This window comes from Desulfoplanes sp., assembly GCF_054921335.1.
The window spans coordinates 1-57,671 of the sequence record NZ_JBUDSQ010000008.1 but is presented as its reverse complement, the minus strand read 5'-3'; the positions used below and the strand labels follow the sequence as shown (position 1 = coordinate 57,671).

The window sequence follows — 57,671 nt, the reverse complement described above, 5'->3', positions numbered from 1 at the left end:
CCAGTGCAGGGTGTACAGCCCAAAAACCCCCGAACTGTAGTAGACAACGAGCAGAAGAAACAATCCGTAGATAACGGAAACGGCCCGGGTTCCGCGGATGAGCAGGATAAGCCTGTAAAAAATAAAGGCGACCAGGAAAATATCCAGCAGATCCTGCCAGGAGAATTGTATATTGAGTGCCTCAAAAAATTCAAACATATCCTCACCTGCGAAGAAAAACGACAAACCGGTCGGTCAGCTCATCGCCCGAACGATTTCCAGGGTCCGGCATGTTGCCGCAACATCGTGGACACGGTGGACGGCAACACCCCGAGCGGCCAAGAGCGCCGTGGCAATCTGGGTGGCCTCTCCGCGTTCATCCTTGCCGAGCCCCAACAGCTTGCCCCACAAGGATTTGTTGGACAGCCCCATATAGACCGGGCGGCCCAGGGCAGTGAACGCTTCGATATGGCGCAGGATCGTCAGATTGTGTTCCAGAGACTTTCCAAACCCGATACCGGGATCAAGAACGATACGGTTCTCCGGCAACCCCGCAGAAACAAGCTCGCCCATTTTGTCCCCGAAAAAGGCCATAATCTCCGCGACGACATCCTTGTAGCGGGGGTTTTTCTGCATGTTCTGGGGACGTTCGGGCGTGTGCATCAAAACATAGCCGGGTTTGGATTGAACCACAACATCCATGAGAGAAGAATCAAAAGAAAAGCCTGAAATATCGTTGATGATCCCCGCCCCGGCCTCCAACCCTTGGCGGGCCACCTCGGCCTTATATGTATCAAGGGAGACGAGCAGGTCCGGCTGTTTACGGAGAAGCCCTTCTATCACCGGAAGGACCCTGGCACATTCTCGGTCGCCAGGTACCTCAGCGGCTCCGGGGCGCGTGCTTTCTCCACCGATATCGACGATATCCGCACCGTGAGAGTACATGGCGAGTCCCGCCCCAACGGCCGAGCAAACCGAACCATGGCGACCACCATCGAAAAAGGAATCCGGCGTCACATTGAGAATACCGGCCACGATAAAGGGGGCAGGGCCTACGACCCTGCCCCCCTTTACAACCCATTCAGGTCCACTACTCGAACCCGCCATAGTCAACTATCATCCTCCTCGAGAGAAAAATCGTCATCCCTGGGTCCGTTCCCGGCCCCGTTCCCAGTAGCATTGGCAAGTATTTCCGGAGAGGCCAGTTCCTTCCCCTCCATGAGAAGATCGACCTCCTTGCCGGACAGGGTTTCTCGTTCCAGCAGGGCCTGGGCAAGACGGTGCAGGGTATCGAGATTTTCCTCGAGAAGCTCCTTGGCCCGGATATGGCCCTGGGTGACGATACGCTTGACCTCTGCATCGATGAGCTGGGCGGTTTCCTCACTGTAGTTCTTATGGGACATCATATCCCGGCCAAGAAAGACCTCGCCCTCCCCTTCACTCATGGAAATGGGCCCGAGTTTTTCGCTCATCCCCCACTCACAAACCATCTTCCTGGCTGTCTTGGTGGCACGTTCGATATCATTGCCCGCACCCGTGGTCATCTGGTCAAGCACGATTTCTTCGGCAACCCTTCCCGCCAGCAGAACAGCCATATTGTTCTGGAGATAGGTTTTGGAATATCCGTGCCTATCGTCCTCGGGCAATTGCATGGTGACCCCGAGAGCACGGCCCCGAGGGATGATGGAGACCTTGTGCACAGGGTCGGTTCCGGGAAGAAGTCTGGCTACCAGGGTGTGTCCCCCCTCATGGTAGGCAGTGGTCTTCTTTTCTTCATCGCTCAAAATAAGGCTCCGTCGCTCCTTGCCCATGAGGACCTTGTCCTTGGCCTCTTCAAAATCTCTCATGTACACCTGGTTCTGGTCCCGCTTAGCCGCTCCGAGGGCGGCCTCGTTGACCAGGTTTTCGAGGTCCGCCCCGGAGAATCCAGGGGTTCCCCGTGCGAGGACTTCAAGATCGACCTCATCGGAGAGGGGAACATTACGGCTATGGACATCGAGGATGCGCTTTCGTCCCTTGAGGTCCGGGCTGGGGACCACGACCTGGCGGTCGAAACGGCCGGGCCTGAGCAACGCGGGATCAAGAACGTCGGGACGGTTGGTAGCGGCGATGAGAATGACCCCCTCGTTCGACTCGAATCCGTCCATTTCCACGAGCAAGGCGTTCAGGGTCTGCTCACGCTCATCATGCCCGCCCCCCAGGCCGGCACCACGCTGCCGTCCGACAGCATCGATTTCGTCAATAAAGATGAGGCAGGGAGCATTCTTCTTGCCCTGGATGAACAGGTCACGCACCCGTGCCGCCCCCACACCGACAAACATTTCCACAAAGTCAGAACCGGAAATGGAAAAGAAGGGAACCCCGGCCTCCCCGGCAACGGCACGGGCCAACAGTGTTTTACCCGTCCCCGGAGGGCCAACCAGCAGGACCCCCTTGGGAATACGCCCCCCAAGACGGGTGAATTTTTTGGGATTGCTCAAGAAATCGACGACCTCGCTGAGCTCATCCTTGGCCTCGTCCACGCCGGCCACATCCTCAAAGGTGACCTTGGTCTCCTCCTGGGTGACCATTTTGGCCCTGGAACGACCAAAAGACATGGCCTTGCCCCCACCCCCCTGCATCTGCCTCATGAAAAAGATCCAGACTCCTATAAGCAAGAGCATGGGGAACCACGATACAAAGACGGTCATGTACCAAGGCGCTTCTTCCTGCGGCTGGGCCTCGACCTGCACATTGTTCTTGACCAAGGTATCAACGAGCTGGGGGTCGTCCGGGGCATAGGTGGAGAACATCTGGTCACTGATCAGCCGACCCGCGATCTTTGGGCCCTGTATCTTGACGCTCATCACCTCGCCACTTTTGACCTTGGAGAGAAATTCCGTATAGGTCAGTTTGAACTTGGGTGCCTGGGGCTGGTTGAAAAGGTTGAAAAGAACAACCATGACCAAAGAAATCGCTGCCCACAGCAAAAGATTTTTCGAAAAACTATTCAAGCCTCACTCCTTCATAGCTCACATGTGGATTCACAATACTGCACTGGCACATTCCATCACCGGCATAGCCGAAAATCCGGACAGATCGCATAACAGTCCGCCATCGCTGCCATCAGGATGGACCAGGAACCAAACATTTTTTTCATCGGGCATGCCGGCAAATGGCATGATCCTATTCTATATATGCAAAAACGTCGCTTCCAATTAGCACAAAAACATCCCATGGACCACCCCTTTGGGGAAGCCCGGATTTCACGACGTAAACACGGAAGACATTTATTAAGTCTCAAAATCGAAAAAGCAAGAAAAATTTCCTGTCCAACAAATCCATGGCCGTGGCGATTATTTGCTTGATAATCCCCAACCATCCTGATAGACACCCCCTCACTTCAGGATGAAGGAAGCGTTTCGTCACCGGTGTGGCGCCTGGACTTCAAATCCAGTGGACGGTCGAGAGGTCGTCGGTAGGTTCGACTCCTATACGCTTCCGCCAAAAACGAGCTCAAAGCCCGGATATCCGGGCTTTTTTTATTCCAACACGGTGCACCGGGAACAAAAAGGAGCCAACGACGGGCCCGTTGTCATTTTTTCTGAACATCCAAACACATCCAAAGCACACCACATTCATTCGAGCACATCCGCGTGGGCTGCATTCACTTGGATTCCTGGGCAAACAATCACCGTTGTGTCAGGGACGCTCCAGCCGGAACAGATTGTGATCGCCGGACCATTGCCTTCCGGCCAGTCCCCATAAAGCAACAACAAATGGGCCCCATAACGGCACGAGAAATGCTTGGATCTACCCCGGAGAGTGCCTATTTTCTTGCATCAAGGGAGCGATGCAGCATGATGATGAAAGAGACCGTCTCATTCCTGCTTGAGGCCATGAGCCCATGCACGGAAACCTTTTTTTCAAGAAGTTACACCTATGATCAATCCGGCGTCTGTCTCGACGACCCGATAGGTCTGGTAGGCCAATTGGAAAAATGCCGCAAATCAAGACTTGAGGCCGTTGTATGGGAAAACGGGACCTATGTGGGTGGAACATGGTTTGATGTTACCCATCAAAAATGGACCGCAGAATTTTTCGACCAGACCTGGAATAGTCAGGCCTCCTCCCCCACCATCCAGCCCATTTCCTCCGGATACCTACAACGACCGGGGTGAGCGTGCCCTTTCCTCAATGTTCGATACCCCACCCCCCAAAAAACATCAGGCAATAAGATCCTTGCGCATGGTCTGAATAACGGTCCCTCCGGGTTCGTGCAGAGTGCAAACGATATTCCCCTCTGGAGACAGTCCGATCTCCCTGTTTTCCTTGTTCCACAGGCTGAACCAAGCCACGCCCCATTTTCCCAGGGGGTAGGGGAGGTTGCCCATGCAAAAGAGCCTGTCCCAGGTCCATCCTTGATCGACCAGTTCGTCCCAATGGGGCTTGATCCAGGTCAGGGCGGCCTCGAGGTTCTTCTTGATCTCCGGAGTAACGTATTTGTTCTCCTCCATGAGCACTTCGGGAACCCCGGGTCTTTCCTTGGCAAGACCGGTCATGATTGCGTGCCCTCGTCCAGCCATCTTTCAAGGGCCGCGATCTGCGTGGCCACGGACAAGGGTCCGGTTCCTCCGGGCAGATCGCGTCGCTTCACCGCGGCGTCATAGGCCAGGATCTCAAAGGCATCCTTGTCGATCAGTCCACTGAAGGTCTGCAATTCTTCCAAAGAACAATCCTCCAGGCATTTGTCGTTTTTCTCGGCATAGGCCACCGCGTTGCCCGTGATATGGTGGGCCTGCCTGAAGGGAACGCCCTTGCCCACCAGATAATCGGCCAGTTCCGTGGCGTTGAGAAACCCTTTACGCAGTGCCGCGTGCATGGCCCCCGGATTGAAGGCCAGGGCCCCGACCATCTGGTCCATGATGACCACGGACATGCAGACCGTTTTGTCCGCGTCAAAAAAGGGTTCCTTGTCCTCCTGCATGTCCCGGTTGTAGGCCAGGGGCAGCCCCTTCATGGTAGTGAGCAGTGCCATGAGGTCGCCGTAGACCCGGCCGGTCTTGCCACGCATGAGCTCGGCCACATCGGGATTCTTCTTCTGGGGCATGATGGAAGAGCCCGTGGCAAAGGCGTCCGGCAGCTCGATGAACCCGAATCCCGGGTTGGACCAGATAATGATCTCCTCGCACAATCGGCTCAGATGGGCCATGATCTGGGAACCGATGAACAGGGACTCGAGCACGAAATCCCGGTCGGATACCGCATCCATGCTGTTAGCAAAGATCCCGCCCAGACCGAGCTCGTCGGCCACGGCCCCGGGATCCAGTGGATAGGTGGTCCCTGCCAATGCGGCCGCGCCCAGAGGCGACACGGATGCCCGCCTGGAACAGTCCTCGACCCGTCCGACATCGCGAACAAACATCTGGCAGTAGGCGAGCAGATGCTGGCCCAGAGATACGGGCTGGGCAGGCTGCATATGTGTGTAGCCGGGCAGGATAACATCCTGATGCGCCGTTGCCTGACCGAGTAGGGACGCGATGAGTCCCTGCAGAGATTCCTTCCAGACCTGCAACCGCTCGACCACAAACAGCCTAAAATCCAGAGCCACCTGATCGTTACGGCTACGGCCGGTGTGCAGTTTCTGCCCCACAGGCCCCACAAGTTCGGTGAGACGGTTCTCCACATTCATATGCACGTCTTCGAGATCAGCCCGCCAAACAAAGGTTCCGGCCTCGATCTCACCGGCGACCCTTTCCAGCCCGTCCACAAGAGCCGTTGCCTCGTCCTCGGTCAGTACCCCCTGCTTGGCGAGCATCCGGGCATGGGCCTTGGAACCGGCAATATCCTGGGCATATAGCTGCCTGTCATAGGTTGCAGAGACCGTATATTCTTCCACCAGGGGAGCGGTGGCCTGTCCAAACCGCCCACCCCACAATTTTTCCTGCTTATTCTCGCTCGAAGCCATGATCCGTCCTTGACTCAATAAATGAAGAAATTTTTCACTCTCCTGAAATCTCCACAATCTCCACAATTTCTAAAGCATCTGAAATATCTGAACTATCTAAAATATCCGAAATTTCTAAAATTCGATCCTATTTCCCCTGCACCTTGTTATAGGCCATGAGCCTAAGCCCCTGCAGGCGGATGAATCCGGCGGCATCGGCCTGGTCGTAGACATCGTCCTCTTCAAAGGTGGCCAGCTCGGGGTTGTACAGGGAGTTGGGGGAGGTCCGCGAAAGGGGCCATACACCGCCCTTGTACAGTTTCAGGGTCACCTGGCCGGTGACGCATTCCTGGGCCTTGTCCATGAAGGCCTGCAAGGCCTCGCGTTCGGGCGAATACCAGAATCCGTTGTAGACCATTTCCGCGTACCGCGGGATCAGACTGTCACGCAGATGCTGGAGCTCACGGTCCAGACACAGTCCTTCGAGATCCTGATGCGCCGCGTGGATGATGGTCCCGCCCGGTGTCTCGTAGACGCCACGGGACTTCATGCCCACGAAACGGTTTTCCACCATGTCCAGACGACCGATACCGTGCCTGCCGCCCACCACGTTCAGATGTTTGATCAATGCGGCCGGGCTCATGCGCTCCCCGTTCACGGCCACGGGATCGCCCTTTCCAAAATCGATGGTGATGGTCTCGGCCTCGTCAGGGGCCTCCTCGATGGGAACACACAGCAGATGACTCCCTGCAGAAGGCTGTTTGCCCGGATCTTCCAGCTCACCGCCCTCGAAACTCAGATGCAGCAGATTGCGATCGCAGGAATAGGGTTTCTCCTTGGTCACGGGTACGGGGATGCCGTGCTCCTCGGCAAAACCGATCAGCGCGGTCCTGGAACCGAGATCCCAGTCCCGCCACGGCGCAATGGAGATGAGCTCCGGGTCCAGGGCCATGGCCGAAAGCTCGAACCGGACCTGATCGTTGCCCTTGCCCGTGGCGCCGTGGGCCAGGGCCTGGGCCCCTTCCTTGTGGGCGATCTCCACCATTTTTTTGGAAATGAGCGGCCGGGCAATGGAGGTCCCTAAGAGATACCGGCTCTCGTAGATGGCCCCCGACCGGAAGGCCGGAAAGATGAAATCTTTGGCAAATTCTTCCTGCAGATCCTCGATATAGGCCTTGGAGGCGCCGGTGGACAGGGCCTTTTCCTCGAGTCCGTCGAGTTCCTCTTCCTGGCCGAGATCCGCGGTCAGGGTGATCACTTCGCAGTCATAGGTCTTCTGGATCCACTTGAGGATCACGGAGGTGTCCAGACCGCCGGAATAGGCCAGAACCACTTTCTTGATGTCGTTCATTATATATCTCCATATGTTTGATGGATAAAAAGAAGCATGGGTACATAAAAAAAGGGCATGTTGGAGACTTCCGACATGCCGAGGACAAACCGTTTGCAATGCGCGGTACGATATTGCCAAGCGCTCGGGGTGTCAATGCGGACCGTGTTTCTCGAGGACCGGCAACGGTCAAAGGGGATCAGACATAAAAGGAAATATACGAATACCCGGAGATCTCCATATGCTTCACATCACGGGCGTATTTGGAAAATAGGATCAACCCCAGGGTATCCAGCTCTTCGGGACCGGCCCTGAACAGACTATCGGGCATGACAAAATTGTTGATGTCATCCATCTGGTGACCACAGATGGCCTCGGTAAAAATCCCTTCCTCCATCCTGGTGATCCGGATATTGAGCAGCCGGTCACGGTTCTCTCCCTTGCCGACCATGTAGAAAAACATCTCCTCGCAACAGAGCATGAGACGGAACTTTTTCTCTTCCTTTATCCCGAGCTTGGCCTGCCCGCTGTCGATCAGATCCCGTAGAGCCTGAAAGCTGTCGGCATGGGCGGCAAAGACCCCCTGAAGACGCTTTTTAGGGGCGATATAGGCCAGGGTACTCAGGATGAACGCGGTGAATCCGCCGATGGCCACGCTGTTCTGGAGCATGGGGGCAAGGCCTGGCGGAACGAGTTCCGGGAACATGGTGCCGCTTTCGGCAACAAGGCCCACGGTGAGCGAGATCCCGAGGATGAGGCCGTTCTGGGCACCAAAAGAGTTCATGGTCACAAGTCCCAGACCGGCCTGGAAGAGCAGGGCGGCAATGACCAGAAGAAACCCGCCGATGACCGGGGCGGGCATGTCCAGCACAAACCCGCTCACCTTGGGCATGAAGGCAAGGCACAGCAGGATCATTGCACCGAACCTGCCGACCCGGGCCGACGAAACCCCGGTCATTTCGATGAGCGGAATGTTGTCGCAGTAGATGGAGGGAACGGCCGTACCGAACAGGGCGGCCGCGATCTTGCTCAGTCCATCGCAATATAATCCGCCCTGGATCCGGTCGTAGGCAACCCGCCTGAAATCCCTTGTGGAAACCTGCTGGACGAGCATCAGATTGCCGGTGTTTTCGATGACACTGGCGAGCATAGCCATGCAAAACGCCAGAAACAACGGCAGGTGGTAGCCGGAAAACCCCATGTCCATCCCGGACCAGGCAAATTCCGGCAGACCGATCCAGGGCGCGTGCGCGGAGTGTTCGAGTTCCAGAAGGCCGACACCGGCCGCTGCCGCATAGCCGCTTCCCAGACCGATGAGGGGACTCCACATGCGGATGGTGCCCTTGCCAAACAGCATGAGCCCCACAAGCACGGTCACGGTCAGCCCGCCCACCATGAACCGGGAGGACGCCACCGATCGGGCAAGGGATGCCTCGCCCGTCCACAGGTCCAGGGCCAGAGGAATGAGGGAGACGGCCACGAGCAGAATAACCACCCCGCCCACGGCCGGGGTGATGATATGACGAAAAAACCGGATGAAATAGGTGTACAGGAAGACGACCGGAACGCTCAAAAGAGACATCCAGGCCAAAAGCTCCATCCCCCCCATATTCACGGCATCGATGGAACAGGCCAGAAACGCGCTGTACGATCCCGTAAAAAGAATGGCCCCCGCCCCGAATCCCCGCTTGTGCCATGACTGAAAAAAGGTGAATAGGGCTGCGATGAGAATAATCCCGAAGGCCGCGAACCGAAGGGTTGCGGGGGGCACATCCGTGACCTTGCCGAGAATATTGGGCACAAAAATGATGGCGTCGAAAATAAGCAGAACATGGGTGCACGCCAGGACAAAGGCCAAATGGAACGGTGGTTCCTCCTCCACGTCGTACCGCAGGCGGTCTTCAGTCATTACAATTGCATCCTCTCGAATCTCCCATTGTTCATTCCCCCATGTGACGACCATGCCACGTTGGTCCGCCCCTTGTATCCATCACCCCTGGGCAGTGCCCCCTCATACCCGATCCAGGAACTCCAGATCCCTGTTCTGGGAATTCTTGGTCCCCACGCAGAGCACCTCGATCCCTCCGGCGGATTTGTGGCGAAAATAGAGCCGGCCGTTATACCCGAAGGCTACCTCCAACACCTTGGTCTTACGTCCCCTGCCAAAGACCTTCCTCTTGACGGTCACCAGGGCCGGATCGGTGTTCAACTGGAGAATGACTTCCTCGGCCTTGATACGCATGTCTTCAGCCAGATCTTCAATGCCCTGGATGGTTCTATCGTGGATATCCAGATTTTTATACAGGGCGTGCATCCGTTTTTCCAGACTGTCATTCCCTTTGGCCTTTCTGGTCTGCTTGCGGGCCGGTTTATTATTCAGCCCATCGATCTGCTCCCTGAGTTCCTCTATTTCGGCGCACTGGCTTTCCTGACTCAGACGGGTCTTTTCGAGTTGCTCTTCCAGGGTCACGATTTCCTCAAGCATCCCGTCCTCGTTGGCAGAGGCCTGCCTACGCTCCTGCACGAGTTCCTTGCGGACGACCGTCACCTTGGCCTCGAGATTATCCCGCAAGGCATCAAGCTCTTCGATCCGCTCGGCAAATTGTCGCTCTTTGTCCCGCAATTCCCTGATACGTGCATCCTTCCTGGCCTCTTCGCTCAATGCCTTTTTGAGCCCCCGCCGGTATCCACCAAAGAGCAGGACGATATCGACAACGATATAGAAAGCCAAAAGAGCCAGACCTGCCGGCGATCCGGGCGAAACGGAAAGATTGACGGTCAGTTCCAAGCCCTGATTCAACAGGTCATAATTTTTCTGGGCAGTATCGAGGGTGTCCGCAGGGCCGATCGTGGCTCCGTTCTCAAAGGACGAAGGATAGATGATCTCGTTGTCCTTGGTCGTAACCATCACATTGGGTTTAACCCCCCAATAACGGGCGTTGCTCCCGGAAAAATATCCATTGATGTTCCGGGTCACCATATCCCGCAAACCAACTTTTCCCTGGAGCAATGCAGTAGTGTCCCCCAGGTATATGCTCTCCAGGTCATTGGAAAATTTTGTTTCCAGCCCCGTAGCCACCCCCTGCAGGGAGGCTATATAGAGAACGGGGGGGAGAAGGATGCAGACGATCAACAGCCTAAAGGGAAAAAATTTCATACCCCCCCCCTTCCGTGTATGGCCGACCCCCTCCAACCGCACGACGACCGAGCGAAACCGCTACAGAGTATCCGGGGCTGTTTAGCGGACATGGGCATCCTCCGCCCCCTGTCCCTGTTTTTGTTCGCCAAGGGAATCCAGGAGTTCCCGGGCCCTGTCATCTCCCTGGAAAGGCTCACCCATGTCCAGGGCACGCAACAACGATTCGCGTGCCGTTAAACGATCGCCGAGTCTGGAGTGGGCCAGACCAAGATGGTACCACCCAATAGGGTTGGTCGGATCGTTGACCACACTTTGTTGCAGGATAGGCAGCGCGATATCCGGATCCCCCCTGAGCAGGTGGATCCAGCCAAGCGTGTCCAGAACCAGGGGGTCGTCGGGCATCTCCTCTGAAGCCAGGGTCGCCAATTCAAGGGCCTTGTCCAGCGATCCGTTTTCCCGAACAATGATATAGGCCAGGTTGTTGGCCGCAGGTGCGTAACCGGGATCGATGGCCAAAATCTGTCGATAGTGTTTTTTGGCCTCGTTGAAACGCTGCCGGGCATCGGCAATATTCCCCAGAAGCATACGTGCGTCCAGACTGTCCGGGGATTGTTCGAGAACCTTCTCTGCCTGTTCCCGAGCGTGCCTATACTCTTTCAACTCGAACAGCACCTTGGCCAATCCCAATCTGGCCGCGGTAAACCCCGGCCACGTATTGACAGCCCTACCCAAGGCCTCGCGGGCCTTGGTCGTCTCCCCGGTAGCGAGCAGGGCCATCCCCTCGAGATAGTGGATCTTGGGCAGGGTCTTGCCTTCTTCCAAGAGGGCACGAGAAATCTGCAGGGTTCCATTAAAATCCCCCTGCTCAAGAGCCAATTCCATATCCAAGATTCTAGAGGGCAAAAATGCGGGATTGGCCTTGAGGGCCATGCGTACATATTTCCGGGCCAGTACGGGTTTTCCGCTGTGGACAAAAAAGCGGGCTATTGTGTCCAGAACCTGGACATTGCTTGGGGCTATCTCCAGGGCACGCGTGTACGTTTTCGCCGCCTTGTTCTCGTCACCGGTCAGGGCATAGAAACGGGCCAGATTCATCAACGGACGGAGTTGCAGAGGGGCCAGCTTGACGGCCTCCCTATACGAGGATTCCGCCATACCCATTTGCCCGATACGGAAATAAAATGTTCCCAGGATTCCTTGCAAACGGGGGTTGCTGGGATCGTGCTGCAACGCATCCAGAAGAATTCCCTTTGCGTCCGCGATCTCGCCTTGGTCCAGATACTGATCGACCAAAGCGAGTTTCAGATCCAGGGCATGGGGATTCCTTTTGATCGCACCATGGAGCAGCTCGATGACCCCGTTGCCTTCGCCCAGTATCAGCCTGGTCTTGATCAAGGCAAGGTAGGCCCGGACCTGTGCAGGGTCGATCTCGATAATTTTGGAAAAAAGCCTTTTTGCGTGCTGGAGATCTTTTTTTTGGGCCATGAGCGACCCCTTCAGAAAAAGGGCCTCGATGTTTCTAGGCTCACGCAGGAGTACATTGTCCAAGATAGACAGCGCTTCGGGAAAATGCCTGGCCAGCATATGGAACGTGGCCAGTCGAAGCTGGATATCCACATTACCGGGATCGATTTCAGCCGCCCTGGAAAAACTGGCAAAGGCCGACTTGAGATGCCCCTGGCGCATCCGGGCTATCCCCAATTTGACGTAGGCCTGACCATATCCACTATCAAGGGCAATGGCACGCTGGAACGCCTGTTCGGCTTCAGCGAATTCCCCCTTGAGCATCAAATCATCACCCTTCTCCATATAGACGGTTTGTTTTTGCTCGTCCGGGCCACACGCGCTGACGAAAAGGATGATGCCCAACAAACACACGAGACAGACCTGATTGTTACGATGCATTTGAACCCCGTAATATTCTCCATGCCACAGCGGAACAATTTCCCAAACCTGCTGATCGGCACCCAGATTTGACGATAAATTTTACCATGTTGTGCTAGTAAAATTTTGACCTGAATACTTACCAATTTTTTATCATGCTACGGGCTAAATAGAGATGTCAAATCCGTGGCACCCACCACCTTGGGACAATCTTTATATCCCACCGGTATCAAAAAATCATTTTTTCCTCTATTTTTTAGTAAATTATAAAAAATCTACGTTCCAGGGACTTCTGTAGGAAAATATTTTTTTCGAGCATTTTTTTCTATTGTCAATGAATAAACATTCTGATAGAGAGCGCAAAATTACACTGTTTAGGGGGTAAGTATCTAAAATGGAAAACCTTGCAACGCAACCAAATTCCAACACAGACACTGACATTGACAACGAAATGGAGATGGATTTCGGGGCGGTCCTGGATGATTATCTTGATTCCGATTTTGGCAATGTTCAGGTCGGCAACATCGTATCCGGCGAAGTCGTCAAGGTCGACGACAATTACGTCCTGGTCGACGTCAATTTCAAATCCGAAGGCCAGCTGCCTGTCTCTGAATTCAAAGACAGCGACGGCAATTACAACGTGGACGTCGGCGACAAGGTCGATGTGTTCGTCGTCTCCAAAAGAGACTCTACCGGTACGATCATTCTTTCCCACCAGAAAGCCAAAAGGATGCAGTTCCTCAATGAACTCGAGGACATCCTGGAGAACAAGAAGACCATCACCGGTCGGATCGTTCGGCGTATCAAGGGTGGGTATATCGTTGATATCAACGGTATGGAGGCATTTTTGCCCGGATCGCATGTCGATCTGCGGCCCGTCCCAGATATGGACGCCTTGGTTGATCAGAATTTCGAATTCCGGGTTCTCAAAATCAACCGCCAGCGCAGCAACATCATCGTTTCCCGCAGAGTCCTTCTCGAAGAAGCCAGGGAACAAAAACGCACTGCTTTGCTGAGTGTCCTGGAAGAAGGGCAGCTCATCAAGGGTGTGGTCAAAAACATCACCGACTACGGTGCGTTCATCGACCTTGGCGGCCTTGATGGGTTGCTGCATATCACCGACATGTCCTGGAAACGGATCAAGCATCCCAAGGAGCTTGTCCAGCTCGGTGACGAACTCGAACTCAAGGTTCTCAAGTTCGATAAAGAAAAACAAAAAGTATCCCTGGGTCTCAAGCAGCTCATTCCCGATCCATGGGAGAACATCTCCGAAAAATATCCTGCCGGAATCAAGTGCACCGGCAAGGTCACCAACCTCGTCGACTACGGTGCGTTCGTGGAACTCGAACCCGGTGTCGAAGGGCTGGTCCATATCTCTGAAATGTCCTGGACACGCAAGCTCAGGCATCCCTCTCAGATGGTCAACCTCGCTGATGAAGTCGAGGTGGTCATCCTGGGCGTGGAACCCGAGAAGAAGCGGATCTCTCTGGGCATGAAGCAGGTCAATCCCAATCCCTGGGATCTGGTCGCTGAAAAATATCCGTCCGGAACAATCATTGAGGCCCCGATCAAGAGCATCACGGATTTTGGTCTGTTCATCGGTATCGAGGAAGGTATCGACGGGCTCATCCATGTCTCCGATCTTTCCTGGACCAAAAAAATCCATCACCCCAACGAGATCTACAAGGTCGGCGATGTCGTACAGGCCAAGGTTCTTTTGGTGGACAAGGAGAACGAAAAGTTCACCCTGGGCATCAAGCAACTTTCTGATGACCCCTGGCTGGACGTCCCCAACCGCTACCCCGTAGGCAGTAATGTCAATGGCGTGATCACGAACATCACGGATTTCGGTCTGTTCGTCGAGGTCGAGGAAGGCATCGAAGGTTTGGTGCACATCTCGGAGATGGGCAAAAAGATCAAGGACCCCAAGGAAGCCTTCAAGGAAGGGGAGACCATTGAAGCCCAGGTCATCCACGTCAGCTCCGATGACCACAAGCTCGGTCTGTCCATCAAACAGCAGCAGAAGGAAGTCGCCAAGAAGCAGTCCGCGGCCGCAGGTGGCAGCAATCTCGGTGATCTGATCAAGCAGAAAATGGAAGAAGAGGGGATCTAATTTCCCCTGGTATCCTTCAAGCGTAATAAAGGCCGCATCCTTGAAAAACAGGATGCGGCCTTTGTCGTTATCCCGGCACAATGCGTTCTAAGGGCCATGATGCGCCCCACCGTGCAATCTAGCCCCAAGTCCCGATCCCCGTTCTATCCTGCGTCCCACGGCCCGGACCAAGATTGTAGGATTACCCACAATGGTAACCTTTTTCCGGGCCCGGGTGATGGCCGTATAGAGCAGTTCCCTGGTCAGCACGGGGCTGTCGGCCTCGGGGAGCACAAACAAAACGTGGTCGAACTCGGAGCCCTGGCTCTTGTGCACGGTCATGGCAAAAGCGGGTTCGTGGGAAGGGAGACGGACCGGGGCGATGGAGCGCATGCCTCCCTTGTCAGGGTCGGGGAAATGGATACGCGGGCGTCCTTCCCCGTCCGGGGAGACAAGGCCGATATCGCCGTTGTACAGGCGGACCCCGTAGTCATTGGCCGAGACCATGACCATCATGCCTTCGGGCCAGGCTATGTGGCGTTCCATGGCCGTATTCGCTCCGAGGATTTCCCTGACCATGGCGTTCAGCTGGACGGTTCCCCGTGCGCCATCGCGGACCGGGGAAAGGATCCTGAATGATTGCAGCCGCTCATACCGTGCATCCACATCACGGGTTGCAAAAGCGGGCAGGTATCCGTTCTCGATGACCGATCCGACCACCGATGCGGGATCTCCTGTTGTTCGGGTATCTATCCAGGAGATGTCCGGGAGGTTGGACTCGAGCACGGTCAAGGATCTTGATCCGTCGCCATCACGCACGGCAAGGCTCAGCTTCTTGATTCCGCTGTCTTCCCCGAACCGGTAGCTCTTTACCAGGGGCACGACCGCGTCCCCACTCTCCCCGCCATCCCCCTGCTCGGGTAGCGGTTCTTGGGGATTGTCTGCGGCCCCCACGGTTTGGGCATACTCCCGGACAAAAGCAGCAGAAAACACCCCCAACCGATCCCGTCCGCAGATATCCCCCAGTACGGCCCCTGCCTCCACAGACGCCAGTTGGTCCCTGTCACCCAGAAGGATGAGTCGGGCATGTTCCGGGAGCGCCTGAACGGTCTTGGCCATGAGGGGCAGGTCAACCATGGAGACCTCGTCCAGAACGAGCAGGTCGAGATCCAGGGGGGTGTTCCGGTCATGCCGGAACTGCGGGCTTCCAGAAATCCTCCCCAGCAGACGATGCAGGGTTACGGCCGAAGTCGGCATGCGCTCCGCCACATTCTCGGGCAGATCAAGACGCTGCCCTATCCCCTGCAGGGATTCACCCAGACGGGCCGCCGCCTTCCCGGTTGGTGCGGCCAGGGCGATGCGAAGGGGCTCCTTGCTCTGCTCCAGAATCAGGGCGAGAATCTTGGCCACGGTGGTCGTCTTGCCGGTTCCTGGACCGCCGGAAATGACGCACAGTCTTCCGGTCACGGCAGCGTACCCAGCAACCTTCTGCCAGAAGCCGCCGTCTTGCGTGTCCGGAAAATACCGGTTCAACCCCTGCCCCAGAAGATCGGCTTTTATCCCTGGAACACGCTCCACGGCCAAGCGCCCAAGATCGGCGGCAAGGTCGTTTTCATAATCAAAATACCGTTTCATGTACAAACGGGATGCGTCGAGAATGAGCGGCCGGTCCTCGCCCGGGCCCCCCACCACAGAAGAGGTGGCAAGGACTTCCAACCAGGTGGCAAGACCGGGCACGGTGATCCCCTGCTCGGCCAGTATGTTGACAAGAGACCTGTCGATGCTGCCCAGATCCAGACAGATATTCCCCTGTCCGGTATGACGGCTGAGCATGGCTGTGGCCAGAGAAAGCACGGGATCATCTCCGGCCTCCAACCGGCAGATAAAAGATGCCAGATGGAGATCAATGGGGGCAAACAGACCGGTTTCCTCCAAACGGAGTACCGAATCGGGTAATGAAAAGGGGATGGATGGTTTCCTCATAGCTTTTTGATGTCTCCATGGTATTCTTGCCGGCCCGATGTATGCGTCGGATTCCGCCCCAATACTCGGGAATAAAAAAGCGGGCGGGACGCCGGCCCTTCCGGGAAAAGGACGGCTTACGGCCACAAGCATCTTTGGTTTGTCACCCGATCAGATAATCCGACAGCTCCCTCACGAAACCGGGTTCGGGCATTTCGCGGTAGATGCCGTATTCCGGTCCCAGTTCCGCGTTCACTCCGCGCAGGAAGATATACAGGATACCCCCGAAATCGCGCTCGTACTCATAGCTGCCCGGAAGACGCATCTGCAGATACCCGTCCAGGGCCACGGTGTAGATATGGGACTGGAAGAAATACATATGTTCGGCCATGGCCTTTGTCAGGTGTTCTTGACGGTAGTTTTCCGGATCCTTGCCCAGATGGTTGGACTTCCAGTCAACGAGATACCATTTGCCCTGGTGCCGGAAGACCAGGTCGATAAATCCGAGCATGAACCCCTGCCTGGGGGCGAAACGCAATCCCTCCATGCGGGCGGGGAAGGATGCGGGCAGGGAGCGGCCCCATTTTCCGTACAGACCGCTCAGCCCCCTGGGCGTCACCCCATGCAGGGGGTAGTGGAACTCCAATTCGGGAAGGATTTCGCCGACCCGGCTCAGGGGGAATCCGTGGCCGAGATCCGCGCTGGTCACCTCCTGCATGGCCGCGGCAACGACAGGGGTCCATTTCTCCTCCATGCCGTAGCGCCGGAGTTTTTCACGGACCAAGTCTCTGGCCTCCTCGGAATCCGCCGATGCAAAATCGAGATGTTCCAGGACATCATGGAGCATTGTTCCAGGCCCCGCGCCCCGGGGAAAATCGAAGAAGGTGTCCCCGGACAGGTCTTCGGTTGCTCCTGCCGCATCCAGGGGTTCGTCAAAACCGGATCGGGCCGTGTGCTCCCTGCCGCGCACAAGCGAGGAAAAGCTGGATATGCCAAAATGGTGTCCGATGACCCTGGTGAACTGCGGGAGTTCGAGCCGTTCGCTCATTCCACCCTCCGTGGAGGCTGCGGATTTTCCGGGCTCTTCGGGCATGGGGTAGACGGCGCACCCGGGGATCTCCAGCTCCAGGTTTCCGAGCTGTTGCATCATTGCCGCGTTGTCGATGCCCCCCCACGTATCCACAAGCTCCTGAAGAACAAAATCATTCCCCGGCCGGTATCCGGAGAAAAGACAGGCCATGGCGGAGGACTCTGCCGAGCCGATCCTGCCGCAGGCCAGATAACAGCGCGACTCCGCCCGGGTCATCCCCACATAGGCAAGGCGCATGTTTTCGGCCAGCACCTCTCTCGACGCGAGCTCCTTACGTGCATTCGGGGCCGGATCACTCATATCCAGCAGGCTGGTCTCCGTGTCCGGCTCATGGATCAAAATTTCGGGATCTTTGCGGACCCCGTCAAAGAAAAAGGGACAGAAAACAACCGGGTACTGCAGTCCCTTGCTCTTGTGGATGGTCACGATCTGCACGGCCTTTTCATCGCTCTCCAGACGGAGCTGATGCTCTTCACTCTCCACGTCTTCCCGGCTGCATTCTTCGGCAAACCAGGCCAACAGGCCGGACATGTTCAGCTCGTTTTCCTGTTCGGCCGCGTGCAGGATCTCCATAAGATGGAGAACATTGGTCAGCATACGCTCTCCCCCCTCCATGCCCAGGAGCCGGGGGTGCACGGACCAGCGGCTCATCATGGCCGGGAAAAAACCCATGAATCCCCGTTGTGTCCATTCATCACGCATGGACACGAAATCCGTGAGGATCCGGTCCCACTCTTCTTCATCGCTTTCCAATTGGTTGATCATGGACGCATCGAATCCAAACATCCGGGTGGCCAGGACCGAGGTTATCCGGGAAGGCGTGCCGCACTCGGCAACCCCCTCCATGACCCGAAAAAGTTCACCGGCTTCATCCGTGTGAAAGACATTGCCGCTGCCCGCAATGACGCTGGGGAGCCGGCACCCGTGCAGGGCCTTCTGGACCATGACCGCCTGCCTGTTTGTACGCACCAACACGGCCAGGTGACGGGGTTCCACCGGTTCGGGATCCTTGCCCACGGTGACCAGTCCCTGCCGCCCCATGCGGACCAGCCGCGAGGCCTCGGCCGCAACACCCCGGGCCAGACTTTTGGCGGTGGCCTCCTTGGGGATATCCGTTTTGCTGTTCGGGGCCCATATATCCTTGTCCAAAAACCAGAGATGCAGGGGACTGTCCACGGCCTGGATGCAGGCCTCTGCCAGGTCCTGCCGGTCAGGAAACTCTCCATGGAAGAAGGGCTCGACCCGGCCACGTATGTCCAGACTACTACGGGGACCAGGGGCGGGGCAGACCGGCTCGAACCCGATTTCACGGAAGACAAAGGGATTGGACATCCGGTCGAACATCCGGTTCACCGCCTCCAGAAGGCCGGGTTCCGAACGCCAGTTGGTGTCCATGGTGTAGGACCGGTCCACCCCCTTTTTGGCCTGCATGTAGGTGAAGATGTCGGCCCCGCGGAACCCATAGATGGCCTGCTTGGGATCGCCGATAAGAAAGAGGGTGTGGGTGCCCGTCTTGAACAGGGTCGAAAAGATGTCGTACTGGACCGGGTCGGTATCCTGGAATTCGTCGATGAGCGCGGCCGCATAGGTGGACCTGACGGCATCCTGGAGCACATTGCTCCCGTCCTTGAGCACGGCTCTGACCCGCAAAAGCATGTCGTCGTACCCGTAGACATTGGTTGCCTGCTTGCGTTCGGCCAGCTCACGGGGCAGATATTCGGCAAACCCGGTCTTGAGAAAGACGATCCGGGTCCGGAACCCTTCGACAAGCTCCTTCCAGGTCGCTTCCAGAAGCTCACAGGCTTTGAAAAAAGGATGTTCCGGTGGCTCGAATTTTTTTTTGCACCCCCTGGTGGAGCATATAAATGACTGCGTTACGAGTTCGATTTTTTGGGGCACGTTCACCACGGGCTCGCCGGCAAACATCGTATCGATCCCGTCAATAAGGTTGGAAAGAGTCTTTTTATTGTATGCTGTTTTTTTCAACGCAGGATGTTCAAACAGGATCTTCCGGACCTCTTCCCTTCCCCGATACCATTCGGAACGCGCCTGCCGGAAGGTGCGGACATATTCACGCTCCAGTCCCTGCGTATCGGGCGCATCCCCCTGCGGCTCGATTATGGTCTCCTGGTGGTTCATGAGTGTCTTGGCCAAAGAACAAAGCACCCTCAGTGAGATTTTTTTGGAGTTGTCCAGAAGATATTCCGCAAACAGGGAGGAAACACCGGAACAATGCACACGCCAGTAATCCTCGGCAATGGTGTTGACCAAACCGTTCTGGTCGGTGATGAGCTCGGCATCAAAGGTCTCCCGGCTCTCAAAGGCGTTTTCCGTGAGCACCCGCTGGCAGAACCCGTGGATGGTGAAGACCGCGGCCTCGTCAAATCCCTGCAGGGCCAGGGTCAGCCGATTCACAGCGCCCCCTGTTCCTCCTCCAGCACGGATTGAGGTGAGGAGGCCACGCAAAAACGGTTCATCACTCTCTTCGTCTGTCTGTAGCAATAAGAGAGCATCCCGTATGCGTCCCCGAATCCGGTCCCTGAGTTCAGCCGTGGCCGCCTTGGTATACGTGACCACCAGGATCTGTTGCACGGTCAGCCCCTGTTCCAGGATCAACCGCAGGTACAGGGCTGCAATGGCATAGGTTTTTCCGGTCCCGGCGCTGGCCTCGATGAGATTGGCCCCTTCCAGGGGGACGGTGGATAGGTCGAGTCTTTCGACGTTCATTCCGGTCATCCTTCCTTGCGCACATTGTCCACAATAGGCCCGAACACCCGATCCGCCAGATCCTCAAAGCGGTCGTCCAAGGCGTCCACATCCCTGAAACAAAGAGAGAAGTAGGCATCATCCCGTTCGCTGCTTGAATAGTCCGACCCCAGCCATTTTTCCCGGGCCTTTGCGCGGCCCCTGGAAATATCCTTTCTGCTTCCAACCACAAAAACATGGGAGGTTTCCGGAAAAAAATGCAGACACTCCCGCTGCCCCAGATCCAAGAGGGAGAGCAGGTTTTCGAGAATGGCCAGCCCATCATCCACGGGATCGAAACGCCATGTTCCGTCCCTGGCAATCATCCAGGTGGTGCGCATCTCACGGTTTGGTGCGAGCAGCTGCAGAACAAGGTGATCGATCCATCCGTGCAGAAAATCCTTGCCCTTGGCCTTGGCGAACCGGCCGAGTATCCGGCCCGGAGGAAAGACCTCACCGAGCATGGCCTGCACATCGTGGTGTGCACAGACAATGGTTCCGGAAAGAGGTTCCAGAGGATCAGCCCCGCCGGTAATATCCGCCACCCGGGTGCGCATGGCCTCCACACCGTCCAGCAACGCGTCGAACTGCCGCCGCCCCATGTTTCCCGGGGGAAGCACATTGGTCCCCCTGGCACGGACAAAGGCTTCTTCCCATCCCCCCTGGTCCGCATGCATGAGATCCTCTCCCAGCAGGTAGCTGACCAAGTAATCCAACCGTTCCAGGGGCTCCACGTCTTGCGGTCCTTCCTGACGGCCGTGCAGGGTGATGCCCAGGCGATGGTGCACCAGAAACCTGGCCGGATTTTTCCAAAAACCATGCAAGGCATCCAACCGGAGATCGCGGACGGGTTCTTCCCGATCCGGCAGCTCGCCCTGGATGAAGGGAGAGGCTATTCTTGGCTGGACCAATTTCACCGCCCCCTCCAGATTGTCCCGAACATAGCTTGTGAGGGGAAAAGCCGGATCAAAATAGTTTGGGTGGAACCCCTGCAACCGATGCCTTACGGTCAAAACCTCCGAGAGCCTTCCCTGAGCCATGGGATAATACCTGTCCAGATAATCCATGACCTCGCTCAAAAGAACACTGGGCGGCAGACTCGTATTGTCCCGCACATCCTGGCCCAGATAGGAAAAATAGATCTCGTCCCGGGCGGATATGAGAGCCTCCAGAAAAAGGTACCTATCGTCCATGCGCAGGGAGCGATCCCCCTTGCGCGAAGCCGCGCGGATGAGATCGAATCCCGGCGACCGGTCCTGACGCGGAAAGGTACCATCGGAAAGCCCAACCAGACAGACGACCCCGAAGGGGATGCTGCGCATAGGCTGCAACGTGCAAAAGGTCACTCCGCCGGACAGAAAACGCCCCCCTGAAGACACTTCCCCGAAGGCGCCCTTGAGCAGATAGCGTACCGTGGAAAAATCCAGCTCCCCCTCAAACCCGCTCGCCTCGGCCCGGGCACAGACCTCTTCAATACCGGTGACCAGCTCCAGCAGCCCCTCGGCCAGCACATCCCCGGCCTGCATCAGATCCCGCACCAGCCCGGCCAGGGCCTCGCGCCAGGCCGCCACGGAGCGCGGACGGTCCAGATTACCCACATGCGCAAACAAAACCCGCAAAAACTCCACAAACCGCCCAAGAACCTCCGCCTGCCCCCCCTCGATGGGATCAAAGGGAACAATCACCCCTCCATCCGATACCGGCTCTTTGTCTTCTTTCCTCTGGCTTCCGGTCTCCCGCCTCCGGTCTCCTGTCTTCTCCCAAATCCTTTCCGGCAGCATCACCCCAAGCAGCATCCGCTCAACCCCGGCAACCCAGGTATTCTCGCGATACCCTGGCAGCCCGAGTTCCTGCTTGAAATCCGCGTCCGTCCCCCAGTTGATGCCCGCGCCCGCCACCCAGGTACGCACAATGTCCACATCTTCGGTATCAAGTCCGGCCTTTTCCCGGAAAAAGGGGGAATCAAGGAGCGAAAGCACGGCAGAGGCCTCAAACCGGGAGGTCGTCAGGTCCAGAACCTGAAAGAATCCCTTGACGGCCGGGTGTTCCTGTTCCCTGGTCTGGTCGGCGATATGGAAGGGAATGAAGGTCGCCTCTCCCCTGCGGGCCCCGAACACGGCCTGGATATACGGGGCATAGATCCCGATGTCCGGGCACATGACCACGATATCCTCGGGCACAAGTTCCGGGCGTTTCTCGAGGCGGTCCAGAAGATGGTCGTGCAGGGCCTCCATCTCCCGCATGGGACTGTGGCAGGAACCGATGCGTACGGAATCATCGATCTCGAACCCCCCGCGTCCCTGCTCGGGAGGATTTTCCATACGCAGGATGTCCCCCTGGATCTCATGCAGGAGGGTATCCTCGCCCGGCTCCATAAAAATCTGCATGTCCCGCTCCAGAAGCCCCCCTGCAAGAAGAAGATCCTGAAAGTCGCGTCCCAGCCGCCCCAATGACCCGAGCAGGTCGTTGCCGGTTTCAACATGTTCGGCCCCGGCGTCGATTCCCTTGGTCACTGCCAGCCGCGCCTTTTCCTTGAGAGAAACAATGTCTGCCCAGTACTCGCTGCACGGACTGAGAAGATACAGGTCCACGGGAGTACGGTTTCCCAGCCCGCTCAGAATATCCAGATACAGGGGGGGAAGACTCGAGATCCCGAACACGGAAATCCGCTGCGGGACCCCCTTGGGCAGGGTATCCACCGCATCCAGACGATCTAGAAACCGCCGGGTCAGCGCAGCGCGGTGTCCATGCCCCCCCAGCCGTCCCACGAGTTCCCGCCACAAAGACGCCTGCCAGATCTCGTGCCCGTTGTCCGCGAGCATGGTTCCACCCCGCTCCCAGGCCTGGATCATATCCGGTCGGAAGATGAGGTACTGGTCGAAATGGTAGGCGATCTTTTCGGCCAGCTGGTACATTTTGAGATCCCGCCTGTCGCTCAGATACCCGGCGACCGGTCCTCCATGGGATTGTTCGGCAAATCCGGGCAGGATATCCATGAGTTCCCAGGCCATGTTCTCCTTGGCAAAGGGATACTCTTCGGGCGTGTCCGGAAGCAGGAGTTTGAACAGATCATAAAAAAAAACCACCGGAAACCGAAAGCTCATATTGGCGCAGATGTGCCAACGGCGGGCCAGCTCAAGTGAAAGATACCGTGCCATGCCCTGGCTCTGGACAATAACGCACTCCGGCTCAAAAGGGTCGTCCAGAGGACGACCGATACCCTCGGCCAGGCGGTCCACCAGATCCTCGAGCCGGTTGCCCAGAAATGTCCTGCATCCGGATCCCATGCGCTCTATCCTTCCTGGGTCAGGCCGACCTGGTCGGCTATCCCTGCGATTGCACCAATGGCCAGGGTCAAAAAATCCCCCAGTTCCATGCCTATATTGTCGCACTCCCGGATATTGTCCCGGTTGACCGAGGCGGCAAAGGCCTTGTCCTTCATCTTCTTTTTCAGGCTCTTGGCCTTCATCCCCTCCATACGTGTGGGCCTGACCAATGCCGCGGTATGGATCAACCCGGTCACGGTCTCTCCACACCTGAGGGCAAAATCCAGGTCGGTCTTGGGCTCGACCCCGGTCATGTCGTTATGGGCCCGGATGGCGTATACCGCCTCTTCCGGAAGCTTGTCCTCGAGCATGTCCGCCCCCACCATGCCGTGCTTTTCCGGGGTGTCGGCCACCTGGGAGTAGTCAAGGTCATGGAGCAGTCCGGCAAGTCCCCAGACCTCCCCATCCTGCCCCTTCTCCCGGGCCAGGGCCCTGAGTACGGCTTCGGACTCCAGGCTGTGGTTGATGAGATTCTTTTCCGTAATATTAGAATGCAGGAGCCCAAGGGCTTCTTCTCGTGTGATCATACGTTCTTTCTCCTTTGTTAGAAACTGAAAACCTTTTCCTCGAACCGGATACCAAACGACTGGATCAAAAAATATACCCCACCAGACACAGGCATTCAAGCATGAAACAATACCAAAAAAACATTCCCCGGAATCAAATGCATGATTCCGGGGAATGGAAACGGAGTGTTGCTCTGGGCCCGTTTGGTCCACCAAGAGTATCCGGTACCCCGCGCTCCTATCCGCGCATTTTCTCAATGATCGCATTCAAATCCGCGGCCAATTGGGAAAGATTATTCACGGCGTTTGAGGATTCATTCATGGCCTGGGCGGTTTCCGAGGCAATGATATTCACCTCTTCCGAAGACCTGGCGATCTGCTCCGAAGAAACGGATTGTTCTTCCGAGGCGGTGGCAATGGCCCGGACCTGATCGGCAGAGGCTTCGACAAAGCCGACGATCTTTTCGAGTGAAACACCCGCCTGTTTACCGAGCCGGGCGGTCTGTTCAACTTCCCCATTGGCCTGGTCCATCTCCTTTAAGCTGGTCTGGGTCCCGTTCTGGATACCATGGACAACGGAAGCGACCTCCTTGGTCGCGGACATGGTCTTTTCAGCCAATTTACGGACCTCATCGGCGACCACGGCAAATCCACGTCCGGCTTCGCCGGCCCGGGCCGCTTCAATGGCCGCATTCAGGGCCAGAAGGTTGGTCTGGTCGGCGATATCGTTGATCACGTTGATAATTTTTCCGATTTCATCGGATTGGGTGCCAAGCTCGTCCATATGGGTTTTCATCTGATGGACCCGCTTTTGTACCGTCCCGATGGCATCGATGGCATGGTTGACGTCTGTCATGCCTGTCTGGGCCTGCTCCTTTGTCTGGTCGGCATTGGCGGCCGCTTCAGATGCATTCTGGGCAACCTCCATAACCGTGGCGTTCATCTGCTCAACGGCAGTGGCCATCTCCGTGATCCGGGCCCGCTGTTCGTCAGCCCCCCGGCTGGCCTGGGCAACCTGATCAGCCATTTCTTCGGCCGCGGTGGCAACGCTCCCTGAAATATCATGGGCATTCTTGGCCGCATCGGCTATAATCGCGTTCTGTTCTTCAATGGTCCGCTGCTGGGCCTGGAACTCCGAAAGATCCGTGATGATGGCAAAGGCCCCGATAAGTTTCTCGTCCAGATCATAGAGGGGGGCAGCATCGATCAGCCCATAGACGCTCTTTCCCTGGCGGTTGTTCACATCCACGTGCTGCTTTTCAATGGTGCTCCTCTCCCGCATGACCTTGCCGACCACGGTGGGATGTTCCGGGTTCTCATACAAGAATTGGGCGACGGAGGTACCCACGAAATCCTCGGAACTGCCTTCAAGGCCGACAAGATCCAGAGACGCCTGGTTGACAAAGGTAATATTCTCGTTCTCATCGACCACATAGCAGGGCACTGTCATTCCAAGCAGGATCCCCTTGGAAAATCCGAGCTGTTCCTTGAGGGTCCCGACCATTTTTCCCAGGTTGGCGGAAAGGACTCCAAGCTCGTCAGGCGAGCCATCATCAAAACTGGCAGAAAAATCCCCTTGTGCGACCTTGTTCGAGGCCGCGACTATCGAGGCCACGCGGTTTATGACTCCGCCGTGGATGAACCAGGTGACCAGTCCGATCAATAGAACCAATCCGACAAGGCACACGAGAACAATCTTGACGATATGGCCATTGATCGTTCCAACATGCTCCGTAACATTCTGGACAAAAACCATGGTCCCAAGAATCTTCTTGGAGGAGCCATGACAATGGTAACAGGACTTCTCGTTCATGATCGAGACCGAACGGACAAAAAGGTCTTTAGAGCCAACCTTGACCAGGGTATTATCCGCCATCTTCCTTTTCAGTCCCTGAAGGGCGAACGCTCCGATTGTTGGATCACTATAGTAGCCGGAAAATTCCTTTTTCGCGGCTTTGGGATCGGTGCTGTACGTAACATTCCCTCTAAAATCGGTGAGGAACAGACTGGTATCGGGAAACCTCTTGGACACATCCTTGATTTCCTCGCGGGTGGCAGCATCATCACCGATGACCATGGGACGCTCGATGGAATGGTAAAGCAATTCCGCAGAACGGTTCAAGCCATCACCCAGCTGTCCGATCATGCCGGTATATTGCCAGTATATGGCAAGTCCGACAATAACGCTAAAAGACAGTAGGGAAAGCAAGGATACCAGCAGACCTATCTTGGCGTTGAGGGATTTCTTAAAAATATTCATGGGCCCTCCTAGTGCGCGCCGCTGTGGAGCAAGGGTTTGTAGTTGAAGTCCTTGACCCGCTGGGAATTATGGCATTGGGTGCACGAGTCTATGGTCGGAGAGGGGATTATCAATACAGGGTCCCCGCCACTCTCCACATGGTCCTTGCCGGGCCCATGACAGGTCTCGCACCCGACATCGGCAAACTCCGGCGTTTTTTCATAGGACACGAACCCTCCTTTTTTGTACCCTGTCGTATGACATCGGAAACAGGTCTTCCGCTCAGCCGGCTCCAGCTTGGGCAACATCTTTTCCACGCCCTTCCAGGAATGCGCTTTTTTCGAATACTTCATAAAATTCGAGTATTCCTGCTCGTGGCACTCGGCACAGGACGTGGTTCCCATATAGTCACCAGCGACCACTCCCCCCGCACCGCACAATGCAACGATCATCCAAACCAGCCAGATCCGCAATCCTCGATACACCCGCCTCAACATCTCCCACCTTCCTTGTCACGCTGAACTGTAATTCCCGTGATGGTTTTTCAACACACGCGAAGGATATGAAAACGCAATCCTTCCGAACTTCTACGTATCCAACACCGTAAATAGTATCCTCACCCCGTGCCGTAGTGACAAGCAAGACTTGCGTCAATCAATTTTCACGGAACCATGGCCCAAAAAATAGTTCTTCGAAAAAACGAGCACTCCGGATCGGTTGTTCGGTACCCCAAAAAAGAAAAATGGGTTGGAACCCGGATCCGGAATAATGACAAATCTCAAAGCTTCCCGTAGAAGACACCTGTCCATTTCTAGAGTTATGACCATAATCGCATTCCTGGAGCCACTTTCTTGCAGAGGCAACCCCACTCGATGAAATACCGACCGATGAAAACCCTACAATCCTTTCTCAAGGCGCCCCAGCAAAAACCCATCGTTTGGACCCTGGTGACGTTCATTCTTTCCCTGACCGTTCTGGCCGCTGTTTTCCACGTACTGGACAAACGGACCGTGGAGCACCAGGAACAACTTTTCAACAAACAACAATACCGACAAACATATCTTGCTGCCAGGGGATTGACCCAGGTTTTCGATATGTACACCAACAAGTTCCCCCACCTTCTCAAAAAACCCATCGCTCAATTGTCTGACAAAAAAGTCGATTTTCCAACGTTCGGGAACAATGTCAAAAATATTGCCATGGCCTGTCCTGAAATGGTCTTTGGGGTTCTCTACCAATCCACGGATCCGGGTCGGGCCATCTTTTCCAGCGTTCCGGGGCAGGAACATTGGTACGCAGACTTCAGCCGACATTCCGTCTCCGGCAAACGGATGCCAACACCGTTCACAAAAGGATACCGATGCTGGATCGACTTTTTCGCCTCCCCGACCCGACAATTGGCACACATAACCGTCGACTTCTCCCCCGTTGCCGGCCACCGTACACTCCTGGGGCTGATCGTTGACATGGCCCCGATCGTTGCACGGTATATCGATCCGATACGCTCGGGGAAATACGGAGCGGCCTATCTCCTTTCCTCCGACGGGACCGTCTTGTTCGACCACGAATCCGCCATCATTGGCCGTAATGTCTTTGATTCTCTCCATGCCGGCCACGGGGATCTCCAGCGTATCGATAGACGCATGGTCCGCGAAAACCATGGAACCGGGACATATACATTCTCCGTCGCCCGGGGAGAGACCGTCAGGCGTAAACTCGTGGCCTGGACCGCGGCCCCCCTGCTCCCGACCCGGGAAAAATTCATCGTTGCCATCTCCGCACCGGACAACGAGGTCAACAAGCATCTGAACACACTCTGGCCACAGAGGTACATGCTCGCCGGCATCGTCACCCTCCTGGCCGTGACCTTAGCCGTGATCATCAACCAGATTCTCAGCAACAGACGCGTGGAAGCGGCCAGGCGTCAACTTGATCAGATCATCGATTTTCTTCCCGATGCCACCTTTGTTCTCGATGCATCCCATAGGGTCATCGCCTGGAACAAGGCCATGGAAAAGCTGACCAGTGTTCCCAAGTCAACAATCATCGGAAAAAAGGGGAGTTCCGTGCCCGATCTCGCCCCATACACCCCTTTTCTCGCCGAATGCCTGGATCTTGAGGAGAGTGAACTCGCCCGTTCCTACCCGTCATTGCAGCGGAATGACCAGGGCATAAACGCCGAAGAGTATATACCTGAATCCTACGGGGGACGTGGGTCCTTTGTATGGTTCACGGCGACCCGGCTCTTGGACGAACAGACAAAGGTACCGGCAACGATCCAGTGCATCCGGGATATTTCCGCATTCAAAAAGACCGAACTAGCCCTCAAACAGAGCCAGGAGCGTTTTTCCCTGGCCGTCGAGGCGAACAGTACCGGCATATGGGACTGGGACAGACGGACCGACAAGGTCTATTTTTCCAACCGATGGAAAAGAATGCTCGGCTATGCCCCGGAAGAATTCCCGGACACAATCGGGGCATGGAAGGAGATCATCCACCCCGGAGACCATGCCCCGGTCATGGCCGCCAACAACAATCTCTCTCCCGACAATCCGTGTTTTGAGATCGAGTACCGCATGAGATGTAAGGACGGAACGTACAAATGGATCCAGGGAAGGGGAACCGGACGTTGGGACGAACAGGGCAATATCTACCGCATGGCCGGTTCGCACATCGATATTTCGGAAAGAAAGATGAACGAGCTCGTGCTCGAGGCCCTATTGCGCATTTCCACCATGGCCAACCGGGTGCGCGACACCAAGTATCTTTTCAGGGAAATACACCAGACGCTCAAGGAACTCCTCGGTGCGGACAATTTCTTTATCGCCCTCTGGAACCCCGACAACCACATGATCACCTTTCCCTATTTCGTGGACGAATACGATTCAGGACGCTGCTACGACCATATTGAAACCGATCTCAACGAAGACCAACCCGGTCTGACCAACTGGGTTCTGCGCAACGAAAAACCCCTTTTTCTGACCCGGGAAAGTCCGCTCTTGGACCGGCGCAAAGGGCCCAAGCCCGTGGCCTGGCTCGGGGTGCCGATCATCATCGGCAGCCAGACAAGGGGGGTCCTTTGCGTCCAAGACTACCATGATGTTAACCGATTCAGGGAAAAAGACCTCGACGTTCTCTTCGCCATTGCCGAGCAGACGGCCCTGGCCCTCGACCGTAAGCAGGGTGAGGACCAAATGGCCTTTTATGCCATGCACGACCCGCTGACCGATCTGCCCAACAGGGCCCTGTTCTCGGACCGCCTCGACCGGTGCCTCAAACGCGCCAGACGTCACCAGAGCTACAATTTCGCTGTCATGATGATCGACCTGGACCGGTTCAAGACAATCAATGACAGCATGGGACACCCTACTGGCGACCACCTTCTGGTGGAATTGGCCAAGCGGATCGGTCCCCTCCTCAGGGGCGAGGATACCATTGCCCGGCTTGGCGGGGATGAATTCGCCATTCTCATCGAAGACTTCCACACCCCCCGAGAAATCATATCCGTGGCCAAACGTATCCTCGTAGCCATTACCCAACCCTTTAAGATAGAAGCCAAGACCGTCCATACCAACGCGAGCATCGGCATTGTCATCAATACGGCGGAGTATTCCCAAGCGGAAAATATCATCAGGGATGCGGATATCGCCATGTATGAGGCCAAGAAAAACGCACCGGGCAGATTCCGGGTATTCAACAAGCAGATGCACAATCAGGCCGTGGAGACCATGAGTCTTGAAAACGATCTCCGCAGGGCCATCGAACAACAGGAGATACAGGTTGCGTACCAACCGATATACTCCATTGACCCTCTGGGGATCAACGGATTTGAGGCCCTTGCCAGATGGGACCACCCGGACAAGGGACCTATCGGCCCGGATATTTTCATCCCCATAGCCGAGGAAACCGGCCTTATGCACCCTCTGGGTCTGCATGTCCTGGAAACGGCCTGCGCCACCCTCTCCCAGTGGCGGGGTTCTTCCGATCCAGATTTGGTCATGGCCGTAAATCTCTCCGCCCGCCAACTGACCCACCCATATCTGGTGGACCGCATTCAGGAAACACTCGAACGGCATGGCTTACCCGGCGGTGCATTGGAGATCGAAATCACCGAGTCCACGTTCATGGAACACCCCAGAACCAGCCATGTTGTGCTCAACAGGCTCAAAACGCTGGGAATCTATTTGGCCGTGGATGACTTTGGCACGGGGTATTCTTCCCTGTCCTATCTGCAAAAACTCCCGGTGGACACCCTCAAGGTCGACCGTTCGTTCATAAAGGATCTGGACACCAATCCCAAGAGCCGGGTCATCGCCAGGGCCATTCTGGCTCTGGCCCATTCACTGGACAAGGAGGTGGTCGCGGAGGGGGTGGAAACAAAGAACCAACTGGAATGGCTGGGCAATCTGGGGTGCGAGAAGGTGCAGGGCTTTTATTTGAGCAAGCCCCTCTTTAGAGAAGAGGCGGATCTGCTCTTGCGCCGGACAAAGGAAGGGTAACACTGGTGGGAACATGCCCAAAAAAAACATACCCCGCCCTGTCCCGCATAAGCAGGCGAGCGTTTGAACGGGGGCGGGTCTACCCGGAATCAGAGGCCGCGTCGGCCAGTGCCTGGGCGCGCATCTCCCTTAAATGCTCACCGGACCGTTTTCCCAGCCCCTGCCATGGTTTGCTAAGATGCACCTGCTTGACAATCTTCAAATCCCTAAGGACCAAGGCCGTCACCTCTTCTCCCCCATCGGCAACCGTGAGCGCACACAATCGAGCAAGCAATTTCTCCGAACCCACTGCGCCCAAAAGATCCACCCGGGTCCCCGGACGCAATTGCCCGTAGCGGGCCAGCACCATGTGCCATCTGGCCGCAGCCATCCCTGCCCGTACCATCGCCCCCGGCAGACGCAGCCGTCCCCCCATTTTTTGGGCAATGTCCACCCCTGCCCTGTCATGGCCATGGTGTGCCGGCCACAAACCAGGATCGGTAACGGTCTTCCCCAGATCATGACAAAGCCCCATCCATACGAGAAGCGGGTCGCCCGCCAGCCTGTCCATGACCTGACACGAGTGTTCGAACACCGACCCGTCATGGAATGGACGGGGGCCCGCAGGGATCGTTACCCCACGCTCCAATTCCTCGAACCATACGGACAGGGCGCCCACCTTTTGGCACATCCGCAGGAACATGGCGGGCACAGGACACGCCAGACCGGCCAGCAATTCCTTGCCCACACGTTCAGCCGGGAGCGTGCCGGTTCCTCCGGCAGCGACCACCCGATGCATGAGCCGCTCAAGCTCCGGATGCGCACAGAACCCCGGCAGACACGCAACAAAACGGGCCGCCCGGAACACCCTTGCGGGATCGACAAAAAAATTGGCCCCCGAGACCGGATAGAGAAGTTTCTCTTCCAGGTGCTCAAGGGCCCTGGGATGGGCAATGATCCTCCCCCGTGCGTCCTTGGCCAGGGCATTTATGGTTAGATCACGTTCGAGGAGATCCTCCTGGATGGTTGCGGCTCCAGAAAGGGTGTACTCGTCCCCGTCCACATAATAGACGGGCACCTTCTTCCCGACAGGCCTGGCATGGGGGAAGGCCTGCATAAAGGTCTCCTTGTCCGCTCCTATGACCGTATAGTCCCGGTCATGCACGGGCCTGCCAAGCAAACCATCCCGGACCGCCCCACCAACGAGATAGATTTGCAATCAATCACTCTCCTCGAGCAAAACCTGTATGGCCTCTGCAGATACCGGGCGGGAAAAAAAGTACCCCTGCCCAAAATCGCACTGCATGGACGAGAGCAGTTCCTTGTGCACGGACTGCTCGACCCCCTCCGCGACCACGTTGAGCCGCAAGCTGTGCGCCAACCGTATAATAGCCCGGACGATTTCCTGGTTGTCATTGTTCATGTGCATGTCGCGCACAAAACTTAGATCGATCTTGAGCTGGTCCACGGGAAACTTCTGCAAGTATCCCATCGATGAATATCCCGTACCGAAGTCATCGATGCTGAATTTGATCCCCATCTTCCGGAACAATTCGAGCTTGGTGACCACCTCCTTGGCATTGTCCATGATGACCGATTCCGTAATTTCGAGCTTTAAATATTCGGGGGGCAATCCGGTCTTGGCCAGGATGTAGGTCACCGAATCGACCAGGTCCGGTTGGACGAACTGCTTTGGGGACATGTTCACGGACAAGAGCAGCGGGGCACTTTGCGGAGAGAGTTTGCGCCAACGTACCATATCTTCACAGGCCCGGTTCAGAATAGTTTTGCCCAGCGAAACGATCAAGCCGCTCTCTTCGGCAAGGGGGATGAACCGTGCCGGCGGTATCGATCCTTTCAAGGGGTGGTCCCATCGGGCCAGGGCCTCGACGCCAGTTATTCCTCCGGATTCAAGCGAGATGATCGGCTGGTACGCAACAAAAAACTCATCGTTGGCAATGCCTTGACGGATGTCGTTCTCGAGGCTCATCGTTTCAACGGCGTTTTCGTGCATGTTCTTGCTGAACACCTTTAACCTGCCCCGCCCCAGACTTTTTGCCCTGTACATGGCGATATCCGCATCCCGCAAGATATCATCGGACCGTCCATACGCTCCATTTACAAAGACAATACCCACGCTCGCGCCGGAATACACCCTGTTCGAACCGATGACTATAGGCTTGGCGATCTCCCCGATGATCCGTTTGGCAATCCGGACCACATCCTGTTTGTCATCATAGGTATCAAGGATAACCCCGAACTCGTCCCCACCTAGCCGGGCCACGGTGTCCAAGGGTCGCAGACAGTTTTCCAACCGCCTGGCAACACGGACCAACAGGGCATCGCCGGTCAGATGTCCCAGGCTGTCGTTGACCAGTTTGAATCTGTCGAGATCGACCATGAATACCGCGGTTCCCTTCGATGGGTCGCGGTGGCAGCGCATCAGGAAATAGTCCAAGCGCTCCATGAAGAGGGCCCGGTTCGGGAGTTGTGTCAGGGTGTCATGGAGTGCCTGCCGGGTCAGTTCCGCCTCGTAGGACTTACGCTCGGAAATATCCGTGTATACGAATACACCACCGAGATTCTCTCCTCCAATAACCAGAGGATACCCCGTGATCGATACAGGAATAAGAACATCGTTTTTGTGCCTGCGCGTGGTTTCCACCTGGACGGTCTTTTCGGCAAGCACGGAGTGCAGATAGCGGACTTCGCTTTTCTTGTGGTCCTGGGGATAGAGGACCTCCCCCCCTCCCTCCTTCATCTCATGGAAATGGAATCCAAAAAGCCGAGTAAACCCCTCATTGACAAAGATGACCGCGCCCAAGGTATCCACCATACAGGTGGCCAGGGGAGAATTGGCCAAAAATTGTTGGAAGACCGTCATCTGTAGCTTCAGGGAATCCTTGAGTTCATGCTTTTTTCCGGTGCACCATGCCGATAAGATGACATGCCGCGAATCCGGAATCTCTGATTCCGTGACCACGGCCTCTTTTGCCTCCCCATGCCGGGATACAAAACATAGTTTGTAATCGACGGAGGAAACCCCGTCCCTGAAAAGGCGGGCATGCTGGTCCATAAAGATTTCTCCCATGCCTTCCGGGAGAATTTTTTGCAGCGGGAAGGCCGAGAGTTCCTTGGGGGAGTAACCGGTGAGTGAAGCGGCTTCACCGTTGACCATCAGTATCTCGCCCTCTTCATCAAGGATAAAAAAAGCACCACCGGATCTCTCGAACAGGGCGTGACTGAAGGCATCGTACTGCTTCAATGCCCCCAGGGCATTGTGCGAATCTGCTTCCGACATAAAAAAGGCCATCCCTTGCCTATAGCGCTTAAAACACGATCCTGTTCTTTCCCTGTGCCTTGGCAACATACATGTTCCGATCGGCCCGACCGATAAGTCTGGAAGAGGTCTCTCCGGGGTCGTATTCGGCCACGCCGACACTGATCGTTTTGTAAACATGTTCGCGGGACCCGGCGCACTGATCCTTCCGGGCAAAACCGTCCCTGATTCTGTCTGCAACGGCCACTGCCTCCCTGGCCTCTGTCTCGGGCAGGAGGATGACAAACTCCTCCCCCCCGTATCTGAAGGCGATGTCATTTTTTCTGACCATTTTCAAGATCACCTTGGCCAAACACACGAGGACCTGATCACCACTTAGATGGCCGTATGTGTCGTTGTACTGCTTGAAATCATCAATATCCATCAGGATGAGGGACAATGCGTGCCCATACCTGTTGCACCGCTCGAGCTCGGATTCTATCTGACTGAAAAAATACCGTGCATTGTAGAGTCCCGTGAGCCCATCCTTGATACTCAGATCACGGAACTTCCGCTCGCTTTCACGGAGCTCTTCCTCAATATGTTTGCGCTCCGCGATCTCACGCTCCAGGTCCGCAGTACGTGCACGCACCTCCTCCTCGAGATGTTTCTGGTACCGGGCATTTTCGCAGATCAGCCGACCGCGCTCCATGGCCATATTCACCGCATGGTCGAGCACGGCAAAGTTGGTCAACGGCTTGGTGACAAAATCCCATGCCCCAGTCCGCAGGGCATCGATGGCATCCTGGAGCACCCCTGTACCGGAAACGACGATAACCGGTGTTTCCGGGGATCTTCTGGTGATCTGTTCCATGACCTCGAGCCCATCGACCTCAGGCATACGCAGATCGACCAAAACAAGATCCGGCCGGTTCGAGGCGAACAGATCCAGTCCCTGTTGTCCTCCATGGCCGAGGAGTACCTTGAACCCCCGCTCCCCCATATAGTCTCCCAATGTTTCCAGGATAAGGGGTTCGTCATCGATAATGAGCACTGATGCCGGTTCTCTGTCCATGTGATCATCCTTTTTCTTGTGGATCCAAACGGTTGCAGTCCTTCACCTGGCAAAATTCTCCCCGTGTCCCACCCTCTTGCGCTCCGGGATATTGACAACAAAACCCGGATGCTTATTTTCTATTTTCGCCAAAAAGGCTACGTCCCATACCTCCCTGCGGCGGCATGGGCACCATGCCGCCGCAGGGAGGCGGGTTCCGGGCACGGTCCATTTGACAAAGCCCTACCCGCCATTTACCAAGCACCGAACTTTTTTGAACAGAGGAGGGAAACCATGTTTGAATTGACCAAGGCTGCCCAGGAGCAGCTGGAGAGACAGTTTGAAAATCAGGAAATAATACCCATCCGGGTATATATGGCCGCGGGCTGAGGCGGTCCGCGCCTGGCACTTGCTCTGGATGAGCAAAAAGAAACCGACAACGCATACTCCTTTGGCGACTTCACCTTTGTGGTCGACAAGGCTTTGATGACAACAGCAGCACCTATCAAGATAGAATTCGACCAGCATTACGGATTTTCCGTATCCTCGAGCATGAAAATGGACCAGTCCGATTGCTCAGGGTGTAGTGGGTCTTGTTCCTGCTGATAATCCTAAAAAAAATATATTGCAAATAAAAAGGACCGGAGTACCGGTCCTTTTTTTTGTTCCACTGCAGGCCACTGCTAGCTAGCCGACCTCAGATCACCCCCCATTCCTTGGCCACATCACCGGGATTGATAACGCAATATCCCTTGTCCTGGAGCGATCCGATTACCGGACCGGGATCCTCAACACCGATCCGGAATACGACCAGCCGTTTATTGGCGTGATAAAACGTCCCGGTGGCGATGATGTTGACCCCCATATCGGAAATGGTCCGGGTCACTCCGGCCATGATCCCACTCCTATCCTCCACCTCGAGACAAATGCGGCTTCCGGATTGGGTCAAGCCCATCTCTTCGACCAAAACTTCCAGCATGACGCTGCGGCTGATATACCCCAAAAAACGGTTGGCCCCGTCCACAACGGCCAGCCCTGCAAGATTTTGTTCATACATTATCTGGGCGGCGCGCTCGATCTCCATTTCCGGCTGGACGCTCGGTGCATTTTTCTTGACGACTTCCTTGACCGTCAATTCTCCCAGAAGATAATTGAGTTCATGTTTGCTCAGGGTGGTTGCCGGGGAAGGGAGGGCCGAACGGATGTCCTCCTTGGTCACATATCCCACCAGCTTGCCGTCCTTGAGGACCATCAGCATCCACAGCCTGTTTTTCTCCATGATCCGATCGGCCTCCACAATCAGGGTATCCGGATCGATGGTCGGCGTATCCTTGATCATCTTCAGTCCAACAAACATATTTGCTCCTTGTTGTTATTCCAATATCAGCGGTTGTACAAAACAATCGTTGTATAGCCGACCGGCCGTCCTGCTGACCGACCACGCCGTGCCCTTCCGATCCCCTTTGATTACGTGGTCATGGTTCCTGGGTCAACAACTCCGCCTGTTTTTTCATTGCATTTTCTTGCAATTTGCAACATCGTTTTTCAACGCTCCGGCCACATTCCAGTGATATGGCAGGGGATCGCCACCACCTGTGAGATGTACCACATTCCGCCCCCCAGGTTCCATGCGAAAGAATTCCAGAAATCGACCCCTTCCAGGAGAGGGCGCTGCAGCCGCATCGTCCTTGATATATTGCCTGGCCATCCTTTCCATGATCGCAGCGTCTGCAGGTCCGTTCTGCCCCCACGTATTGGCCGCTCCGCCACGGCTGTATTTTTCAAAGAATGCGCCCCCCCCCTCCAGTATATCCTATACGGTCAAGCCGGGGGATCATCTCTATGCCATCATCCGGGAACAGGGGGTCCCCCAAAAGAATATTCCAGAAGTCATAGAGCGTATCCGCACACTCAACCCGGCCTTTGATCCCGATCAGCCCATCCATCCGGGCCAGGTCATCCGGCTACCACTTCCGGAAAAAACACAGGACAAGGGGTCCGGGCCCCCATCACGAAAAAAACGCCCGGACCCCCTTTCCCGGTCCACTCCTCCGAACCAGCAAACAACCTACACGTTCAAACGGGGAGACACCCTCTTTGGGGTTCTGCAACGCATAACCGGCATGGGGACCCAACAGATCATCCATACGTATATGGACCGGTTCCTCTCGTCCAACCCGACCCTCACCAATATCAACCTGGTACATCCCGGCCAGACCATTGCCGTCCCACATCCCGCCGGGAGCAACCTTCCGGAAGAAGAGAACGCTAGCGTTCTTGTACGCAAGGTCGTCGCACCTTCGCCTTTGCCGCCTTCCGACCGACCAATCCACGGACATCTTCCTCCCGATCAGGCAAAAATATACACGACGACATTTCTGGAACGGCTCGGTTTTACCGTCACTCCCGGCAAAGCGGTCTTTTTTCCCCGCCCAGGCAAGGGGTGGTTGCGCATAGAAACAACCCCCACCCCAATCATGGAAGCCCCCTGGGGCCAGACACTGGTTCTTGTTCCCCGATCAAAAAGCGAACGTTTTCCAAAGGACATTGGTACTGCGGGTCTTTTTCCGTGCGTAGTCCCCGACAACTGGTACCCCCGCAGCGTCATGCGCTCTCTGGCACAACGGTTTCCGGAAAAGATATCCCTCTATCCGGCCAATGCGGCCGTTGAGCGTGACGTCGGTTCCCTGCACATCACATTGCAAAACGCCCTGGTCGTGACCGCAATGTGGTCCTCTCCCCAGAAGACATCCGCGTTCTTGGTCACTCAGGAAGGGGCGGCCGCGTTCCCGCCCCCCCTGGCCCCATTGCTTGACCGTGCAAACATCACACTCAACCAATGGCGAAAAACGGCAAACAACCGTCTCTGTCCGATACCCAGAACAGCAATCAATCCCGGAGACATCTACATCCCTTCTGTTTTTCGGGGGGATCTGCCCGACCTCGCCAAACACCGACAGGGGACGACGTTTCCCGTTCCCGGACTGCCTCCTCTTCCCGGCATACTCCCCCAGCCGACAAACATGACCCTGCACTGGCGAGCGGGCAAGGCCAGGATATCCCTCAGGACACGGACCCTTGGGTTGGCCACGGAGGAGTGCCCCATCATCCTCCTTGACCCGGAAATGAAAGCCCCCTATCTCGTCGCACTGCTCGGACTCAAGGGCATTTCCTGTTATCTTCTCGAGAACGGCGCCCCCGATCCCCCAAAGGGACAATGATTCTTCTTTGGGGTGGTACCGTCCCGCAAGAATCTGCGCCACGGACACCAAAGCGTCCCTGACCGTCCCTACCACGGGCATCCGGCCCGGCGACCGGTAGGTTCACACCCCCAAAACAACAGCGGACACACTCATGGCCATACATATCCGATTCTATGGACAACTCCGGAACATCCCTGCTGACAAACAAGGGCAGATACACGAGCTGTTCAAAGATTTCGAAATCTTTGAACAGCACAACGCCCTGGATTTCGAATATGAGGGGGTCTATATCGACCATATGCCCTATCTTGAAAATATCCAGGGTATCCTGGGCCACAACGCCAACGGCCAGGTCGATATGATAGACCTCATTGAATGGAAAATGTATCGCTATGTCATCCACCAGGGATCGATCGACGAGCATGACATACCCCTGAACGAAGTTCTGGAAAAATATAGCATCGAATAACAAGAGCGACAAAAGGCAACACCCGCTCGATTATGGATGAAAAACCTGTTGCAAAGCCACCGTTGTCCTGTTTATGGGTACAATGCTGTTTGGCGCGCGGTAGTGTACCGATTTCCTGGAAAGGAACCATGCCGACAGAAGAAACGCCCCCGCAACTCCACACGAAAACCTTGCAACCCAACCGAATATGAATCCTTCACATCCCAAAAAGACCTCGTTTGACGTCATCATAGTCGGCGGTGGCCCCGCAGGGCTCTTTTCCGCCTACTACCTTTCCGCGCACTCGAACCTGAGTGTCCTGCTCATCGAAAAGGGCAAACCCTCCCTCAAAAGAAAATGCCCCATCAGCGGGGAAGAACATGGCGAATGCATCAAATGCAGGCCATGCAATATCCTTTCGGGCATCGGCGGGGCCGGGCTTTTTTCCGACGGAAAACTCAATTTCATCCACAAATTGGGCAAAACCGACCTGACACAATTCCTGCCTGTGTCCAAGGCCAGAGCACTCATCGAAGAGACCGAAGCGATATTTAACGCCTATGGCATGGATGGCCAGGTCTACCCTACAGACATGGACACCGCCGAGGCCATCCGCAGACGTTCACGCAAACATGGTGTCGATCTGTTGCTCATCAAACAGAAGCATCTGGGCAGTGACCGCTTGCCACACCACATGTCCAACATGGTTTCGGCCATGCGTGAGAATATCGCCATACACACCTCGGAAACAGCTAAAGATATTGTCGTGGAGCGGGGCAAGGTCAGGGGGGTGGTCACCAACCGGGCAACATATACGGCCAAGAATGTCATCCTGGCCCCCGGCAGGGTCGGGGCCGAGTGGATGGGGACCATTGCCAACAAGCACCAACTCCCTCTATACCAACGGGGAATAGAGGTCGGCGTCCGAGTGGAGGTCCACAAGGAAATCATGCAGGATCTCTGCGAGATCATCTATGACCCGACCTTCTTCATCCAGACCCAGAAATACGACGACCAGACCAGGACATTCTGCACCAACCAGGGAGGATACGTGGCCCTGGAAAACTACCAGGATTTCGTATGCGTGAACGGACACGCCTACATGGACAAAAAGTCCGACAACACCAATTTCGCCTTCCTTTCCAAGGTGGTCCTGAACGACCCGGTGACGGACAACCAGGCATACGGAGAATCCATCGGCAAGCTGGCCAGCCTTATCGGCGGGGGCAAGCCACTGCTGCAGCGGTTCGGGGATCTCAAGCGGGGACGGAGGTCCACCTGGTCCCGGATCCGGAAAAGCTATGTGGAACCGACCCTGACCAATGTGGTCTGTGGGGATCTGGCCATGGCCCTGCCCGAGAGGATCCTGACCAACATCGTCGAGGGGCTGGAAAAGCTCAATCTCGCTGTTCCGGGCATCGCCAACAACGAAACCCTGCTCTACGCCCCTGAAATCAAGTTTTTCGCCACCCAGGTGGAAACGAGCAACGAACTTGAAACGGCCATCAAGGGGCTGTTCGTTGCCGGAGACGGGCCAGGGGTTGCCGGAAACATCGTTTCGGCCAGTGCCACCGGACTCATCCCGGCCAAGGCCATTATAGACCGGCAGGATTGATCAGGCCCCACGGAGGTTTTGATCACTTATGCAACAGATTTTCCTCAGCAGGTGACACCATGAAATTACTCAGCGGCCTGAGCCGACTCTTCTTCTACCTGACATTCTTCCCCTTTCTTCTTGGATTGCTGGCCTTTGCCAACTGGTTGGTTCCCCTATTCGTCTAGCACAAAAGGTTTGCCATGGTCGCACGCTTTGCCCACCCCCGGGGTGTCCTGGCCGATTTGCTGGACATGGACCCGCAAAAAATTCCTGAACGCTGGCTCCGGGACAAAGAGGTCTTCGCTCTGGTCACCGAATACTACAGCCCTTCTCTCGAGGTTCTTCGAGGACTCGAAGAACCCGACCCAACGGTGATCCCACAACTCGATGCCGTGGGCACGACACGTGATAAGGACGAGTACGCCACGCGGGTGGCGGCCAGGATCGCCGTTTTGGAGAAAAAAAAACAGGGACGGAAAAAAGGGTTTTTTTCCGTCCTGCATGGATGGTTGCATCGGTAGGGGGTGGGGGCGCACCGGTGTCTTCGCCCCTACGGTATATGCTCCCCCTGCAAAATAACACACATTTTTTATAACTGCGCACTTTTCCCACCTCCAAGGACCCGACATGCCCCATCCCCTGCCCATCCTGATCATGAACGGCCCCAACCTGGGATATATCGGCAAACGCCGGCCCGAGGTCTATGGCTCCGAAACCATGGACGGCATCCCGGCCATGCTCACGACAATCATGGGAGACAATGCGGCCCGGATCGGTTTGGACTTCTTCCAGTCCAACAGCGAGGGCGTACTCATCGACCGTTTGGAACGGGCATGGAAGGACAAGACCGCCGGCCTCGTTCTCAACGCCGGAGCCTACACCCACACCAGCCTGGCCCTGGCCGATTGTCTGGCCTGGATCGATATCCCGTGCATCGAAATCCACATCAGCAACGTCCACGCCCGGTCCAATCCATTACGGCACACGAGCCTCATCGCGCCCTCCTGCATCGGCACCATTGCGGGTCTGGGCGTTATGGGCTATGTATATGGGATCCAGGCATTGTTTTATCACCACAAAAAAATGCGCAGGGCGTAAGTCCGGGATGCCGGCATTGGTTCTGTCCCCTGGATCTCATATCCCGTACCCTCTATCTGTTATCCTGTATCCTATATCCATTTTTTCCATCTTCCCGAGGAGTATATCATGATTTCAACAACCGATTTCAAAAAAGGCAAAAAAATCGAGATCGACGGTGATCCCTGCGAGATCCTTGACTTCCAGCATTTCAAACCCGGCAAGGGCGGTGCGTTCATGCGCACAAAGTGGCGCAATCTGCTCACCGGTTCGGTCGTGGAAAAAAACTTCCGCGCCGGGACCAAATTTCCCGAGCCGGACGTGGAGACCAAAGAAATGCAGTACCTGTACAACGACGGCAGTGCCTATGTATTCATGGATCTGACCACCTACGAGCAGACCTCCGTGGAAGAAGAGATCATGGCCGGGAAGGGCGGGTACATCAAGGACGGCCAGACCATCAAGATCATGAACTATCAGGGACGACCCATTGACCTGGAGATTCCCCTGTCAGTGGTCCTTGAAGTGACCAGCACGGATCCCGGTCTCAAGGGGGACACGGTCAGCGGTGCAAACAAACCCGCCACCCTGGAAACCGGGGTCACGGTCAGCGTCCCTCTATTCATCAATGAGGGGGACAAGATCAAGGTGGACACCAGAACCGGGGATTACCAGGGAAGGGAAAACGGATAACCGTTCCTTTTTCTCACGGAATCCGACACTGACATGCAGCACACAAAGGCCAAGGACATCGTCCCGTGGCCTTTGTGTGCTTTTGGAACAAGGCACGCATTGGATACGATTTTCCGGACACACAACACGGCCCTGGTGATGACATGATTGAACGGCACGCCCATCTTCGACGCGAGTTTTCCTCCCTGGCCCTTGTTTTCACGGCTATTTTTCTCGGGCTGAGCCTTTTTACCTTTTCCCCCGGTGATCCAAGTTTCAACCACAACATCGGCCACAACACGTCAATCAGCAATCAGGCCGGCACAATCGGGGCTTATTCCGCAGGCATCCTGGTAGATCTCTTTGGCCTGGGAGCCCTTGTCTGGCCCTTTGTCCTTCTGGGGGGTGGCATAGGGCTTGTCTTCCCCTGGCTGCGTCCATCTGGGTTGCGCACCCTTGGAGCGGCATCAACCTATGTTCTGTCGCTCGCATGGCTGTCCTTCCCCTGGGCCCTCGACACTCTCCACCTCGTCAACATGCACGGTGGCGGTTTTCTCGGCAGAACCCTGTACTCCGTGTGCACCACCTATCTCAAAAACTATGGGACCATCCTGGTTCTTGTCTTTTGTAGCGTCATCAGTGTGCAGGTATTTTTCGGCTTTTCGTGGACATCCATTTGCAAACGTTCACGGGCAAAATTCCTGGATATCTGGTACAAATATCTAGAACGCAGAACGCGGAAAAAAAAATCTGCCACCGGGCGCACCCATAAAAACGGACCCACGTCCAAACCACAGAACGACAACGCGGCCCAACCGGAACCACCAGCCGACAACAGTACAAAGAAGTCCCCCCAAGCCCCGGCCAGGGCCAAAGCCCCCCGGCATGCCGGAGAACAGAGCGGTAGACTTCCCGGCATGGAACTCTTGGATCCGGTCCCCGATTCCCAACCCAGGATCCCGCAAAGCCAGTTGGACGATCTCTCCAAGAGGCTGAAGGATTGTTTGGCCGATTTTTCCATCCAGGGGCAGGTCCAGCGCATCCAACCAGGGCCCGTGATCACGATGCTCGAATTCAAACCCGCCCCCGGAGTGAAAATCAGCAAAATTTCTGGTCTGGGCAACGATCTTTCCCTAGCCCTCAAGGCCATGGCCGTGCGCATTGTCGCCCCCCTTCCAGGGAAAGACACCGTGGGTATCGAGATCCCCAACCGAGAACGCCAGACCGTATACCTGCAGGAAATCCTTTCCTCGACCACATTCACCAAAACCAAGGCCAAAATCCCCCTGGCCCTGGGCAAGGACATCCAGGGGCAGCCCCGACAGGCCGATCTGGCAACCATGCCCCATCTCCTCGTTGCCGGGGCCACGGGCGCGGGAAAATCCGTGTGTTTGAACACCCTCATACTGAGCATTCTGTACAAATACGGGCCCGGAGAGATAAAATTTCTGCTCATCGACCCCAAACGGATCGAACTGGCCGTCTACGGCTCCCTGCCCCACCTGGTCCACCCCGTGGTCACGGACATGTCTTTGGCCAAAAGCGCCCTGGAATGGGCCGTATATGAGATGGAACAGCGCTACGAGGCCATGGCCAAGGTCGGGGTGCGCAATATCGCCACCTACAACCAAAAGCTGCAGGGCATGGGCAATGTCCGCCCCGAGGAACTCCAGGACCTGACCCCCTATCCGTATCTGGTGATCATCGTGGACGAGCTGGCCGATCTCATGCTCACGGCGGGTAAGGAGGTCGAGGTATCCATCGTCCGCCTGGCCCAGCTGGCACGGGCCGCGGGCATCCATCTCATTCTGGCCACCCAGCGCCCATCCGTCGATGTGGTCACCGGACTGATCAAGGCCAACTTTCCCTCCAGGATCGCCTTCCAGGTCAGCTCCAAGCACGATTCCCGGACCATTCTGGACTCCGTCGGCGCGGAATACCTGCTCGGCCGCGGGGACATGTTATTCAAGAAGAGCGGGGGGAATCTGACCCGTATCCATGGCGCGTTCGTGGATGACGACGAAATCACCTCCGTGGTCGACTTCTGGTCCGCAAAGGGAGACCAGGATTTCGACCTGGATTTCACCAGTTGGAAGCAGGAGCAGGAAGGGGCCGAAGGGACCGGAGGGGCAGGCAACGATATTGCCGACGATCCCAAATACGGAGAGGCCGTTGCCTTTGTCATGGACCACGGAAAGGCATCCATCTCACTTATCCAACGCAGACTCCGTATTGGCTTCAACAAAGCCGCCCGGTTCATCGAACAGATGGAACAAGACGGGGTCATCGGCCCCCAGGAGGGGAGCAAGCCGCGGAGCGTGATCAAAAAGTAATGACATTCAAGAAATTTCTTTCCCCCTCTCATCCCTCTTAACTTACTCAAATTTCACAAATTTCTTAAATTTTTGTAACCATTCAGCCACCAATAGCCCGGTCCTGTTTTGTCCCTCCCGGGAACGCCACAGCCCCATGACGAGTTATCGTGCTGAATAGTTATAAATTTCTTAACTTTTTGACATCTCTCAAATTTCCCAAATCCACAATAGTGGGACACCAATTGACCTGAATAGTTCATAGTAACAAGGATAGAGACCATGTCAGTACCAGAACCGGCCATCCGGGGGCATATAACCCGAACACTCCTGCAACGGCTTGACCAGGACGCCCAGCGCCGCACCGAGGCATTGAAGGACTATCTGAGCATAACCATGCCCAATCTTGACGAAAAGTCAGCGGCACACCTGGGCAGCCTGGTTCCGAGCATCCTCCCCGATCTCTACGCCAAATGGATCGACCTCTTTGTCACCCGCCTCTTCGAGACAGTGCCCAGAGACCAGCTCGAACTCATGTGCGACGGGAGCGAGGAGAACTCCGCTACCCTGCTCCTTATCTACATCATGTTCCTGGAGTCCGAGCGCATGGAACAACAGATTGAGGATGACCTCAAGGCATACGGCCTGGAGCACTCGGGCGACCAGGACACGGGAAACGTTGTGGCCGATTTTCTACGGGCCAAGGTGGATCAGCTGCGCAAATCGGTGGGGACACGGACTGACACGGACGGGAAGGACTGACAGGGACGGGGCACGGACCTTCACGGCCCCCGACGACAGAGGACGGATGGTGCCCGGGCGTTGTTGCAGCGCCACCCACCTAAAACATAAAACATAAAACCTAAGACTGAATTCCATGCATGTCATCAAAATCGGGGGCGGATGCCTCCACGGCAGGGAAACCATCGCACAGATTCTCGACCTCATCGCCGTCCACGGCAGGGGGCAGGTCATTGTGGTTTCTGCACTCAACGGGATCACCAACAGTCTGATCCAGGGCATGGAACTGGCCCTGGAGGACGAAGAGAATGTCCCGGCAATCATCAGCCGGCTCAAGAGCAAACACATGCTCGTGGCCAACCATCTCATCGCCTCCAGGGACAAACAGCTGGAATTCGCCGGGGATCTGTCCAGATCCTTGAGCCGGTTGGAGCGGCTGTATTACGGACTCAACTTCACCCGGGAGATCTCTCCCAGGATGCGGGACATCATCAGCAGTTTCGGGGAGCGCTTTTCAGCGGCCCTGCTCGCCTTTGCCCTGGAATGCCGGGGATGCAAGGCGACCTACAGGCTGCCGCACAAGATCGGGATGGTCACCGACGGCAAGTTCGGGGACGCAACCGCCAACCTGCCCCTGACAACGGAAAATTTTAAGGACCACCTCATCCCGGCCACGGGCCCGGACACGGTGGTCTTTGTCCCCGGATTCTTCGGGGTCAGCGAGGACGGCGATGTCACCACCTTCGGCCGGGGGGGGAGCGATTATTCCGCCGCCGTGGTAGCAGCCGCCCTGGACGCGGACAGCCTGGAGATATGGAAGGATGTGGACGGTTTTTTGAGCGCTGATCCCAGACTCGTTCAGGAAGCCTCGCTCATCCCCACCCTGTCGTACGAAGAAGCGGCCGAGCTGGCCTATTTCGGCGCGGCCATCCTCCATCCTCGGACCATCGAACCCGTGCGCAGAAAAAAAATCCCCATCACCATCAAGAACACCCTGCATCCCGAGGTCCAGGGCAGCGTCATCACCATGGAAAGCCCCAGGTGCCGCATGGCCGTCAAAAGCGTGGCCCACACCACCGACATCGGCATCCTCAAGGTCCACGCCTCGGGTGTGGGGGCCAGACAGGGCATTCTCGGCCTGGTAGCCAACCGCATCGCCGAGGCCGGGATCAACATCAAATCCGTTGTTACTTCTCAAACCTGCATCAGCCTGCTTCTGGCAAACGAAGATCTGGAAGCCGGACACAGGGCACTAGAGACCATCAAGCCCAGACCCTACCAGCGCATCGAAAAAGTGGACAATGCAGCCCTCATCGCCATCGTGGGCGACGGTCTGCTCAAGTGCAAGGGCATTGCCGCCCGGTGTTTCGGCGCGGTGGCCAAAGCCGACGTGTGCATCGAGATGATCTCCTTTGGCCCGTCCAAAGCAGCCCTGTACTTTCTGGTTCCCCGGGAAGACCTGGAAACAACGGTCAACGCCATCCACACGACGTTCTTTCCGGAAAACGATCTCGCAACCCCAAACAGCGACCAACAATGCCATGCAGCCTCCTGATGACAGAAGCGCCGAATATCAGTCCGTGGCACCGTTCTACGATCTGATCATCTCCCCCCTCCTCCTCCCTGAATACCGTACGGCCCAGACCATGGCGGATCATATCGGGGCAAAGACCGTGGTGGATTTGTGCTGCGGAACCGGCGCCCTGGCCAGACGTCTGGCTGACAAGGGCGCCATGGTCACCGGTGTGGATCTCTCCCGGGACATGCTCAAACAGGCCCACGCCAGAAACCACCCGAACCTGACCTTCATCCGAAAAAACGCCGCCTGGACATCCCTTCCCACTGACAACTTCGACCTGGCCGTCATCTCCATGGCCCTGCACGAAAAACCCGCGCCCCTGCGTGGGGCCATCATCGCCGAGGCCAGACGGCTCATCTCTCCCGCCGGGCACATCCTCCTCGTCGACTACACCCGTCCAACAACCCTGATCGGACGATCCGCCCGGTCGTTCGCCGCACTCATCGAACGGCTCGCCGGGAAAGAACACCATGCCCATTACCGCTCATTTATCGCCGCCGGGGGACTGGACCATCTGATTGCTCAAACCGGCCTTGATACCATCGACCGCCATACCTTCCACATGGGACTCATCCAGGTCTGTCTGACGCAACTGGCAAAAAGATGACCCAAGACAATGTCCGCACCCCATATACCATTCAGGATCTGTCTCCCCTCCACCCTGATCGAAATTTTCGGCAGGCGCAGACCTTCGTTTCCGCCCACCGGGCACAGGCATCATGCAGATGTATAAAATCACAATCCCCCTCCTTCTCCCCCTCCTTTGGGGGGTGCTGATCCATGCCTGCCCGGCGTATGCACAGGACCGGACCGTCCCCTATACGGCCAACCTGGAAGGCGCGCCCTCGGACAAAGCCGAACAGGCCATTCTCATAGCGGCCAATACCTTTTCCCGCGAGGATACGCCCCCCCGTACCCCGGCTCTGCTGCGCAGACGGATTGCCGAGGACATCCCCACCATCAGGTCCATTCTTCGGGCCCTTGGGTACTTCAAGATCCGCATCAGAACGGCGGTGGACATGCAAGCCTCTCCGGCAAGCGTTACCATCCATATTTTCCCAGGCCCTGTTTTCCGCATGGCAACCGTCACCCTGACGGGAATGCCCGACGATATCGACCTCTCCCCCCAAAGACTGGGGCTAGGCCCGGGCACCCGGGCCGAATCCTCGGACATCAGAAAGGGTGGAGACAAGATCCTCGCCCTTCTTGGCAGCCGTGGCTATCCCTTTGCCCGGATCGGGGCGCGGAATGTGGTGGCCGACCATGCGCGGGAGGTGGTGGACGTCCACTGGACCATCGAATCCGGTCCCCCCTGTACCTTCGGCCCCGTAACCATCTCGGGTCTGGAAAGGGTGGGCCCCTCCTTTGTCCGTCGCAACATCTCCTGGCAGCAGGGTCAGCCGTTCAACGCCACGGAAACGGATGCAACCCGGATGAAACTCCTCAAGACCGGCCTGTTTGGAACCGTTCGCATCAAACACGCACAAACACCCCTGGATGCCGGGGCTCTCCCCATGGCCATCACCCTCCGGGAACGGGTTGCCCGAACGGTCAAAACGGGCCTGGAATACGACACGGATACGGGTCCTGGTGCCACGTTTTCCTGGGAGAATCGCAATGTTTTCCATGGAGGCCAACAACTGCGCACCAGGGCAAAGGTCAATGCAATCCGCCAGAGTGCGGATGCCCGGTTGGTCTTCCCGGCTTTTTTCGGCCCCTGGCAATTGGCCACCGAAGGAAGTATCGCCCGAGAAGATACGGATGCCTACACAAGCCGAGCCCTCACCACAGGCACGATCATGGAACGTGAGCCGACCCAATGGCTGCGCACCGGCGGAGGAGTTCGCTACCGCCTGACCACCGTGGATGAGAGTGACGCAAGCCAGGAAACCTTCGGGCTGGTCTCGTTCCCGATTTTTGCCGACGCCATCAGGGCAAAGCCGATTCTCGACCCGGCCTCGGGATGGACACTCAAGGGGGAGACCGCCCCGTACCTGGATACTCTGGGACAGGACCTCTTTTTCTTGCGATCCCGTATCCAGGGAAGCGGCTATCTCCCGGTGCTGCCCTCCGGCACACTCGTCCTCGCCCTGCGGGGGACCCTGGGAACCATCGGAGGAACAGGCCTGCAGGACGTTCCGGCCGACGAACGGTTCTATGCCGGAGGGGGAGGTTCCGTACGGGGGTATGCCTACCAGAAAGCGGGCGATCTGAACGATGACGACGATCCCGTGGGAGGGTTGTCCAAGATGGAATGTAGTGTGGAACTCCGGGCCAAATTCACGAAATCCATTGGCGGGGTTGTGTTCCTGGACGGCGGCCGGGCCTTTGCCGATGCCGTCCCCGATGCCGCGTCCGACCTTTTCTGGGGCACCGGAGTGGGCCTTAGTTATTCCACCCCCATGGGCCCGATCCGTCTGGATGTGGCCTTTCCGCTGAACCCGCGCCCGGACATCGACGCTTCCTTCCAGGTGTATGTCGGTATAGGTCAGGCCTTTTGATGGGAACGGGAGCGAAGACCTTCAAGAACGAGTACCCTCCATCCGATACACCGAACTCAAGCAGCTTCTTTCCCGGGAACACATGAAACCATTCCCTTTCCCCGCGGCACTGCACCGCATCCTCCATACAACCTGCGTGGTCATGACCGTTGTGACCGCCCTTTGCCTCGGTCTGATCCTGCTCCTGACCACACAACCCGGCCTCAATCTGGTGGAACATGCGGTGAACCGATTCCAGTCAACGGTACGGATCAACAACGTTCGTGGTAACCTACTGGGAGAATTTTCTCTTGAACGGATAACGCTGGCAGACAGAAACGCTACCTGGCTCACCCTGCGTGGGATGGACTGCCGTTGGCAACCGTCCAAACTGCTCCACGGGGAGGTGCATATACCCAGGGTCCGGGCTGCGGAGGTCGATCTCGCCCGGTTCCCGTCCGGCCCTGCAACAACCAACACCGATGGAGCACCGGCACACCACAAACATTCCGATCCGCTGCCCTCTTTTTTTCCTGCCATCACCGTCAGCGAGGTGGGCATCGACCGGCTCCTGATCGGATCGGGCAACCGCCGAAAAATCCCCCCCCTGACCCTGTCGGGTTCGGCAACCATGCAATCCCTGCAAGGACCAGCCAGAGCCCGGCTGCATCTGCATCCTCTGCAGGAAGACGTCCCGAAGCTCGAACTCTTGGCGCACAGGGATCGGGGGATCCTGGGCTGCTCGGGCAACTACACCGATCCTCAGGGTGATATGTCCGGTTTTCTGGCGGGATATCCAGAGCCGTTCCCCCTGACCATCAGGTTCCAGGGGAAGGGTATCTCGTCGAACTACCAGGGTAAAATGGCTGCGGCAGCGCCCGGCATGGGTTCTGCCGACATGGACCTGGAATGGTCGGTGGTGGAACACAGGGGCAACCTTGGGGGGACAATCCTGCTGGAACCGGATGGCAGGATGGCCGATGTGGCGGAGTGGGTCGGGGAGAGGGTGGATGTGGATGTGGGGACGGACATGGATGAACAGGGACGGCAACTTGCGTGCAGGCTGAAAATTTCAAGTGGAAGGGGGACCCTTTCCGGAACGGGCAGGATTGGTCTGGAGAAACTGCGCACGGACGCAGACCTGGAATTGCGTATTGCAGAGCCCGGCCGGCTGGGGGAACCCCTGGGGATCGGTCTGGAACACCTTGCCCCCCTGACAGCCACTGTTACGGGAAGTCTGCCCACTCCGACTTTTTCCTTCTCGGGCGAGGCCGGTTCCCTGCAGGCAGATCAATTGCGTATCGGAAGCCCACGCATCACCCTGACGTCCACACCTTCTTCTGCCCGCACGAGCCTGCGGTACTCAGCCACCCTGCATGCCACGGCATCCGATGTAATTCTGCCGGACATCCTGCACACAGGAGCACTCGAGATCCATGGCGGACTTGGGGATCTGGGTGGAGAAAGCATGGATGGCCGACTGAAAATTTCGTCATCGCGGTTCACTGTGAACGGGTCCGGATCGTTTGCTCACGGCCCCGGCACGCTGGATGCGACATTTTCCGGCCGGGCCGAACCCGACGGCCTATTCGCCCCGGCCATCACGCCCCTTCCCGATTCGCTGGACCTTGCCGGAACGATCCGGGCAGACCTGTTCCAAAAGAGAGGAACGGTCGAACTGCGGACCGGACTCGGCCCATTCTCCAAGGGCCCGGTCCTCCTGGAGAGCCTGTTTGGTCCATCCAGTGATCTGACGGTTACAGCCGGAATCCGGAAAAACGAACTGGTCATCGATGCTCTCAGCCTGAATGGGACCCGGGTCCGAGCCTCCGGCAACGGCACCCTTGGCCTTGAGAACGGCGAATACCGGGCAGACCTGACGGGCCGGGTCCAGGCAGCGGCATTGGGCCGGGACCTGGCCCATATTGGAACGATTTCTCTGGAGTCAGGGATCACCGGAACCAGCGATCGTGTTTCCGGCACCCTCTCGGCATCTCCTGAAAAGGGTACGACGGTGTTCGGCATCCCTGTGGATGCCGTTTCCCTCAGTACCTCCCTGCACCATCTGGAAACGGCCCCCACAGGAAGCTGGGCAGCAAGCCTGACCACCCCTCCCGGCCCGCTTGACATGAACGGAAATCTAGACCTGACGAACGGTTTCAGCATTCCCCATGCCACCATCCGGGGGCTAGGCCTTGACGGCACATTCAATCTCACGCTCCCGAAAAACACCCCCCCAAAAAAACTCGGTTTCGATCTCGCGTCATCTTCCCTGGCCCCCCTGGGGACCCTTCTGGACCACCCCCTGCAAGGTTCGCTGAATATGCAAGGATCATACACCGATAACCAAGGCGCCCGGTTACTGACCCTCACGGGTTCTGCCCAGGATCTGGCCTATGGCGAAACAGGGAAGATCACGTCCCTGGACCTGAAACATCTGACCCTGGACCCCGCCCGACCGGACCAACCGGATATGGATATGGAAATCAAGGGATTCACGAGCGGGAGCGCAACCCTTGAAACGGCACGCCTTCGGGCAACCCGTCTGGTCGGGCGACTGGACATCGCCCTCGATGCCCAGGGAACCCGGCCGGCCCCACTGCATCTGTCTCTTGCCGGTCACACCCTGCCGGATGCAACAGACAGGTTCCTGCACCTGAGCACCCTGCAGGGGGCGTACAACGGACTTGCCTTCACCCTTGAACATCCGACCGAATTGCGCAGTAAACGTGAAATCCTTGAATGCGATCCCTTCGTATTGAACGTGGGAGACGGCATCCTCAGCGGACGGGGACACATGGATGCCGACACCATCAACGCCACCATGGATCTCGGACATCTCTCCCTGGCCTCGGCGCAGCTTCTGAGCCCGTTCCCCCTGCCGGCGGGCATCCTGGAGGGCACGGCCTCGATCACGGGTCCTCTTGAGCATCCCGGACTGCGGACCGATATCGTCATCGACAAACTGGCACCCATCCAATCGGATCAGGCCGAGGATATCCCTTTGGGAACCCTGACCCTCACAGCCGCAACAACGGCAGACCGGATGGATGCCTCGGGATCTCTCACGGGGCTGGGACCGTCTCCCCTCCACCTGACCGCAAAAATCCCCGTTGCCCTTTCTCTATGCCCCTTTCGTGCCTCGCTTTCCCGGACAGCCCCCATAACCGGCTCAGCACGGGGAGATCTCGACCTGGCAAAAATCGGCGATATCCTGGCCATCCCGGATCTGGATCTGGCGGGCGATGTGCGTTTTGACACATCGGTGTCCGGAACCATGACAGCCCCCGAGTGCGCCGGAACCATCAGCCTGGAACAGGGACGGGCCGAATACGTGCGAACAGGAACCCTTCTGGAACATGTGCAGGCCCTGATCCGGTTGGACGGCAAAAGCCTCCACCTTGCAACATGCTCCGCAACCGATGGCGAAGACGGCAGCATCGGAGCGGAAGGCCGGCTCACCCTCCCCATCAATGTCCCCCTGGCCTATGGTGTTTCGACCACATTGCACGGGGCCCGTCTGGTCCGCAGTGACACACTGACGGCCCATGTGGATGGGATCTGCCGGATGCACGGCAACGCAACGACGACATCCGTGGCGGGCACCCTGACCATCCCCAGAGGCACCATGGATATCTCCCACAACCCCGACCCGAACATGGTTCCTCTTGAAATCCGGCAAATCAATGTGGAGCCGGGATATGAGCTGGAGACTGGGGAGGAAGCCTCGCCCCCCGCACAGGTCCGTCTCGACATGAACGTGACCATCCCGGGCCGGTTCTTTGTGCGCGGCAGGGGACTGGCATCCGAATGGAAGGGCAGACTGCAGGTGGATGGAACAGCTGCAACACCGGTCACCGACGGAACCCTGGAATCGGTGCGGGGTTCACTTGCCTTTGCCGGACGGGAGCTGAACCTGGACTCCGGAGAAATCCAGTTCGACGGCGGGTTCCCGCCCAACCCCCTTCTAGATATCGTCACATCGACCGACATCGAATCCACAGAAGTTCAGATCAAGATCCAGGGTTCTGCCAAAAGCCCGAACATGGTTCTCGAATCATCCTCGGGTCTTCCGGAAGACGAAATCCTGGCCCTGCTCCTGTTCGGACAATCCGCCGCCAAACTCAACCCCATGCAGGCACTGCAACTGGCCAATACGGCCCGCAATCTGGCCGGAAGCTCGGGGAAAAGCGGGTTCGATCCCATGGAATTCGCTCGATCACTCCTTGGCGTAGACACCATCACAGTAGGATCTGACGACGAGGATGGAGAGATGCAGGTCGGCGTGGGCACCTACCTGACCGACTCCATCTATATGGAATTAGAAAAGGGGCTGACATCGGACGATGACGCCGTATCTGTAGAGATGGAACTAACCCCGAACATCGGCGTTGAAACAGAGGTGGGAACGGATTCCACCGGCAAGGCTGGGGTGTATTGGAAGCGGGATTATTGAAAAAACGGTTTTAAGTGTTAGGTTGTAATTGCTTCAAATCCTGTTCAAGCTCCTTGATGCTTTCCTCAAGCTGACTTTCCCGCTGTGATTCTTTGTATTCGTCATACTCCAGCGTTGATTTCTTCATCGCCATCTGATGGCTGATCTTGCCGGCATGGGTTAATAACTCGCGGCCATTGAGCTGAATAATCGCATCCAACCGTGCAATCCAGTCCTTCATATACATGGGCGTCTGCTGCTGCGCCATGGTCTCGGCAAAGGCGAGGTATTGTTCGACCAGCAGCCCCAGCAATGTAATTTCGTCTTCATTCAGATAATTTTTGGCGGTGCTTACATCCCCTTTGCGGACCGGTACGCCCTTTTTATCAAGGGACTGCATCCCCATCAGTGGCAAAGTAGCGTCCGCCCGGCGATAAACCAGCTCTGCCGCTGTCTGCCTGCTAATGGCCCAGAGCAGTTTGTTCTGTACTATCTTGAAAAACTCAGTGGTTTTTTCATCCTTTGGATCGTAGTCGATGCTGGTGGTGTAAATATCCTTGATCTTTTGGTAAAAGAAACGTTCAGAGAGCCGGATTTCCCGGATACGTTCCTGCAGCTCCATAAAATAGTTCATGGAACTGCCGTTCTTGAATCGGTCGTCGTTCAGGGCAAATCCCTTAACGATGTATTCCTTCAATCGTTGAGTCGCCCAGATGCGGAATTGAGTGCCCTGGTGGGACTTGACTCGGTAACCGACGGATATAATCACATCGAGATTGTAATACCGAACATCATAGAGTTTGCCGTCCGCTGCAGTTGTTCGGAAATTCCGAACAACTGAATTTTCATTAAGTTCGCCTTCCTTAAAAATATTTTTGATATGCTCGCTGACCGTAGCTTTTGATTTTTGAAAAAGTACGCATAGCTGCGCTTGCGTCAGCCAAACGGTTTCATTCTCCAGCCGAACATCAATTTTGATCCTTCCGTCAGACGCCTGATATATAAGAAGTTCGGAGGTATTCATGCCTCTCCCTCCAAACGTCCCAAATACCCCAATCCTTCCAGAAACCCATTCAACTCCCCAAGCGTAGCTTCCCTTTGCTGCTCAAGCTCCTGGCTACTAACCGCATATTTATTCCAGAGGTTTTCCACACCCTGAATCAAGGCCCGCTTTTCCGTGTTGAGGTACCGCTCCAGTTCCCGGCTGACAATATCGTACAGCTTTTTCAAAATGAGACATTTGGCTTCTTCGTCAGTCAATTGGCCGTCGATTTCTGCCATCAGGGCATCGGTTCGATCAATGCGTGCTTGCAGGGCTGCCTTGTCTTTTTGCAGGGCGGTAATTTTTCTCTTATCCGTCTTATTGCCCGCATCAAGTTCGGCTATGTATTTATCCACCTGAAAAATCAGTTCCCGGTTTTCCTCCGCGAATCCTTCAGCGCCCAGTCGTTTCAATCCGAGTTTCAGTTCCAGCTCGATGGTTTTTTCTTTCAGTGTCCCCTTGGCATCTTTAATTTTTTTCTCGATTTTCTTGATGGCGGCGTTCTGTTTTTTCAGCTCATCCAGCTCCCGACTGGCCGATAGCCCCGTGCTGTATTTTAAGTCATCGATGAGTGCTTTCAGCGCCTTTTTGATGACAGCAGCGCTGACCTTTTCGCCTTCATCCGGCTCGTAGGCTGCTGTTTCCTGGGCGGTTTCTACGGCTTCTGCCAACCCGCTTTGTAGTTCACTGATTTTGGACTCCAAGGCTTCAATGGTATCGGCCTCAGCCTGAAAAAATTCCGCAATCAGATATTCATCGGGGATCAGGGTATGGTGCCAGCCGGTGGAAACAATGGTTTTCAGGTCGTAGCGGATCTGCTGCCACCAGTTCACAAACACGCCCGCGCTTTTGGATGCGTCCAGTACGTTCAGGGGGATCAGTTTTTCCTTGAGCGTTGTCAGCAGTTTGAGACGGACATCCGGCATTTTCTGGCCGTTCCCATTCCCGTTATTCGCTTTTTCGAGTTGAGCAAAATCATTCTGTGCCACCTGCCACCAGGCTTCAATGGCACCGGCGTGGGTGGCAAGGGGCTGGATAACGGCAGGATCAGATTCGATGAGATTTTTTATATCCGCCTTATCCTGAACGGCTTCTTTGAAGGCGAGGTAGTTTGGACGGTTTGCTTGAAAAAATGTTTCAGCGGAGAGACCGAATCGGGCAAAGTCCTCATGCCGCGCCATTACCTCGTTCTCTGGAATGCCACCGATAAGATGGGCCTGCACATCTTCAGGTTCCGGTTCCGGGGTGTTATCGACATAGCGGCGAATGTTCAGGTTGCAGTCGTGTTTCTCGACAATCTCGGAGGTATCGACCAGACGGCTGTATTTGGGGAGTTCCTGCTTCAGAGTAAAAACGGTGTCGATTTTCTCGATGTCTTCCGGGCGGAGTTTGTTTTGATTCTTCCCCTCGGCAAATTCACGGTCTGCGTTGATGAACAACACTTTATCCCGCAAATGATCGGGTTTGTTTTTATTACAAACCAGCACGCACGCGGGGATGCCGGTGCCGTAAAACAACCCTTGGGGCAGGCTGATGATGGCCTCAAGGACATCATCTTTAATGAAAATTTCCCGGATCAGCTTTTCCTTACCGCCGCGAAACAGCACCCCATGGGGCATAATAGTCGCCATGTGGCCATCGCCCTTGAGGCTGGCCAACATATGCTGGACGAACATGAGGTCGGCCTTTTTACCGGTCTCGGGACACCATTCCTGGAAGCGGTGAGTAAGTTTAACGCCGGCCCGGGTATAATTCTGGGAAAAGGGAGGATTGGCCAGTACCCGGTCGAATGTGCGAATCTGACCATTCTCCAGAATCTGCGGGTCCTCCAAGGTATCGCCGTTTTCGATGGTAAAACGGCTGATGTTATGGAGGATCATGTTCATGTTGCAGATGGACCAGACCGTGCCGTTGGAATCCTGACCATAAAGCGCCAGGTCATTGGCATCCTGCCCCTGTTCTTCCACATACTGGTGCGCCTGAATCAAGAAACCACCCGAGCCTACAGTGGGATCATAAATCGTGTTCCCGGCCTGGGGTTTGACCAGCTGAACAAGCAGACGGACAACCTCGGCGGGCGTATAGAACTCGCCACCTTTTTTACCTGCGCTGTCGGCAAAGAATTTAATCAGATACTCATAAGCCGCTCCCAGAAGATCAGGGAATTCGAAATTATCGTTTATCAGGATAAAGTTGGGCTGATTGAAGTGATCGAGCAGGTCTTTCCATTTCTGGTCGGGAATCTTGGTTTTTCCCTTGATTTCATTAAAATTGATATTGTTTTTAAGGACTCCGGCAAGTGAATCATTCTCGTCTTCAATGGCGGCTATGGCCTTGTTGAGCATGTTGCCGATGTCATGTTTTAAATCTTTGAGCGCGGGGACCGTGTTGCCGTCCTCGTCCACCCAGGTTTCGTACCAGCGAGCCCGTTTCGGCACATAAAAAGTCTCGCCGTAGGACGTTTTCTCTTCAAGGAGTTCGTCGACCAGATCGGGTTGATCCTTCAGGTGTGCGAAGACGTCATGACGCAGCTGGTGCCGCTTCAAGTCAAATTCATCCGAGAGCCGTTTCAGAAAAAGCATCCCGAAAATGAATTCCTTGAATTCGGAGGCATCCATTTTTCCACGCAAAATATCGGCAGCTTTCAGCAGGAAGGATTCAAGCTGGGATAGCGTAATTTTCTCTTTGTTCAAAATAACTCCAATGAGGTATGATTGTATACTATGTAGGTATGCGGCGCGAGGAAAGGATGTCTGGTCGTCTATCTGTCATATTTTAACATCCCAATACAAGCCGTTTTCACCGCTTAGAATCGCCATGATACCGTAGGACCGGCGAGAAATACCCCTCTTTACTCATTTCGTTCAGAATGGGATACCAAAACCAGTATGGCAGGAAGCGAGATGTATTGGGGATATCGGCTTATTTCCTTCAACGAGTTGCTTATCTCTCGACGTGCTCAACCCTGGGGATGCCCCAAGGAACGTCGAACATTTCATTATTACCGGGAAGCAATATTAAAAATTTCGTAACTATTCAGCAGTCGATCAAAAGACGCGGGTCTTCTTAGATCGTC

At 56.1% G+C, this 57,671-nt stretch carries 37 protein-coding genes and 1 tRNA gene (1 of these 38 running past the window's edge); 17 read left to right on the top strand and 21 right to left on the bottom strand.

The window, feature by feature from the left end:
- The 3 genes in view from cdaA to ftsH are tightly spaced (at most 36 nt apart) and all read right to left on the bottom strand, a layout consistent with a single transcriptional unit that may run on beyond the window.
- Positions 1–198, bottom strand: the 5' end (the start) of a protein-coding gene (gene cdaA / locus ACY692_RS03260) for a diadenylate cyclase CdaA (RefSeq protein WP_462323904.1). Its footprint begins 561 nt before the window's first position; 198 of the gene's 759 nt are visible here — the first part of the coding sequence; the start codon lies at positions 196–198; the stop codon falls past the left edge of the window.
- 36 nt (positions 199–234) lie between these two features.
- Positions 235–1,086 carry a dihydropteroate synthase gene (gene folP, locus ACY692_RS03255; protein ID WP_462323903.1) on the bottom strand — a complete coding sequence of 284 codons (852 nt, stop codon included), beginning with the start codon at positions 1,084–1,086 and terminating at the stop codon, positions 235–237.
- A 2-nt stretch (positions 1,087–1,088) separates the two neighbouring features.
- Positions 1,089–2,972: an ATP-dependent zinc metalloprotease FtsH gene (gene ftsH, locus ACY692_RS03250; RefSeq protein WP_462323902.1), complete on the bottom strand. Its 1,884-nt coding sequence runs from the start codon at positions 2,970–2,972 to the stop codon at positions 1,089–1,091.
- A gap of 399 nt (positions 2,973–3,371) precedes the next feature.
- Between ftsH and ACY692_RS03245 the strand changes: the two genes are divergently transcribed.
- Both ACY692_RS03245 and ACY692_RS03240 read left to right on the top strand, forming a co-directional pair.
- Positions 3,372–3,465 (top strand) — tRNA-Sec (locus ACY692_RS03245).
- Positions 3,466–3,818: 353 nt separating this feature from the next.
- Positions 3,819–4,139: a hypothetical protein gene (locus tag ACY692_RS03240; protein WP_462323901.1), complete on the top strand. Its 321-nt coding sequence runs from the start codon at positions 3,819–3,821 to the stop codon at positions 4,137–4,139.
- Between the two features lie 45 nt (positions 4,140–4,184).
- Here ACY692_RS03240 and ACY692_RS03235 read toward each other — a convergent pair whose 3' ends face one another.
- The 6 genes from ACY692_RS03235 to ACY692_RS03210 form a co-directional block, all read right to left on the bottom strand.
- Positions 4,185–4,520 (bottom strand): hypothetical protein, encoded by a 336-nt coding sequence (locus ACY692_RS03235; RefSeq protein ID WP_462323900.1) that lies wholly within the window; start codon positions 4,518–4,520, stop codon positions 4,185–4,187.
- Positions 4,517–5,926 (bottom strand): argininosuccinate lyase, encoded by a 1,410-nt coding sequence (gene argH, locus ACY692_RS03230; RefSeq protein ID WP_462323899.1) that lies wholly within the window; start codon positions 5,924–5,926, stop codon positions 4,517–4,519. The genes ACY692_RS03235 and argH overlap by 4 nt, the downstream gene beginning before the upstream one ends.
- A 127-nt stretch (positions 5,927–6,053) precedes the next feature.
- Positions 6,054–7,256 (bottom strand): argininosuccinate synthase, encoded by a 1,203-nt coding sequence (locus tag ACY692_RS03225; protein ID WP_462323898.1) that lies wholly within the window; start codon positions 7,254–7,256, stop codon positions 6,054–6,056.
- A gap of 178 nt (positions 7,257–7,434) precedes the next feature.
- Complete coding sequence (locus ACY692_RS03220; RefSeq protein ID WP_462323897.1) at positions 7,435–9,144, bottom strand: uracil-xanthine permease family protein; 1,710 nt, start codon at positions 9,142–9,144, stop codon at positions 7,435–7,437.
- Between the two features lie 102 nt (positions 9,145–9,246).
- On the bottom strand, positions 9,247–10,392 hold the full coding sequence (locus ACY692_RS03215) for a hypothetical protein (RefSeq protein WP_462323896.1): 1,146 nt from the start codon (positions 10,390–10,392) through the stop codon (positions 9,247–9,249).
- Positions 10,393–10,473: 81 nt separating this feature from the next.
- Positions 10,474–12,279 carry a tetratricopeptide repeat protein gene (locus ACY692_RS03210; protein WP_462323895.1) on the bottom strand — a complete coding sequence of 602 codons (1,806 nt, stop codon included), beginning with the start codon at positions 12,277–12,279 and terminating at the stop codon, positions 10,474–10,476.
- A 373-nt stretch (positions 12,280–12,652) separates the two neighbouring features.
- Here ACY692_RS03210 and ACY692_RS03205 point away from each other — a divergent pair, with 373 nt between their 5' ends.
- Positions 12,653–14,371 (top strand): 30S ribosomal protein S1, encoded by a 1,719-nt coding sequence (locus tag ACY692_RS03205; RefSeq protein ID WP_462323894.1) that lies wholly within the window; start codon positions 12,653–12,655, stop codon positions 14,369–14,371.
- A gap of 87 nt (positions 14,372–14,458) precedes the next feature.
- Here ACY692_RS03205 and recD read toward each other — a convergent pair whose 3' ends face one another.
- The 6 genes from recD to ACY692_RS03175 form a co-directional block, all read right to left on the bottom strand.
- On the bottom strand, positions 14,459–16,333 hold the full coding sequence (gene recD / locus ACY692_RS03200) for an exodeoxyribonuclease V subunit alpha (RefSeq protein ID WP_462323893.1): 1,875 nt from the start codon (positions 16,331–16,333) through the stop codon (positions 14,459–14,461).
- A 142-nt stretch (positions 16,334–16,475) separates the two neighbouring features.
- Complete coding sequence (gene recB, locus ACY692_RS03195; RefSeq protein ID WP_462323892.1) at positions 16,476–20,129, bottom strand: exodeoxyribonuclease V subunit beta; 3,654 nt, start codon at positions 20,127–20,129, stop codon at positions 16,476–16,478.
- A 5-nt stretch (positions 20,130–20,134) separates the two neighbouring features.
- A complete protein-coding gene (recC, locus tag ACY692_RS03190; protein WP_462323891.1) occupies positions 20,135–23,434 on the bottom strand; it encodes an exodeoxyribonuclease V subunit gamma in 3,300 nt (1,099 codons plus the stop codon).
- Between the two features lie 5 nt (positions 23,435–23,439).
- Positions 23,440–24,000, bottom strand: a complete 561-nt coding sequence (locus ACY692_RS03185; RefSeq protein WP_462323890.1) for an HDIG domain-containing metalloprotein — start codon at positions 23,998–24,000, stop codon at positions 23,440–23,442.
- A gap of 217 nt (positions 24,001–24,217) precedes the next feature.
- Entirely contained in the window at positions 24,218–26,239 is a 2,022-nt protein-coding gene (locus tag ACY692_RS03180) for a methyl-accepting chemotaxis protein (protein WP_462323889.1), read from the bottom strand.
- Between the two features lie 8 nt (positions 26,240–26,247).
- A complete protein-coding gene (locus ACY692_RS03175) occupies positions 26,248–26,670 on the bottom strand; it encodes a multiheme c-type cytochrome (RefSeq protein ID WP_462323888.1) in 423 nt (140 codons plus the stop codon).
- Between the two features lie 435 nt (positions 26,671–27,105).
- Here ACY692_RS03175 and ACY692_RS03170 point away from each other — a divergent pair, with 435 nt between their 5' ends.
- Complete coding sequence (locus tag ACY692_RS03170) at positions 27,106–30,717, top strand: EAL domain-containing protein (protein WP_462323887.1); 3,612 nt, start codon at positions 27,106–27,108, stop codon at positions 30,715–30,717.
- Positions 30,718–30,796: 79 nt separating this feature from the next.
- Here the strand turns inward: ACY692_RS03170 and ACY692_RS03165 are convergent, their stop codons facing one another.
- Genes ACY692_RS03165 through ACY692_RS03155 form a run of 3 tightly spaced genes read right to left on the bottom strand, consistent with a single transcriptional unit; the run spans position 30,797 to position 35,030 of the window.
- Complete coding sequence (locus ACY692_RS03165; protein WP_462323886.1) at positions 30,797–31,915, bottom strand: HD domain-containing protein; 1,119 nt, start codon at positions 31,913–31,915, stop codon at positions 30,797–30,799.
- Positions 31,916–33,997, bottom strand: coding sequence for an EAL domain-containing protein (locus ACY692_RS03160; protein WP_462323885.1), 2,082 nt, complete (start codon positions 33,995–33,997; stop codon positions 31,916–31,918). It lies immediately after the preceding gene.
- A 28-nt stretch (positions 33,998–34,025) separates the two neighbouring features.
- Entirely contained in the window at positions 34,026–35,030 is a 1,005-nt protein-coding gene (locus ACY692_RS03155) for a GGDEF domain-containing response regulator (protein ID WP_462323884.1), read from the bottom strand.
- A gap of 273 nt (positions 35,031–35,303) precedes the next feature.
- On the opposite strand from ACY692_RS03155, the gene ACY692_RS03150 reads away from it, so the two are divergent.
- Positions 35,304–35,615 (top strand): IscA/HesB family protein, encoded by a 312-nt coding sequence (locus ACY692_RS03150; RefSeq protein ID WP_462323883.1) that lies wholly within the window; start codon positions 35,304–35,306, stop codon positions 35,613–35,615.
- A gap of 91 nt (positions 35,616–35,706) precedes the next feature.
- On the opposite strand, the gene ACY692_RS03145 is transcribed toward ACY692_RS03150, so the two are convergent.
- Positions 35,707–36,366: a CBS and ACT domain-containing protein gene (locus ACY692_RS03145; RefSeq protein ID WP_462323882.1), complete on the bottom strand. Its 660-nt coding sequence runs from the start codon at positions 36,364–36,366 to the stop codon at positions 35,707–35,709.
- A 271-nt stretch (positions 36,367–36,637) separates the two neighbouring features.
- Between ACY692_RS03145 and ACY692_RS03140 the strand changes: the two genes are divergently transcribed.
- The 12 genes from ACY692_RS03140 to ACY692_RS03085 all read left to right on the top strand — a co-directional run bounded on the left by ACY692_RS03140 (position 36,638) and on the right by ACY692_RS03085 (position 53,574).
- Positions 36,638–38,230, top strand: a complete 1,593-nt coding sequence (locus ACY692_RS03140; protein WP_462323881.1) for a LysM peptidoglycan-binding domain-containing protein — start codon at positions 36,638–36,640, stop codon at positions 38,228–38,230.
- Positions 38,231–38,363: 133 nt separating this feature from the next.
- On the top strand, positions 38,364–38,681 hold the full coding sequence (locus ACY692_RS03135; RefSeq protein WP_462323880.1) for a hypothetical protein: 318 nt from the start codon (positions 38,364–38,366) through the stop codon (positions 38,679–38,681).
- Between the two features lie 187 nt (positions 38,682–38,868).
- Positions 38,869–40,275, top strand: coding sequence for an NAD(P)/FAD-dependent oxidoreductase (locus ACY692_RS03130; protein WP_462323879.1), 1,407 nt, complete (start codon positions 38,869–38,871; stop codon positions 40,273–40,275).
- Positions 40,276–40,457: 182 nt separating this feature from the next.
- Positions 40,458–40,778, top strand: coding sequence for a hypothetical protein (locus ACY692_RS03125; protein WP_462323878.1), 321 nt, complete (start codon positions 40,458–40,460; stop codon positions 40,776–40,778).
- 106 nt (positions 40,779–40,884) lie between these two features.
- Positions 40,885–41,355 (top strand): type II 3-dehydroquinate dehydratase, encoded by a 471-nt coding sequence (locus ACY692_RS03120; protein ID WP_462323877.1) that lies wholly within the window; start codon positions 40,885–40,887, stop codon positions 41,353–41,355.
- Positions 41,356–41,463: 108 nt separating this feature from the next.
- Complete coding sequence (gene efp / locus ACY692_RS03115; protein ID WP_462323876.1) at positions 41,464–42,027, top strand: elongation factor P; 564 nt, start codon at positions 41,464–41,466, stop codon at positions 42,025–42,027.
- A 143-nt stretch (positions 42,028–42,170) separates the two neighbouring features.
- Positions 42,171–44,339 (top strand): DNA translocase FtsK, encoded by a 2,169-nt coding sequence (locus ACY692_RS03110; protein WP_462323875.1) that lies wholly within the window; start codon positions 42,171–42,173, stop codon positions 44,337–44,339.
- 261 nt (positions 44,340–44,600) lie between these two features.
- Complete coding sequence (locus ACY692_RS03105; protein WP_462323874.1) at positions 44,601–45,080, top strand: hypothetical protein; 480 nt, start codon at positions 44,601–44,603, stop codon at positions 45,078–45,080.
- 115 nt (positions 45,081–45,195) lie between these two features.
- On the top strand, positions 45,196–46,614 hold the full coding sequence (locus ACY692_RS03100; protein WP_462323873.1) for an aspartate kinase: 1,419 nt from the start codon (positions 45,196–45,198) through the stop codon (positions 46,612–46,614).
- Positions 46,601–47,245, top strand: coding sequence for a class I SAM-dependent methyltransferase (locus ACY692_RS03095; protein WP_462323872.1), 645 nt, complete (start codon positions 46,601–46,603; stop codon positions 47,243–47,245). Before ACY692_RS03100 ends, ACY692_RS03095 begins: the two co-directional genes overlap by 14 nt.
- Positions 47,246–47,363: 118 nt before the next feature.
- A complete protein-coding gene (locus ACY692_RS03090; protein WP_462323871.1) occupies positions 47,364–49,139 on the top strand; it encodes an autotransporter assembly complex protein TamA in 1,776 nt (591 codons plus the stop codon).
- An 82-nt stretch (positions 49,140–49,221) separates the two neighbouring features.
- Positions 49,222–53,574, top strand: a complete 4,353-nt coding sequence (locus ACY692_RS03085; protein WP_462323870.1) for a translocation/assembly module TamB domain-containing protein — start codon at positions 49,222–49,224, stop codon at positions 53,572–53,574.
- 10 nt (positions 53,575–53,584) lie between these two features.
- Here the strand turns inward: ACY692_RS03085 and ACY692_RS03080 are convergent, their stop codons facing one another.
- Complete coding sequence (locus ACY692_RS03080) at positions 53,585–54,577, bottom strand: virulence RhuM family protein (protein WP_462323869.1); 993 nt, start codon at positions 54,575–54,577, stop codon at positions 53,585–53,587.
- Positions 54,574–57,288, bottom strand: coding sequence for a type I restriction-modification system subunit M (locus tag ACY692_RS03075; RefSeq protein WP_462323868.1), 2,715 nt, complete (start codon positions 57,286–57,288; stop codon positions 54,574–54,576). The genes ACY692_RS03080 and ACY692_RS03075 overlap by 4 nt, the downstream gene beginning before the upstream one ends.
- Between the last annotated feature and the right edge of the window lie 383 nt (positions 57,289–57,671).

Coding starts and splice junctions, on each gene's coding strand:
- folP (WP_462323903.1), bottom strand. CDS start 1,086: ATGGCGGGTTCGAGTAGTGGACCTGAATGGGTTGTAAAGGGGGGCAGG.
- ACY692_RS03185 (WP_462323890.1), bottom strand. CDS start 24,000: ATGATCACACGAGAAGAAGCCCTTGGGCTCCTGCATTCTAATATTACG.
- ACY692_RS03085 (WP_462323870.1), top strand. CDS start 49,222: ATGAAACCATTCCCTTTCCCCGCGGCACTGCACCGCATCCTCCATACA.
- efp (WP_462323876.1), top strand. CDS start 41,464: ATGATTTCAACAACCGATTTCAAAAAAGGCAAAAAAATCGAGATCGAC.
- ACY692_RS03105 (WP_462323874.1), top strand. CDS start 44,601: ATGTCAGTACCAGAACCGGCCATCCGGGGGCATATAACCCGAACACTC.
- ACY692_RS03100 (WP_462323873.1), top strand. CDS start 45,196: ATGCATGTCATCAAAATCGGGGGCGGATGCCTCCACGGCAGGGAAACC.
- recB (WP_462323892.1), bottom strand. CDS start 20,129: ATGAACGTCGAAAGACTCGACCTATCCACCGTCCCCCTGGAAGGGGCC.
- recC (WP_462323891.1), bottom strand. CDS start 23,434: ATGGGATCCGGATGCAGGACATTTCTGGGCAACCGGCTCGAGGATCTG.
- ACY692_RS03125 (WP_462323878.1), top strand. CDS start 40,458: ATGGTCGCACGCTTTGCCCACCCCCGGGGTGTCCTGGCCGATTTGCTG.
- ACY692_RS03160 (WP_462323885.1), bottom strand. CDS start 33,997: ATGTCGGAAGCAGATTCGCACAATGCCCTGGGGGCATTGAAGCAGTAC.
- ACY692_RS03130 (WP_462323879.1), top strand. CDS start 38,869: ATGAATCCTTCACATCCCAAAAAGACCTCGTTTGACGTCATCATAGTC.
- ACY692_RS03135 (WP_462323880.1), top strand. CDS start 38,364: ATGGCCATACATATCCGATTCTATGGACAACTCCGGAACATCCCTGCT.
- recD (WP_462323893.1), bottom strand. CDS start 16,333: ATGAGGAAACCATCCATCCCCTTTTCATTACCCGATTCGGTACTCCGT.
- ACY692_RS03210 (WP_462323895.1), bottom strand. CDS start 12,279: ATGCATCGTAACAATCAGGTCTGTCTCGTGTGTTTGTTGGGCATCATC.
- ACY692_RS03145 (WP_462323882.1), bottom strand. CDS start 36,366: ATGTTTGTTGGACTGAAGATGATCAAGGATACGCCGACCATCGATCCG.
- ACY692_RS03120 (WP_462323877.1), top strand. CDS start 40,885: ATGCCCCATCCCCTGCCCATCCTGATCATGAACGGCCCCAACCTGGGA.
- ACY692_RS03235 (WP_462323900.1), bottom strand. CDS start 4,520: ATGACCGGTCTTGCCAAGGAAAGACCCGGGGTTCCCGAAGTGCTCATG.
- ACY692_RS03155 (WP_462323884.1), bottom strand. CDS start 35,030: ATGGACAGAGAACCGGCATCAGTGCTCATTATCGATGACGAACCCCTT.
- ACY692_RS03140 (WP_462323881.1), top strand. CDS start 36,638: ATGCGAAAGAATTCCAGAAATCGACCCCTTCCAGGAGAGGGCGCTGCA.
- argH (WP_462323899.1), bottom strand. CDS start 5,926: ATGGCTTCGAGCGAGAATAAGCAGGAAAAATTGTGGGGTGGGCGGTTT.
- ACY692_RS03110 (WP_462323875.1), top strand. CDS start 42,171: ATGATTGAACGGCACGCCCATCTTCGACGCGAGTTTTCCTCCCTGGCC.
- ACY692_RS03215 (WP_462323896.1), bottom strand. CDS start 10,392: ATGAAATTTTTTCCCTTTAGGCTGTTGATCGTCTGCATCCTTCTCCCC.
- ACY692_RS03225 (WP_462323898.1), bottom strand. CDS start 7,256: ATGAACGACATCAAGAAAGTGGTTCTGGCCTATTCCGGCGGTCTGGAC.
- ACY692_RS03180 (WP_462323889.1), bottom strand. CDS start 26,239: ATGAATATTTTTAAGAAATCCCTCAACGCCAAGATAGGTCTGCTGGTA.
- ACY692_RS03090 (WP_462323871.1), top strand. CDS start 47,364: ATGTATAAAATCACAATCCCCCTCCTTCTCCCCCTCCTTTGGGGGGTG.
- ACY692_RS03175 (WP_462323888.1), bottom strand. CDS start 26,670: ATGATCGTTGCATTGTGCGGTGCGGGGGGAGTGGTCGCTGGTGACTAT.
- ACY692_RS03220 (WP_462323897.1), bottom strand. CDS start 9,144: ATGACTGAAGACCGCCTGCGGTACGACGTGGAGGAGGAACCACCGTTC.
- ACY692_RS03095 (WP_462323872.1), top strand. CDS start 46,601: ATGCAGCCTCCTGATGACAGAAGCGCCGAATATCAGTCCGTGGCACCG.
- ACY692_RS03205 (WP_462323894.1), top strand. CDS start 12,653: ATGGAAAACCTTGCAACGCAACCAAATTCCAACACAGACACTGACATT.
- ACY692_RS03170 (WP_462323887.1), top strand. CDS start 27,106: ATGAAAACCCTACAATCCTTTCTCAAGGCGCCCCAGCAAAAACCCATC.
- ACY692_RS03240 (WP_462323901.1), top strand. CDS start 3,819: ATGATGATGAAAGAGACCGTCTCATTCCTGCTTGAGGCCATGAGCCCA.
- ACY692_RS03080 (WP_462323869.1), bottom strand. CDS start 54,577: ATGAATACCTCCGAACTTCTTATATATCAGGCGTCTGACGGAAGGATC.